The organism is Burkholderia sp. AU45251, assembly GCF_030482905.1.
GTDB lineage: Bacteria > Pseudomonadota > Gammaproteobacteria > Burkholderiales > Burkholderiaceae > Burkholderia > Burkholderia aenigmatica.
Map to the genome: position 1 here is coordinate 226,613 of NZ_JAUJQH010000005.1, position 56,275 is coordinate 282,887.

The 56,275-nt window shown below is 68.8% G+C and carries 50 protein-coding genes and 3 pseudogenes (2 of these 53 cut by a window edge); 27 read left to right on the top strand and 26 right to left on the bottom strand.

The features are described from left to right. The 4 genes from QZM67_RS14455 to QZM67_RS14470 form a co-directional block, all read left to right on the top strand. Positions 1-146 carry the 3' portion of an Rrf2 family transcriptional regulator gene (locus QZM67_RS14455; RefSeq protein WP_043178330.1) on the top strand. 295 nt of this gene lie to the left of the window's left edge, so only the last 146 of its 441 coding nucleotides appear in the window; its start codon lies beyond the left edge, outside the window; its stop codon occupies positions 144-146. Between the two features lie 250 nt (positions 147-396). Continuing rightward, on the top strand, positions 397-969 hold the full coding sequence (locus tag QZM67_RS14460) for a DUF2760 domain-containing protein (RefSeq protein WP_301804128.1): 573 nt from the start codon (positions 397-399) through the stop codon (positions 967-969). Then, positions 966-2,807, top strand: coding sequence for an Hsp70 family protein (locus QZM67_RS14465; protein ID WP_043178326.1), 1,842 nt, complete (start codon positions 966-968; stop codon positions 2,805-2,807). The genes QZM67_RS14460 and QZM67_RS14465 overlap by 4 nt, the downstream gene beginning before the upstream one ends. Before the next feature lie 5 nt (positions 2,808-2,812). Beyond that, positions 2,813-5,557: an Hsp70 family protein gene (locus QZM67_RS14470; protein ID WP_301804130.1), complete on the top strand. Its 2,745-nt coding sequence runs from the start codon at positions 2,813-2,815 to the stop codon at positions 5,555-5,557. A 33-nt stretch (positions 5,558-5,590) separates the two neighbouring features. On the opposite strand, the gene QZM67_RS14475 is transcribed toward QZM67_RS14470, so the two are convergent. Further along, a complete protein-coding gene (locus QZM67_RS14475) occupies positions 5,591-6,211 on the bottom strand; it encodes a TetR/AcrR family transcriptional regulator (protein WP_175025796.1) in 621 nt (206 codons plus the stop codon). A gap of 241 nt (positions 6,212-6,452) precedes the next feature. On the opposite strand from QZM67_RS14475, the gene QZM67_RS14480 reads away from it, so the two are divergent. From QZM67_RS14480 to QZM67_RS14500, 5 genes are all read left to right on the top strand, one after another. Then, positions 6,453-8,633 carry a beta-glucosidase gene (locus tag QZM67_RS14480; protein ID WP_301804131.1) on the top strand — a complete coding sequence of 727 codons (2,181 nt, stop codon included), beginning with the start codon at positions 6,453-6,455 and terminating at the stop codon, positions 8,631-8,633. Positions 8,634-8,681: 48 nt separating this feature from the next. Further along, a complete protein-coding gene (locus QZM67_RS14485; RefSeq protein WP_301804133.1) occupies positions 8,682-9,929 on the top strand; it encodes an MFS transporter in 1,248 nt (415 codons plus the stop codon). Between the two features lie 21 nt (positions 9,930-9,950). After that, positions 9,951-11,429 (top strand): sulfatase-like hydrolase/transferase, encoded by a 1,479-nt coding sequence (locus tag QZM67_RS14490; protein ID WP_301804136.1) that lies wholly within the window; start codon positions 9,951-9,953, stop codon positions 11,427-11,429. 182 nt (positions 11,430-11,611) lie between these two features. Further along, complete coding sequence (locus tag QZM67_RS14495; RefSeq protein ID WP_301804139.1) at positions 11,612-12,670, top strand: porin; 1,059 nt, start codon at positions 11,612-11,614, stop codon at positions 12,668-12,670. A gap of 79 nt (positions 12,671-12,749) precedes the next feature. Next, the gene (locus QZM67_RS14500) at positions 12,750-13,142 is read left to right on the top strand and encodes a BON domain-containing protein (RefSeq protein ID WP_301804141.1); all 393 of its coding nucleotides are present in this window, start codon (positions 12,750-12,752) and stop codon (positions 13,140-13,142) included. 45 nt (positions 13,143-13,187) lie between these two features. Here the strand turns inward: QZM67_RS14500 and ctlX are convergent, their stop codons facing one another. Together ctlX and QZM67_RS14510 are read right to left on the bottom strand one after the other, a co-directional pair. Beyond that, positions 13,188-14,195: a citrulline utilization hydrolase CtlX gene (gene ctlX, locus QZM67_RS14505; RefSeq protein WP_301804144.1), complete on the bottom strand. Its 1,008-nt coding sequence runs from the start codon at positions 14,193-14,195 to the stop codon at positions 13,188-13,190. A gap of 59 nt (positions 14,196-14,254) precedes the next feature. Further along, a complete protein-coding gene (locus tag QZM67_RS14510) occupies positions 14,255-15,334 on the bottom strand; it encodes an ornithine cyclodeaminase (protein ID WP_175025791.1) in 1,080 nt (359 codons plus the stop codon). A gap of 293 nt (positions 15,335-15,627) precedes the next feature. Here QZM67_RS14510 and QZM67_RS14515 point away from each other — a divergent pair, with 293 nt between their 5' ends. Then, positions 15,628-16,059, top strand: coding sequence for an Lrp/AsnC family transcriptional regulator (locus tag QZM67_RS14515; RefSeq protein WP_006479718.1), 432 nt, complete (start codon positions 15,628-15,630; stop codon positions 16,057-16,059). Positions 16,060-16,638: 579 nt separating this feature from the next. Further along, complete coding sequence (locus QZM67_RS14520) at positions 16,639-17,181, top strand: isoprenylcysteine carboxylmethyltransferase family protein (protein ID WP_301804297.1); 543 nt, start codon at positions 16,639-16,641, stop codon at positions 17,179-17,181. Between the two features lie 114 nt (positions 17,182-17,295). On the opposite strand, the gene QZM67_RS14525 is transcribed toward QZM67_RS14520, so the two are convergent. From QZM67_RS14525 to QZM67_RS14540, 4 genes are read right to left on the bottom strand one after another with little or no spacing between them, the layout of a single operon-like run. Continuing rightward, positions 17,296-17,889, bottom strand: coding sequence for a peroxidase-related enzyme (locus QZM67_RS14525; protein ID WP_175025789.1), 594 nt, complete (start codon positions 17,887-17,889; stop codon positions 17,296-17,298). Next, positions 17,886-18,416 (bottom strand): CMD domain-containing protein, encoded by a 531-nt coding sequence (locus tag QZM67_RS14530; protein WP_301804146.1) that lies wholly within the window; start codon positions 18,414-18,416, stop codon positions 17,886-17,888. The genes QZM67_RS14525 and QZM67_RS14530 overlap by 4 nt, the downstream gene beginning before the upstream one ends. 44 nt (positions 18,417-18,460) lie before the next feature. Continuing rightward, positions 18,461-19,894, bottom strand: a complete 1,434-nt coding sequence (locus tag QZM67_RS14535) for an NAD(P)-binding domain-containing protein (RefSeq protein WP_301804147.1) — start codon at positions 19,892-19,894, stop codon at positions 18,461-18,463. Continuing rightward, the gene (locus QZM67_RS14540; RefSeq protein WP_301804149.1) at positions 19,891-20,913 is read right to left on the bottom strand and encodes a LysR family transcriptional regulator; all 1,023 of its coding nucleotides are present in this window, start codon (positions 20,911-20,913) and stop codon (positions 19,891-19,893) included. Before QZM67_RS14540 ends, QZM67_RS14535 begins: the two co-directional genes overlap by 4 nt. A 355-nt stretch (positions 20,914-21,268) precedes the next feature. Between QZM67_RS14540 and QZM67_RS14545 the strand changes: the two genes are divergently transcribed. The 5 genes from QZM67_RS14545 (at position 21,269) to QZM67_RS14565 (ending at position 26,488) form a co-directional block, all read left to right on the top strand. Continuing rightward, entirely contained in the window at positions 21,269-22,462 is a 1,194-nt protein-coding gene (locus tag QZM67_RS14545; protein ID WP_301804151.1) for an ABC transporter substrate-binding protein, read from the top strand. 40 nt (positions 22,463-22,502) lie between these two features. Then, positions 22,503-24,314: an ABC transporter permease gene (locus QZM67_RS14550; RefSeq protein WP_301804299.1), complete on the top strand. Its 1,812-nt coding sequence runs from the start codon at positions 22,503-22,505 to the stop codon at positions 24,312-24,314. A gap of 11 nt (positions 24,315-24,325) precedes the next feature. Continuing rightward, positions 24,326-25,183: an ABC transporter ATP-binding protein gene (locus tag QZM67_RS14555; protein WP_301804154.1), complete on the top strand. Its 858-nt coding sequence runs from the start codon at positions 24,326-24,328 to the stop codon at positions 25,181-25,183. Further along, a complete protein-coding gene (locus QZM67_RS14560; protein WP_301804155.1) occupies positions 25,180-25,944 on the top strand; it encodes an ABC transporter ATP-binding protein in 765 nt (254 codons plus the stop codon). Before QZM67_RS14555 ends, QZM67_RS14560 begins: the two co-directional genes overlap by 4 nt. 97 nt (positions 25,945-26,041) lie before the next feature. Continuing rightward, the gene (locus QZM67_RS14565) at positions 26,042-26,488 is read left to right on the top strand and encodes a hypothetical protein (protein ID WP_301804157.1); all 447 of its coding nucleotides are present in this window, start codon (positions 26,042-26,044) and stop codon (positions 26,486-26,488) included. Positions 26,489-26,525: 37 nt separating this feature from the next. Here the strand turns inward: QZM67_RS14565 and QZM67_RS14570 are convergent, their stop codons facing one another. Then, positions 26,526-27,947 carry a sensor histidine kinase gene (locus tag QZM67_RS14570; protein WP_301804161.1) on the bottom strand — a complete coding sequence of 474 codons (1,422 nt, stop codon included), beginning with the start codon at positions 27,945-27,947 and terminating at the stop codon, positions 26,526-26,528. Continuing rightward, on the bottom strand, positions 27,934-28,599 hold the full coding sequence (locus QZM67_RS14575; RefSeq protein WP_011356119.1) for a response regulator transcription factor: 666 nt from the start codon (positions 28,597-28,599) through the stop codon (positions 27,934-27,936). The genes QZM67_RS14570 and QZM67_RS14575 overlap by 14 nt, the downstream gene beginning before the upstream one ends. Before the next feature lie 140 nt (positions 28,600-28,739). Between QZM67_RS14575 and QZM67_RS14580 the strand changes: the two genes are divergently transcribed. The 3 genes from QZM67_RS14580 (at position 28,740) to QZM67_RS14590 (ending at position 31,335) form a co-directional block, all read left to right on the top strand. Continuing rightward, positions 28,740-28,889: a hypothetical protein gene (locus tag QZM67_RS14580; protein ID WP_175024696.1), complete on the top strand. Its 150-nt coding sequence runs from the start codon at positions 28,740-28,742 to the stop codon at positions 28,887-28,889. Further along, the gene (locus tag QZM67_RS14585; protein WP_301804168.1) at positions 28,886-29,902 is read left to right on the top strand and encodes an ABC transporter substrate-binding protein; all 1,017 of its coding nucleotides are present in this window, start codon (positions 28,886-28,888) and stop codon (positions 29,900-29,902) included. Before QZM67_RS14580 ends, QZM67_RS14585 begins: the two co-directional genes overlap by 4 nt. Before the next feature lie 122 nt (positions 29,903-30,024). After that, positions 30,025-31,335, top strand: coding sequence for an MFS transporter (locus QZM67_RS14590; RefSeq protein WP_301804171.1), 1,311 nt, complete (start codon positions 30,025-30,027; stop codon positions 31,333-31,335). Positions 31,336-31,347: 12 nt separating this feature from the next. On the opposite strand, the gene QZM67_RS14595 is transcribed toward QZM67_RS14590, so the two are convergent. The 3 genes from QZM67_RS14595 to QZM67_RS14605 all read right to left on the bottom strand — a co-directional run bounded on the left by QZM67_RS14595 (position 31,348) and on the right by QZM67_RS14605 (position 34,966). Continuing rightward, positions 31,348-32,022, bottom strand: a complete 675-nt coding sequence (locus tag QZM67_RS14595) for a hypothetical protein (protein WP_301804173.1) — start codon at positions 32,020-32,022, stop codon at positions 31,348-31,350. Positions 32,023-32,540: 518 nt separating this feature from the next. Then, complete coding sequence (locus QZM67_RS14600) at positions 32,541-34,325, bottom strand: sensor histidine kinase (RefSeq protein WP_301804176.1); 1,785 nt, start codon at positions 34,323-34,325, stop codon at positions 32,541-32,543. Continuing rightward, a complete protein-coding gene (locus QZM67_RS14605) occupies positions 34,322-34,966 on the bottom strand; it encodes a response regulator transcription factor (RefSeq protein ID WP_043178295.1) in 645 nt (214 codons plus the stop codon). The genes QZM67_RS14600 and QZM67_RS14605 overlap by 4 nt, the downstream gene beginning before the upstream one ends. Positions 34,967-35,288: 322 nt before the next feature. On the opposite strand from QZM67_RS14605, the gene QZM67_RS14610 reads away from it, so the two are divergent. Together QZM67_RS14610 and QZM67_RS14615 are read left to right on the top strand one after the other, a co-directional pair. Next, positions 35,289-35,741: a hypothetical protein gene (locus QZM67_RS14610; RefSeq protein WP_089453620.1), complete on the top strand. Its 453-nt coding sequence runs from the start codon at positions 35,289-35,291 to the stop codon at positions 35,739-35,741. Between the two features lie 102 nt (positions 35,742-35,843). Beyond that, the gene (locus QZM67_RS14615; protein ID WP_301804180.1) at positions 35,844-37,862 is read left to right on the top strand and encodes an LssY C-terminal domain-containing protein; all 2,019 of its coding nucleotides are present in this window, start codon (positions 35,844-35,846) and stop codon (positions 37,860-37,862) included. A gap of 50 nt (positions 37,863-37,912) precedes the next feature. Here QZM67_RS14615 and QZM67_RS14620 read toward each other — a convergent pair. The 6 genes and pseudogenes from QZM67_RS14620 to QZM67_RS14640 all read right to left on the bottom strand — a co-directional run. Beyond that, positions 37,913-38,077 (bottom strand): annotated as a pseudogene (locus QZM67_RS14620) (transcriptional regulator); the annotation flags it as partial. Continuing rightward, positions 38,074-38,583 (bottom strand): hypothetical protein, encoded by a 510-nt coding sequence (locus tag QZM67_RS14625; protein WP_175024690.1) that lies wholly within the window; start codon positions 38,581-38,583, stop codon positions 38,074-38,076. The pseudogene QZM67_RS14620 and the gene QZM67_RS14625, both read right to left, overlap by 4 nt. 12 nt (positions 38,584-38,595) lie before the next feature. Next, positions 38,596-39,270 carry a M35 family metallo-endopeptidase gene (locus QZM67_RS14630; RefSeq protein ID WP_301804183.1) on the bottom strand — a complete coding sequence of 225 codons (675 nt, stop codon included), beginning with the start codon at positions 39,268-39,270 and terminating at the stop codon, positions 38,596-38,598. A gap of 3 nt (positions 39,271-39,273) precedes the next feature. Next, entirely contained in the window at positions 39,274-39,801 is a 528-nt protein-coding gene (locus tag QZM67_RS39940; protein WP_175024688.1) for a PAAR domain-containing protein, read from the bottom strand. A 373-nt stretch (positions 39,802-40,174) separates the two neighbouring features. Next, entirely contained in the window at positions 40,175-42,622 is a 2,448-nt protein-coding gene (locus QZM67_RS14635) for an alpha/beta hydrolase fold domain-containing protein (protein ID WP_301804187.1), read from the bottom strand. Then, entirely contained in the window at positions 42,609-44,324 is a 1,716-nt protein-coding gene (locus QZM67_RS14640) for a GMC family oxidoreductase (RefSeq protein WP_301804189.1), read from the bottom strand. Before QZM67_RS14640 ends, QZM67_RS14635 begins: the two co-directional genes overlap by 14 nt. Before the next feature lie 309 nt (positions 44,325-44,633). Here QZM67_RS14640 and QZM67_RS14645 point away from each other — a divergent pair, with 309 nt between their 5' ends. Together QZM67_RS14645 and QZM67_RS14650 are read left to right on the top strand one after the other, a co-directional pair. Further along, positions 44,634-45,665, top strand: coding sequence for an AraC family transcriptional regulator (locus QZM67_RS14645; protein ID WP_175024684.1), 1,032 nt, complete (start codon positions 44,634-44,636; stop codon positions 45,663-45,665). A 55-nt stretch (positions 45,666-45,720) separates the two neighbouring features. Further along, positions 45,721-46,230, top strand: coding sequence for a GNAT family N-acetyltransferase (locus QZM67_RS14650; protein ID WP_301804192.1), 510 nt, complete (start codon positions 45,721-45,723; stop codon positions 46,228-46,230). A 16-nt stretch (positions 46,231-46,246) separates the two neighbouring features. Here the strand turns inward: QZM67_RS14650 and QZM67_RS14655 are convergent. Together QZM67_RS14655 and QZM67_RS14660 are read right to left on the bottom strand one after the other, a co-directional pair. Continuing rightward, positions 46,247-46,423, bottom strand: a pseudogene (locus tag QZM67_RS14655) (leucyl aminopeptidase); the annotation flags it as partial. 146 nt (positions 46,424-46,569) lie between these two features. Then, positions 46,570-47,025 (bottom strand): Lrp/AsnC family transcriptional regulator, encoded by a 456-nt coding sequence (locus QZM67_RS14660; protein ID WP_011356102.1) that lies wholly within the window; start codon positions 47,023-47,025, stop codon positions 46,570-46,572. A 117-nt stretch (positions 47,026-47,142) separates the two neighbouring features. Here QZM67_RS14660 and QZM67_RS14665 point away from each other — a divergent pair, with 117 nt between their 5' ends. Continuing rightward, the gene (locus tag QZM67_RS14665) at positions 47,143-47,688 is read left to right on the top strand and encodes an alpha/beta hydrolase (protein WP_301804302.1); all 546 of its coding nucleotides are present in this window, start codon (positions 47,143-47,145) and stop codon (positions 47,686-47,688) included. A 226-nt stretch (positions 47,689-47,914) separates the two neighbouring features. Continuing rightward, positions 47,915-49,183, top strand: a complete 1,269-nt coding sequence (locus QZM67_RS14670) for a YbfB/YjiJ family MFS transporter (protein ID WP_301804196.1) — start codon at positions 47,915-47,917, stop codon at positions 49,181-49,183. Between the two features lie 20 nt (positions 49,184-49,203). Here the strand turns inward: QZM67_RS14670 and hpaC are convergent, their stop codons facing one another. Further along, entirely contained in the window at positions 49,204-49,749 is a 546-nt protein-coding gene (hpaC, locus tag QZM67_RS14675; protein WP_175024679.1) for a 4-hydroxyphenylacetate 3-monooxygenase, reductase component, read from the bottom strand. Between the two features lie 353 nt (positions 49,750-50,102). Between hpaC and QZM67_RS14680 the strand changes: the two genes are divergently transcribed. Continuing rightward, a complete protein-coding gene (locus QZM67_RS14680) occupies positions 50,103-50,735 on the top strand; it encodes a response regulator transcription factor (protein ID WP_043178278.1) in 633 nt (210 codons plus the stop codon). 46 nt (positions 50,736-50,781) lie between these two features. Here the strand turns inward: QZM67_RS14680 and QZM67_RS14685 are convergent, their stop codons facing one another. The 5 genes and pseudogenes from QZM67_RS14685 to QZM67_RS14705 all read right to left on the bottom strand — a co-directional run bounded on the left by QZM67_RS14685 (position 50,782) and on the right by QZM67_RS14705 (position 54,950). After that, positions 50,782-51,525, bottom strand: coding sequence for an SDR family NAD(P)-dependent oxidoreductase (locus QZM67_RS14685; RefSeq protein WP_301804200.1), 744 nt, complete (start codon positions 51,523-51,525; stop codon positions 50,782-50,784). A gap of 59 nt (positions 51,526-51,584) precedes the next feature. Then, positions 51,585-52,709 (bottom strand): amidase, encoded by a 1,125-nt coding sequence (locus tag QZM67_RS14690; protein WP_301804203.1) that lies wholly within the window; start codon positions 52,707-52,709, stop codon positions 51,585-51,587. A gap of 38 nt (positions 52,710-52,747) precedes the next feature. Next, positions 52,748-53,269: a nuclear transport factor 2 family protein gene (locus tag QZM67_RS14695; protein WP_301804206.1), complete on the bottom strand. Its 522-nt coding sequence runs from the start codon at positions 53,267-53,269 to the stop codon at positions 52,748-52,750. Between the two features lie 8 nt (positions 53,270-53,277). Next, positions 53,278-53,655, bottom strand: a pseudogene (locus QZM67_RS14700) (hypothetical protein). A 101-nt stretch (positions 53,656-53,756) separates the two neighbouring features. Beyond that, positions 53,757-54,950 (bottom strand): acyl-CoA dehydrogenase family protein, encoded by a 1,194-nt coding sequence (locus QZM67_RS14705; RefSeq protein WP_301766995.1) that lies wholly within the window; start codon positions 54,948-54,950, stop codon positions 53,757-53,759. 166 nt (positions 54,951-55,116) lie between these two features. Between QZM67_RS14705 and QZM67_RS14710 the strand changes: the two genes are divergently transcribed. After that, a protein-coding gene (locus QZM67_RS14710) for a sensor histidine kinase (protein WP_301804211.1) crosses the window boundary here: on the top strand, positions 55,117-56,275 show its 5' portion. 395 nt of this gene lie beyond the right edge of the window; 1,159 of the gene's 1,554 nt are visible here — the first part of the coding sequence; the start codon lies at positions 55,117-55,119; the stop codon falls past the right edge of the window.

Below are 56,275 nucleotides of genomic sequence, written 5' to 3' on the forward strand. Positions count from 1 at the left end.
TGGTCGAGCAGGCCGTCAACGCACACCTGTCGGCGACGCTGAAAGAGGCCGAGACGACGCTGCTGGCCCGCTTCGGCGAAGTCACGCTCGGCATGCTGTCGCGCGAATTCGAAGCGAAGGCGGCCCGGCGGCGCAAGCCGCGCTGACGCGCCGCAGCATCGCGGCCGAGCGTGGCCGACGTGCGATCCGGCACGGCCGAAACCGCTGCGTCGCAACGTTCTGTCCCCCAACTTCTGCCCGGTTCGCCCGCCACAGGGCAAAATACGGGTTTTCCGCACCCGCGAGGGCGCGACCGAATCACGCGCCGGGCGGCGGCAGTGCGCAATCCGCACGCCGCCGCCGGGCGCCCAGGCAAGATCGCTCGCCATGTCGCGAGCCCACAGGAGTCCAGACCTCATGCCCGAATCCAACCTGTCCTTCTTCGGCCGGCTGTCGCTTGCCGTCGGGACGTTCTTCTCCGTGCTCGGCAACCGCGAGTTTGCGGCCTGCGTGCTGCGCGTGCGCGATGGCGCGCCGGCGCCCGCTGCCGCCCCGGCCCCGGCGCCTGCCGCCGCGCCCGTGAAGGCGCCGGCACCCGAGCTGCGCGAAGCGACCCCGCAGGCCGCCCTGCAACTGCTCGGCCTGCTGCAGCGCGATGCGCGCTTCATCGACTTCGTCGAGGAAGACATCGCCGGCTACGCGGACGCCGACATCGGCGCGGCCGCGCGCCTCGTGCACGACGGCTGCCGTGCCGCGTTGCGCGAACACTTCACGATCGTGCCGGTGCGCGACGAAGCCGAAGGCAGCCGCGTGACGCTGCCGGCCGGTTTCGACGCGACGGCCGTGCGCGTGACGGGCAACGTGGTCGGCTCCGCGCCGTTCACGGGCACGGTCAGCCATCGTGGCTGGCGAGTGGCCGACGTGCGCCTGCCGAAGCTGACGGGCAGCAACGACGCATCGGTCGTCGCACCGGCGGAGGTGGAACTGTGAGCGATCCGCGCTATTCGATCGGTATCGATCTCGGTACGACCCACTGCGCGCTGTCGTATGTCGACAGCGCCGCGAGCGACGGCGAAACCATCACGCAGCAGGTGCTGCCGATCGCGCAGCTCACCGCGCCCGGCGCGCTGGAGTCGCGCGACCTGCTGCCGTCGTTCCTCTACCTGCCGCATGAAAGCGAACTGACGCAGGGCGACCTGACGCTGCCATGGACGGCCTCGCGCGCCTTCGCGGTCGGCGAGATGGCGCGCACCCGCGGCGCCGGCACGCCGATCCGCCTCGTGTCGAGCGCGAAGAGCTGGCTGTGCCACCCGGGCGTCGACCGCCGCGCGGCGATCCTGCCGAGCGATGCGCCGCCGGAAGTGTCGCGCGTGTCGCCGCTGGAAAGCTCGATCCGCTACCTGACGCACCTGCGCGAAGCGTGGGACCACACGCATCCCGACGCGCCGTTCGCCGACCAGGACGTGACGGTCACGATCCCCGCATCGTTCGACCCGGCCGCGCGCGAACTGACGGCCGAGGCCGCCCGCGCCGCCGGCTACTCGCGGATGACGCTGCTCGAAGAGCCGCAGGCCGCGCTGTACAGCTGGATCCAGAAGAGCCAGGGCGGCTGGCGCAAGCAGGTGCAGGTCGGCGACCTGATCCTGTGCGTCGACGTCGGCGGCGGCACGACCGACCTGTCGCTGATCGCGGTGGTCGAGCGCGAAGGCAATCTCGAGCTGCATCGTGTGGCGGTCGGCGAGCACATCCTGCTCGGCGGCGACAACATGGACCTCGCGCTTGCGCATATCGTTGCGCGCAAGCTCGCGCAGCAGGGCACGCAGGCCGATCCGTGGCAACTGCGCGCGCTCACGTACGCGTGCCGTTCCGCGAAGGAAACGCTGCTGTCCGACCCGACGACCGACGCGGTGCCGCTCGTCGTGCCGAGCCGCGGCTCGAAACTGATCGGCGGCTCGATCCGTACGGAGCTGACGCGCGCGGAACTCACGCAGACGATCCTCGAAGGCTTCTTCCCGCAGGTGGACGCAGCCGCGCGCCCGGTGAGCCGCGCGCGCGTCGGCCTGACGCAGCTCGGCCTGCCGTATGCACAGGACGCGGGCATCACGCGCCATCTCGCGGCGTTCCTCGGCCGCCAGGTCGCGGCGCTCGACTCGCTCGAAGGCGTGCAGCGCACGCTGCCGCCGGGCGCGACGTTCCTGCATCCGACCGCCGTGCTGTTCAACGGCGGCGTGTTCAAGTCGACGCTGCTCACGCAGCGCGTGCTCGATACGCTCAACAGCTGGCTCGCCGCTGAAGGCGCGCCGCCGGCCCGCCTGCTGGAAGGCGCGGATCTCGATCTCGCGGTCGCACGCGGCGCGGCGTACTACGGCTTCGTGAAGCGCGGCCGTGGCGTGCGCATTCGCGGCGGCACGGCGCGCGCGTACTACGTCGCGATCGAATCGGCGATGCCCGCGGTGCCGGGGCTCGAACCGCCGGTGCAGGCGCTGTGCGTCGCACCGTTCGGGATGGAGGAGGGCTCGGACGCGGCGCTGCCGCCGCAGGAGTTCGGCCTCGTCGTCGGCGAACCGGTGCAGTTCCGCTTCTTCGGTTCGTCGGTGCGCCGCCAGGATCAGGTCGGCACGCTGCTCGACTACTGGTCGCCGGAGGAGCTGCAGGAGCTGGAGGAAATCCAGGCGACGCTGCCCGCCGAAGGGCGCACGGTCGGTGAGGTCGTGCCGGTGAAGCTGCATGCGCGCGTGACCGAAGCCGGCACGCTCGAACTCGAGGCGATCCCGAGCGGCACGAACGAGCGCTGGAAGGTCGAGTTCGACGTGCGCGGCGCCGCCTGAGCGCGATGAAGCGCTATACGGTCGGGATCGACCTCGGTACCAGCAATACGGTCGTCGCGTACGTCGAGGCCGGTTCCGACGCGATCCGCGTGTTCGACGTCGAGCAGCTGGTCGGCCCCGGCGCGGTGGCCGCGCAGCCGCTGCTGCCGTCGGTGCGCTATCACCCGGCGGCGGGCGAGCTGCCGCCGGAGACGCTGCGGCTGCCGTGGGCCGCCCACGCGAAAGCGAACGCGGCCGGTGCGACGCCGGCCGTGATCGGCCGCTACGCGCGCACGCTCGGCGCGCAGGTGCCGGGCCGGCTCGTCACGAGCGCGAAGAGCTGGCTGTCGCACGCGTCGGTCGACCGGCTCGCGGCGATCCTGCCGTGGGGCGCGGCCGACGGCGTCGACAAGGTGTCGCCGGTCGATGCCAGCGCGAGCTATCTCGCACACGTGCGCGACGCGTGGGACGCACGTTTTCCCGATGCGCCGCTCGCGAAGCAGGACGTGATCCTGACGGTGCCCGCGTCGTTCGACGACGGCGCGCGCGCACTGACGGTCGAGGCCGCGCGACGCGCGAAGCTGCCCGCGCTGCGGCTGCTGGAAGAGCCGCAGGCCGCGTTCTACGACTGGCTGTACGGCCAGCGCGAGACGTTGCGCGACACGTTTGCCGCCGCGCGGCGCGTGCTGATCTGCGACGTCGGCGGCGGCACGACCGACCTCACGCTCGTCGATGTCGCGCCGGGCGACGATGGCGAGCCGACCTTCACGCGCGTCGGCGTCGGCAATCACCTGATGCTCGGCGGCGACAACATGGACCTCGCGCTCGCGCGGCTGGTCGAGTCGCGGCTGACCGAGCCCGGCACGCGGCTGTCCGCCGCGAGCCTGTCGCAGCTCGTCGAGCGTTGCCGTGCGGCGAAGGAGCGGCTGCTCGGCGACGATGCCCCCGAATCCGTCAACGTAACGCTGCTCGGCGCGGGCAGCAAGCTCGTCGGCGGCGCGCGTTCGGCCGAGCTGACACGGCAGGAAGTCGAGCAGATCGTCGTCGAAGGTTTCTTTCCGCGGGTCGAAGCCGGCGAACTGCCGCGCCGTGCGCGCGCCGCGATCGTTGAATTCGGGCTGCCGTATGCGAGCGACGCGGCCGTGACGCGCCACGTCGCCGCGTTCCTGAATCGTCATGAGGAAGGCCCGCTGCCCGACACGCTGCTGCTCAACGGCGGCGTGTTCCGCGCGGGTGCGCTCGCCGGCCGTCTCGCGCAGACGCTCGGCGCGTGGCGCGGCGCGCCGCTCGACGTGCTGCACAACGCGCATCCGGATGTGGCGGTCGCGCGCGGCGCGGTGGCCTATGGGCTCGCGCGTGCGGGGCATGCGCCGCGCATCGGCGGCGGGTCCGCGCGCAGCTATTTCCTCGTACTCGACGATGGCGCCGCAGACGCGGCCGCACGCGGCGTCTGCCTGCTGCCGCACGGCACGGAAGAGGGCCACGAGATCCGGCTCGACGATCGGACGTTCGCGCTGCAACTCGGGCAGCCGGTGCGTTTCCACCTCGTGTCGACGGTGGCCGAGACGGCGTACCGGCCCGGCGATCTCGTCGATCTCGACGGCGGCGATTTCGTGCGGCTGCCGCCGATTGCGACGGTCGTCGACGCAAAAGCGGGCGGCGATGCGCGCGAAACGCCGGTGAAGCTCACCGCGACGCTGACCGAGGTCGGCACGCTCGAAATGCACTGCATCGCGACCGACGATGCGGCGCGCCGCTGGCGGCTCGAATTCCAGTTGCGTGGCGATGCGCCCGCGCAGGGTGATGACGCTGCACTCGCGCGGCATCCGCGGCTTGACCAGGCAATCGAACTGATCGAGCGCTCGTTCGGTAGCAAGGCCGCCGGCGTCACGCCGAAAGACACGCGCCGGCTGCGCGCGCAGCTCGAACAGGTGCTCGGTGCGCGCGAAGACTGGGACGTCGCGCTCGCGCGCGAATTGTTCGACGCGTTGCTCGCGCGCGCACGGCGGCGGCGGCGCTCGGCCGATCACGAACGTGCGTGGCTGAATCTTGCCGGCTATTGCCTGCGTCCGGGCTTCGGCCATCCGCTCGATGCGTGGCGGATCGAGCAACTGTGGCCGCTGTTCGACGACGGGATTCAATACGTGACCGACGGGCAGGTGTGGTCGGAGTGGTGGACGCTGTGGCGGCGCGTGGCCGGCGGCCTCGACGACGATGCGCAGACACAGGTGCGCGACGCAATCGCGTTCCTCGAACCGACCGATGACAAGCGGCGCAAGCTGCCGTTCGATCCGGGCAAGGTCGGGCCGGCCGACATGACGCGGTTGTCCGCGTCGCTTGAGCGGCTGCCGGTCGAGCGCAAGGTCGAGCTGGCTGAGCGGCTGATCGCGCAGTTGCAGAAGCCGGGCGAGCGTGCGCTGTGTGCGTGGGCGCTCGGGCGCATCGGCGCGCGGCGGCCGTTCTACGGGAGCGCGCACAGTGTCGTGCCGGCGGAAGCTGCGAAGGGTTGGCTCGATGCGCTGTTCACGCTCGACTGGAAGCAGGTCGAACCCGCAGCGTTCGCGGCCGCACAGATTGCGCGGATGACCGGGGACCGTTCGCGCGACCTGCCGGACGACACACGCGAGGCCGTGATCAAGCGCCTGTCGGCCGCGAATGCGTCGATGGCGTGGATCGACATGGTGCGCGAAGCGATCGCGTTCGACGAAGCCGACACGGTGCGCGTGTTCGGCGAAACGCTGCCGGCGGGGTTGAAGCTGCTGGCCGGGTGAGCCTGCCAGCGGACGGCGGCGGCGCGCGCGGGCTCAGCGGAAGATGAAGGCGACGACGCTCTCGCAGTGCGCGTCGATCGCCTTTTCATCGAGTGCGTCGATGCCGTGCGCATAGCGCATTTCGGCCGTCAGCAGATAGGGCACCTGCGCGATGGCCGTGATCATGTACAGCAACTGGACCGGCTCGATCGACGCGAGCCCCCGGGTCGTTTCGCTGACGTAGCGGATCAGCGGGACCGAGCGGTCGTGGCGCGGCCGCACGAACGTTTCGGCCATCCATTTCAGCCGCTCCGAATCGCGATTCGCTTCCTGCATCATCAGCCGCGCGTGTTCGGGGTGCGCCGCGCAATAGCGCACGTAGTTGCGGATGTACTGCTTGACGGCATCCATCGAAAACGTGTCCGACGCCGGGTCCGGCAACGCGACGCCGTCCATGAACCGGTCGAACAGCTGCGTCACGCTGGCGCGCCACAGGTTCTCCTTGTTGCCGAAGTAGTAGCGGATCATCGCGTGATTCACGCCAGCCGCATCGGCGATGTCCCGCACGCTGACCGCATCGAAACCGCGCGTCGAGAACTGCTCGAGCGCGATGCCCAGAATCTCCGAGCGGGTTTGCTCGCTGCGTTCCTGTTGTGCCTGACGGGCAATCTGCATGTTTCCTTTCCTCGATCGAACCCGTCGATTGTGCCGTCCGGCCGCATCGGCCGCAACGGGCCGTGTTCCCGCACTTCATTCGGCGTCGATACGGTGTCTCCGGCGCGTACCGGGGTCCGGGAAAACCCCGCGCCGCTTTTCATGGCGATCGCTTGACAGCGCAGGTCATTCCAAAAAATAATTATCCACTCGGATAATTATTGGATGTCCGCGATTTTGCGGAGACGATCGAAGCCACGCCATGTCGATACCCACCAGCCTGTCTCACGAACGCATCGCGTCGCCCGACGCCGGTCTCACGGAGCCGCACGGCGCGCCCGACGCGTCAGCCTGCCCCGACGCGCGTGCGCGGGAGACCGAAGCCCGGATGACCGACGACGAGCGCTTTTCGCTGCTCTACAGCCTGATGATCCGGGTGTTCGGCCGCAGCGGCCGCGAGCCGCGCGTGCCGGCCGATCTGCCGGTGATCGCGGGCTACGTGCCGGGCGTGCCGCGGCTCGGCGTGCCGGCGCTGAAGCTCGCCGACGCGAGCCTCGGCCTGCGGCACACCGAAACGCCGGGCGAGCGCGCGACCGCGTTCCCGGCCGGCCTCGCGCTCGGCGCGACCTTCAACCCGGCGCTGGCGCGCCGCATGGGCGAGGCGGTCGGCCGCGAAGCGCGCGCGCGCGGCTTCAACGTCGCGCTCGGCGGCGGCATCAACCTGGTGCGCGACGTCCGCAACGGCCGCAACTTCGAGTACGTGTCGGAGGACCCGCTGCTGTCCGGCCGGATCGGCGCGAACGTCGTCGACGGCACGCAGCGCGAGGGTGTGATTGCGCTGCTCAAGCACGTGTCGCTCAATGCGACCGAGACCAACAAGTTCTTCCTGAACGCCGTCATCGATCCCGACGCGCATCGCGAGAGCGATCTGCTCGCGTTCCAGCTCGCGATCGAGGGCGGCCGGCCCGGCGCGCTGATGGCGGCCTACAACCTTGTGAACGGCGAATACGCGAGCGGCAACCGGGCGTTGCTGCAGGACGTCGTCAAGGACGCGATGGCATTCCGGGGCTGGATCATGTCCGACTGGCGCGCGGTGTACGGCTGGGAGTTCGCGCTCGCGGGCCTCGATCAGCACTCGGGCGCGCAGCTCGACGAGGCCGAATGGTTCAACGAGCCGCTGCGGCGCGCGTACGACGCCGGCAAGGTGCCGCGCGAGCGCATCGCCGAGATGGTCCGGCGCATCCTGCGTTCGTGCTACGCGATCGGGATCGATCGCGAACGGGCGCCGGAGCCGGTCGATTTCGACGCGCATGGCGCGGTTGCGCTGCAGATCGCGCGCGAAGGCATCGTGCTGCTGAAGAACGAGCGCGTACTGCCGCTCGCGCCCGAGCGCCGGCGGATCGCCGTGATCGGCGGTTTCGCGCAGGCGGGCGTGGTATCCGGGTCCGGCTCCAGCCAGGTCATGCCGGCCGGCGGCTACGCCGCGGTGGTGCCGATGCGCAGCCATCCGCTGCTCGGTCCGACCGCGCTCTGCATCGGCGGCGCCTCGCCGCTGGGCGCGCTGCGCGCCATGCTGCCGGACGCGGTCATCGAGTTCGACAGCGGCGCGCACGTCGCCGACGCCGTCGCGCTCGCGCGCCGCGCCGACGTCGTGATCGTCCACGCGATCCGTCACGAAGGCGAGCGCTTCGACTGTCCCGACATGTCGCTGCCGTTCGGGCAGGATGCGCTGATCGAAGCGCTGGCGGGCGCGAACCGGAACGTCGTCGTCGTGCTGCAGACGGGCAACCCGGTCGCGATGCCGTGGGCCGGCGACGTGGCCGCGATCGTGCAGGCGTGGTATCCGGGGCAGGCGGGCGCACAGGCGCTGGCCGAGATCCTGACCGGCCGCGTCAATCCGTCGGGGCGCCTGCCCGTCACGTTCCCGGCGGACATCGCGCATACGCCGCATCCGGCTTTGCCGGGCGCGGACGTCGAGCTCGGCACGCCGATCGACGTGCATTACCACGAGGGTGCGGAGGTCGGCTATCGCTGGTTCGCGAAGACGGGCGAGCCGCCGCGCTTCGGTTTCGGCTTCGGGCTCGGCTACACGACGTTCGCGTACGACGATCTGCGGCTGACGGGCGGCGACACCGTGCGGGCCCATTTCCGCGTGACGAACGTCGGCGCGCGCGACGGGGACGACGTGCCGCAGATCTACCTGACCCATGCCTGCGGCATGGGCCGCATGCGCCTGCTTGGTTTCGAGCGCGTGACGTTGCGCGCGGGCGAATCGGCGGAACTGGCGATGACGGTCGATCCGCGGCTGCTTGCGCGGTTCGACGGCCGCATCGGGCAGTGGCGCATCGACGACGGCACGTATCGCGTCGTGCTCGCCCGGGCGGCCACCGATCCGGTGCTGGTCGGCGACGTGCGGCTCGACGCGCGTGCGTTCGGCCGCTGAAGCGCGGCACCACGGCGGCGCGCGCACATCACAGTGAACGGAGACGAGATGGACGATTGCATGGCCGCGGCGAGCGGCAAACGGAGCAGCAGGTACCTCGGCGTGACGCTGACGATCGCGTTCGTCGGCATCTGGCTTGCGCTGCTGCCGTATCCGATGGTGATCCTGCCGATGATGGCCGAGCGCATCGCGCCGGCCGACAAGGCGAGCGTGCTGGCGCACGCGCTCGGCATCGGCGCGATCGCCGGGCTCGTCGCGCAGCCGGTGTTCGGCGTGCTGAGCGACCATACGCGCAGCCGCTGGGGGATGCGCAAGCCGTGGATCCTGGGCGGGATGGTGGCCGGCATCGCGGCGATGGCCGTGATCGTCGGTGCGCGCACGCCGTGGCAGCTCGCGCTCGGCTGGGCGCTGACGGCGCTCGCGTTCAATGCGACGCTGAGCGGCCTGAACGCGGTGATTCCCGATCAGGTGCCGCGCGAAAAGCTCGGCTTCTATTCGTCGATCGTCGGCTTCACGCCGCCCGTCGGCATCCTGGTCGGCATGTGGATCACGCGCCGCTTCGCGCCGGATCTCGTCACCGTCGCGTGGGTGCAGGGCGCGCTCGTCGCGGCGACCGTGCTCGGCTTCGTCGTGTTCGCGGACGACCGGCGGCTCGCGGCGGGGCGCGTGACCCGGCCCGACTGGCGGATGCTGGTGTCGAGTTTCTGGACCAACCCGGTGCGCCATCCGGATTTCGGGTTCGCGTGGCTGTCGCGCGCGCTGGTGCTGTTCGGCGTGACGAGCCTGCAGACCTATCTGCTGTTCTTCCTGCGGGACCGGCTCGGACTCTCGCAGCAGGATGCGCCGCACGCGATGTTCGTCAGCCTGCTCGTCGCGACCGCGACGATGACGCTCAGCGCGCTTGCGTTCGGCCGGTTGTCCGACCGGTTGCGGCGCCGCAAGCCGTTCGTGATCGGCGCGGGCGTGGGGCTCGCGCTCGGCCTGCCGACGTTGCTGGCCTGCGATTCGTTTGCGCAGTTCATCGCGGTGGTGGCCTGGATCGGCATTGCGCAGGGCGCGTATCTGTCGGTCGACCTCGCCCTCGTGACCGAAGTCCTGCCGGATCGCGATGCCGCCGCAAAGGACATGGGCGTCTTCCACCTGGCCAACGTCGTGCCGCAGATCATCCTGCCGCTGTGCACGCCGTGGCTGACCGCGAGCGGCGGCGCGATCCGCTACGACGCGCTGTTCGTGGCGGCCGGCGTCGTGACCGCACTCGGTGCGCTCGCGATCGCGTTCGTGAAATCCGTTCGATAACTTCCTGACGATCCTCTCATCATGCAACCCCGTCCGAATTTCATCATCTTCGTCGCCGATCAATTGCGGGCCGACTGCGTACACGCGATCGAGCCGGACACGATCGTGCAGACGCCGAACCTCGACCGGCTCGCGGCCGACGGCGTCGCCTTCGTCAACGCGTTCGGGCAGCACAGCGTGTGCTCGCCGTCGCGCGTGTCGTTTCTGTCCGGCTGGTATCCGCACGTCGCCGGGCACCGCACGCTCGAATATCTGCTCGGCCCCGACGAACCGAGCTTTCTGCGCGTGTTCAAGGACAACGGCTATCACGTCGCGATGGCGGGCGGCCGCGGCGATTCGTTCGCGGCGGGCGCGACCGAGCTGTCGATGCACGAGCACGGTTTCCTGCCCGAGGAAACGCGCAGCAGCGCGGCCGAATTCCTGCGCAGCAAGGCGGCGGGCGACCCGTCGGACCCGATGACGCGCGCGTTCTATCGCGGCGAGCGGACGGCCGACGCGGCCGCGGTCGAGTACGACGAAGTCGTCGTGCGCACGGCCGAACGCTGGCTTGAGAATCCGCCGCAGGGGCCGTGGGTGCTCTATGTGCCGCTGTTCGCGCCGCATCCGCCGTTCGAGGTCGAGGCGCCGTGGTTCTCGATGGTCGATCGCGATGCGGTGCCGCCGCCGCTCGCCGCGCACGGCGCGCAGCCGGCGTTCGTCGACGCGCTCGCGCGCGCGCACGGCTGGGACCGGCTGACCGGGCGCCAGTGGCGGGAGCTGCGCGCCGTGTACTACGGGATGGTGTCCCGTCTCGATCATCACGTCGGCCGCGTGATGGACGCCGCGCAGCGGGTGGCCGAGCCGGGCAGCCTGGTGACGACGTTCTTCTCGGATCACGGCGAATATCTCGGCGATTTCGGGCTCGCGGAGAAGTGGCCGTCGGGCGTCAATGAATGCCTGCTGCGCATTCCGCTGATCGTGTCGGGTGCGGGCGGCGCGGGCGGTGTACGAGGCGAGCGCTCGGATGCGATGGTCGAGATGATCGACGTGTTCCCGACGCTGCTCCAGCTGGCCGGGCTGCAGGCGCCGCATGCGCACTTCGGCAAAAGCTTTGCGCGGTGCCTGACGGAATCCGGCGCGGCGCATCGCGAGTACGCGTTCAGCGAAGGCGGTTTTCGGGTCGATGAGGCCGAGTATTTCGAGCGGGCGGCGTTTCCGTACGACGTCAAGGCGGCCCTTCAGAAAGCGCAGCCGGAATCGGTGGGCAAGGCGGCGGTCGTGCGCACGCACGACTGGACTTACGTGTGGCGTTTGTATGAAAGCCCCGAACTCTATCGTCGCGGCGACGATCCGCACGAAATGAACAATCTCGCCGGCGCGCCCGAGCACGCGGCGATCGAGGCGGCGCTCGCCGCTCGCCTGCTGCGCTGGATGGTGGAGACGGCCGACGTGCTGCCGTCGGCCAAGGGCGTGCGGTTTCCGGTCGTGAATCTGCCGCGTCCCGGCGACGTGCGCGAATAGTCGCCTGCCTCCGGTTCGCTCGCGAGGCGAACCGGATCGGCGAATCCGGCAAGCCGGGCATCGCGACGCGGCGATGCATGCCGGGCGATACGTCGCGGAGTGCTCGACGACGTGTCGCGATCCGGTTCGATACGGCTCGAACCGGATCAATCAATCAGTAGTGCAAATATAACGGAGGAGACGTGAAGAAAGCTGCAATGATCGGTGTCGCGATGACGATCGCCGGCGGGGCACACGCGCAGTCCAGCGTGATGTTGTTCGGCACCATCGGCGCCGGGGTACGGTGGGTCGACGGCGTGAAGGGCGGGCATCAGATCGGTTTCGACAACAACACGGTGTCCGGAAACTACTTCGGCATACGCGGCACCGAGGATCTCGGCGGCGGGCTGAAGGCCGTATTCGTGTTGCAGAGTGCGTTTTCTTCGGGCAATGGCGCGCTGGTGTCGAGCAGCACCTTCTTTACCAAGAACGCATACGTCGGGCTGTCGGGCGGCTTCGGGCGCCTGACGCTCGGGCGCCAGTTGAACGCGGCCGAGGACGTCGGCGTCACGCTCGACCCGAATTCCGCGCAGGGCCCGTCGCTGGCGGCCGTGCCGGGCATCGTCTGGGGCGGCAACTTCTTCACGCTCGATGCGCGTTTCAACAATACGATTAAGTATGTCGGCCGGTTCGGCGGCTTCACGCTGCGCGGCAGCTATTCGCCGGGCGGCGTCGCGGGCAGTTCGCGCGCGAACATGAACTACGCGCTCGCCGCGAGCTATCAGTATCAGACGCTCGTGTTCGCGACCGCGTTTCAGCGGACCTACAACGCATCGGCGTCGCAGTGGGCGCAATCGACGATCAACGGCGCGACCTGGCAGATCGGGCCGGCGCGTGCCTACCTCAGCTACAGCACGCTCGCGGTGAGTGCAGCCTCCGCCGGCGGCCCCGAGCGGCGCGACCGGATTCCGTCGCTGGGGCTCGTCTATCAGATCACGCCGTTCCTCCAGTTCACCGGCGCCGGCTACTACGACTTCGCCAGCAACCTGAAGAACGTGTCCGGCGCCGACGGCCGCAAGCTGACCACCTACGCGATGCTCGAATATTTCCTGTCGAAGCGCACGGAGCTCTATCTGGAGTTCGACCGCAACGGCTTTTCGGGCGCGTACAAGCGCGACCCGACCAACGTGTCCGGGCTGAGCCTGACGCCCGACGGGCGAACGGTGACCGGCGTGTCGATCGGCATGATCACGCAGTTCTGACGGGGCGCTCGACGCGGGGCGGCCGTCGCGTCGCCCGCGCCGAAGCGTCCATTGATTCACTTCCATTCAGGAGCGCGCAATGAGCGTTCGTCGTATTCCCGTTCGCCGCACGATTGCGGCACTGGCCGGTATGTTCGTGATGGCCGCCGCGGCGGCGCAGACGCCTGCCGATGACGCAGGCGCGTCGATCGCGGCGCCGGTGTCGCCGCCGGATGCCGCGACGGCCGGAAAGGCAACGAAGGCGGCCAAGGCCGCCGACCGCCAGTTGATGAAGCGCGTCGCACGCGTGCTGAGCCGGGTGGCCGGGCTCGATTCGAGCCGGATGCTCGTGCGCGCGCGCGACGGCGCCGTGACGTTGTCCGGGACCGTGCGGGACAACGTCCAGGTGTCGCTCGCGGTGGCGGCCGCGCAGGCGGTGCCGGGCGTGCGCGTGGTGTACAACCGGTTGCGGCTCAGCACCCAGCGCGGCTGACGCACGCGGACCGGCGCTGCCGGGCATGGCGGCCGTGCGGGTCGTTCAGCCCGGCAGCGCCGGTTCGTATCGCGGTTCGCCCGGCGTGATGTCGTGTGCGTCGCGCGCGCCCGCGCCCGCGCGCCGCGCGAGATGAATCCCCGCCAGCATGCAGCGCACCGATCCACCGGCCAGTTCGATCGTCGGCACGTCGAGCGGCAGCAGGCGTGCGGAACGCTCGATCGTCGCGCGCTGCACCGGCGTGAGGCAGTCGTACGCGCGCCGCGACAGCGCGAGTACACGCCCCTCCTTGCCGGACAATTCCAGCGTATTACCTGCGAAATTCGCGATCTGCGACGCATCGAGCGCGATCACCGTGCGCCCCGTTTCGGCCAGCCGTTGTGCGATCTCGTCGCGACGGCGGCTGTCGGCGATGAGGTCGAGGCCGACCATCGCGAACTCGGTCGCGACGCTCATCATCACGTTCGTGTGATAGATCGGCCGCCCGTCGGCGTCGGCCGTATCGAAGCAGATCGGTTCGAAATTGAAGTTCGTGCAGAAGCGTTCGAGCGCGACCGGATCGGCGCGGCGCGAACGCGCGGTGTACGCGATCCGCGCGACGTGGTCGAGCACCATCGCACCCGTGCCTTCGAGGAACACGTCGTCGTATTCGAGCCCGGAATAATCGATCACGTCCTGCACGCGATACTCGGTCTTCAGCATCTCGACGATATCGGCGCGCCGTTCACGACGCCGGTTCGCGCTGAACATCGGATACAGCGCAACGTGGCCGCCCGGATGCGTCGAGAACCAGTTGTTCGGGAACACGGAATCGGGCGTGTCGCGTTCGCCGTGATCGTCGAACACGTGCACGCGCACGCCGGCGTCGGCGAGCGTCTGCGCGGCGGCCGTGACTTCGTCGCGCGCGGCGGCGGACACGGATGCCGCGCCGTGCGTGCCGTCGGCGGCCGTGCGCTGGAACGCGTTGTCGGCCGCGGTCTGCGGGTTCGGCAGGAAGCGGTGCGGCCGGATCATCACGACGGCGGCCGGCGCCTGGATCGATACGAGATTCATGGAAGGCAAGGACGAAAGGCTGGAAACCGGGCGGCGTGCGTGCCGCCCGGGCATCGCGGTCAGCGCGCGAACGCGGCGACGGCTTCGGTGACGTACGCCGCGTGACCCTGCGCGATCGCGGCCGGGTCGTCGATCAGTGCGAACAGGTTCTTCGGGTCGACGGCCGGCGGAATCAGCGCGATCTCGACGCCCGCGTTGTGCTGCTGCGCGAGCGCATACAGGTAGCGCAGCGCCGAGTAGTCTTCGAGCGCGAAGCCGACCGAGTCGAACACCGTGACTTCGTCCGCGCGTTCGCGGCCGGTCGTCTCGCCCTGCAGCACGCGCCACAGCTCGGTGACGGGGAAGTCGGCCGGCATCTGCTGGATCTCGCCCTCGATGCGCGATTGCGGCTCGAATTCGACGAACACGCGGCCCGCATGCAGCACGCCCGCTTCGAGTTCGGTCTTGCCCGGGCAATCGCCGCCCACGGCGTTCAGGTGCATGCCGGGCTCTATCATGTCGGCCGTGACGATCGTCGCGTACGCCTTGTCGGCGGTGACGGTCGTCACGATGTCGGCGCCGCGCACGGCGTCGGCGGTCGACGCGGCGCGCACGACGCGCAGCGCCGGGTACGCGGCGAGGTTCTGCACGAGCTTGTCGGTCGCGCGCGGATCGACGTCGAACACGCGGATTTCGTCGATGCCGAGCAGCGTGTGGAACGCGATCGCCTGGAATTCGCTCTGCGCGCCGTTGCCGATCAGCGCCATCGTGCGCGAGTCGGGACGTGCGAGCGCCTGCGCGGCGAGCACCGACGTGGCGGCCGTGCGCAGCGCGGTGGTCAGCGTGAGTTCGGCAAGCAGCAGCGGGTAGCCGGTATCGACTTCGGCGAGCGCGCCGAATGCCATCACCGTGTGCATGCCGCGCGCGGCGTTGACGGGGTGGCCGTTCACGTACTTGAACGCGAACAGCGATGCGTTCGCGACAGGCATCAGCTCGATCACGCCGTCGCGCGAGTGGCACGCGACGCGCGGCGATTTGTCGAAGTCGGCCCAGTGCAGGTAATCGGCGCGCAGCGTGTCGACGAGCTCGCGGAGGAACGTCGTGACGCCGGTCCTAGCGATCAGTCGGGCGGTGGCGGGAACGTCGAGGAAGCGGGTCATGCGTTTGTCTCCAGTATTCTCAGTGCCGGTACGGGTGTCCCTGGCGTTCTGGTCGACCGGGCGGTGCTTCGGCTCGGGCCGCCTGGAAAGCGGCGGCACGGCCGGTTTGGCCGGTCGATAACGTCATTATTTCCGTGAGTCGAGCCAACAAAAAGACGGCAAAAGTGGCAGATTTATCGATAGACTTGCCAAAATGCTGGCCCGATCCGGCAATTTGACTAAGTCACGGTGGCCAGAATGCACAGCCTCCGGCACGCTGGCGGCCGGTTCACGCTCAACAGGAAAGCCCGCTCATGATCACGCTCGACGACGTCGACCGGCAGCTCATCGCACTGCTGCGCGACAACGCGCGACTGCCCGTCGTCGCGCTGGCGAAGGAATTGCGCGTCGCGCGCGCGACCGTGCAGAACCGGCTGACGCGGCTGGAGAAAAACGGCGTGATCGTCGGCTATACGGTGCGGCTCAAGCCGGCGGCGGAACGGCACCGGATCCGCGCGCTGATGTCGATCGCCGTGCAGGGCAATCGCGGCGCGGAAGTGGTGAAGGTGCTGCGCGGGCATCCGAACGTCGCGTCGATCCACAGCACGAACGGGCGCTGGGATCTCGTCGCCGAGCTGCATGCCGATTCGCTCGAGCACTTCGATCGCGTGCTCGGCGCGATCCGGCTGATCGACGGGATCGCCAATACCGAGACGAGCATTCTGCTGTCGACGCACAAGGCGTGACGAGGGGCGGGGCCGCGTGGGTCCGGTTGCTGCCGGGAGGCTCGATCGTGGATGGATCGGCCGCGTCGCAGCGGCGAAGCAAAGGAACCCGCGCGAAATGTGCTGCGTCGCACCCTTGTCCGGTTGCCACGTCGACTACGCAACGGATGGCCTGCATCCGGACCCATTTCCCCGGGGGGACAAGCCAATCGTTGGCCGGGCGGTGGAGCGGATTTCGTCCGCGTGCAGACCGATACGCACCACGAACGGGTGGGCGGACGGGCGCACCTCCTCGCTTCTGCATCGCCATTCGACCGATGCACTCGGGAATTACACCAATCAACGTCGGAAAGTCAAAACTTTGGCACTCGCCAATGGGGCGGGCATGCTAGCCTGAAGCGGCAATATAAAAAAGCCCTCAATAAATGACAAATCAATAACATGAAACAGGCGATAGAAGATGCAGGGGGGCGGGGAGCGTGCTCGCAAAGTACGCCAACAGTGCACGCCGCAGCTGCGGGAAGGGAATCGGAGCCGATCAGTCTGATCGAGCTTGGCGCTCGCGTGTCGTCGGTGACGGTGCTGGGCGTGTTTGCTTATATGCTCTTTCTGCAGTGGCGACTGGATACGAGCCGGATCACGCTGATCCTGCTGTTGGTCTCCTCCGTTCTGACCGTTGGCTTGTCGGCGTTTGCGAACTTGCCGAGGCGGCGCGACTGGCATCCCGTCGCGGTGTTTTTTTCGCTTGGCGGTTCGTTCTATTGCCTCGCCTATCAGCTGACCGCCAGTACGCAACTGATTCCGGAGTGGGCCGGGGGCACCTGGCAAATTGCCGGGATCGCATTGCAATTGTTCGCCAAGCTGTCGTTGGGGCGCTCGTTCGGTCTGCTGCCGGCGAATCGGGGCGTCGTCTCGACCGGTGCGTACCGCTTCGTGCGTCACCCGATCTACGCCGGTTATCTGCTGTCTGAAATCGGTTTCCTGCTCGCCAACTTCAGTACCCGAAACCTGGTCACGATCAGTGTCTGGATGGTGTTGCAGATCGGGAGAATCATGCTGGAGGAGCGCCTGTTGTCGGACGACGCGGATTATCGTGCGTACCGGGCCCGGGTTCGGTACCGGCTGATTCCGGGCGTGTTCTGACGGACATGCCGAACGCCCGCCATGCCTGATCGTGGATGAGCGCCATGAGCGTGGGGCCGGCGCAGCGTCGTGCGCCGGTTTCCGTCGAATCGGGTGGCGAATCGCGCGGCAGGGTCAGGCGTGGGCCGCCGGCTCCGGAAATACCGGCTCGCCCAGCGTCAGCATCAACCGGTTTGCCCACGCGAAGATCGCGACCGCGTGCGACAGGTCGAGAATCTCCTCATGTGTCAGCCCTTCGGCTTCCAGCGCGGCGATATCGCGCGCGTCGACCGTATCGGGCCGCTCCGTCAGCGCGATCGCGTAACGGATGATCGCGCGCTCGCGCGCCGTCGTGCCGGCCGTCGCCGGATCGTCGAACACCTGCTCGATCGCGTCGGTGCGTTTCGCGAGTTGTGCGAAGCGCTGCGCATGCACGGAAGCGCAATACACGCAGCCGTTCACGCGCGACACGGCCGTGCTGGCCAGTTCGCGCTCCGCGCGCGACAACCCGCCGGGGCCGTACATGATCGCGTTGAACACGCCCGAGCGTTGCCGCAGGATCTCGGGAAGATGGACGAGCAGCAGGTAATAGTCGGACGTCTTCGCGTGCGGGTGGCTCGCTTCGAGCACGGCAAGCTGGTCGGGCGTCGCGGCATCGAGCGAAACGGTGTCGAGCCAGGCACGCCAGCCGAGCGTGTCGGACGTGAAGCCGTGGGTGGTCGTCGTCATGCGGCCTCCGTGGCGGCACGTGCCTGAAGCGCTTGCGCGGCAACGGCGACACGCAACTGATACGCGACGAATGCCACGAGCTGCGACAGCGCGACGATCGCGGGCGTCGTGAGTCCGGCCGACGTCAGCGCGTCGAGATCGGACGGGCGCGCATCGACAGGGGCGAGCGTCAGCAGTCGTGCATGCGCAAGGATCGCGCCGATGCGTCGAGGCAGCAGGTCAAACGCATCGGCGTCCGCGCGTGCGATATCGTCGAGCGTGCTGCCTGCGTCGACCAGTCGTGCGCGATAGGCGTCTGCCAGCACGCGTGCGTTCGATTTTTCCGCGACATAGCGTGCGGCATGCAATCGTTCGATTAACGAAAGATCCGGCAGCGCGGGATCGAACAGCGCAGCTTCGCTCAGCCGCGTATGCAGCAGCACCTTGTCGCGCGCGCGGCGTAGCGCAGCGACCGCGTCGCCGTCGCGCAGGCCGGCGATCGCGTCGATCGTGTCCGGCGCATCGGCCGGCGTGATGGATTCAGTCATCGTTTCGGGTCCCTTCGTCGTCAATGTGATCGATGGATGCGCGCTTACGCATCGGCGTCGCGCCATTCGTCGCCTTGCAGTTCCGCATTGGCATACGCGACGAGCGCGTCGTAGTGGCGGTCGCGGTCGGCGTCGAACAGCCGGCTCGCGATGCCGCGCGCAAGCCGCTGCGCGCCCGCACTGATGGCCGGGATATCGCCGGACAGCTTGCCGTGGCTCAGGCTCGCCGCATGGTTGAAGCAGTGGATCCGCGTGATGGCCGCGCACGTGCCGGGCTCGCGCTCCTGGAACGCGAACGCGGGGCCGAGATCGGGCGACTCGGCGAGCTCGTCGAGCCACGTGCCCGGTTCCGCTCGATAGCGATCCTTCCAGCGCCGCACCTGCGCGCCGAACGACGCGAATTCCGCGCGGGTCGTCCAGTCCGAATGAAAGCCGGTCGCGAAGATCAGGAAGTCGACGGTGTAACGCCCGCGCGGTGTCGTCACATCGAGGCCGTCCGCGTGTTCGGCGAGCGTCTCGATCGGGCTGCCCGCATGAAAATGCGCGTGTGCGTGGCGCGACACGCGCAGCACGCTGTCGCGCGGCGGCGGCGTCTGCGATGTCAGCGCGTAGTGCATGAAGCGCCACTTCGTCGCGTCGTCGAGATCTGCGTAGCCGTGCACGAGGCCCGGGCTGCCGATGCCCGTCAGCTTGTTGATGCGCGGAATGTCCGCGCGGCGGAAGAACAGGTCGACGCGCGCGGCACCGGCTTCGAGCGCGGTGCCCGCATTGTCGAACGCGGATGCGCCCGCGCCGACCACGCCGATGCGCTTGCCCGCGAGCGCCGCGAAGTCGATCGGCTCGGACGAATGGGCCCAGCGCGTGCGCGGCGCACGTTGCGCGACGGGCGGGACATACGGGCCGCCGAGCCCGTCGCGGCCGGTCGCGAGTACCACGTGCCGCGCGAGCAGCGTCTGCGCTTCGCCGTTGCCGCGCACATCGAGCGCGAGCAGGCCGTCGTCGCGCGGACGTAGCGCGACGAGCGTGGTGTCGTTGCGCACCTGCAGGTCGAGCACGCGCCGGTACCAGCGCAGGTAGTCCATCCATTGCGTGCGCGGAATCTTGTAGAGCGCGTCCCATGCGTCGCGGCCGTATTGCGCTTCGAACCAGGCGCGGAACGTCAGCGCGGGCAGGCCGAGCGCGGGGCCCGCGAGTTGCTTCGGCGAGCGCAGCGTGTCCATCCGCGCGAACGTGACCCACGGGCCTTCGTAGCCGGCCGGCGCGCGGTCGATCACGCATTGGTTGTCGATGCCGAGCAGGCGCAGTTCGGCGGAAGCGGCGAGCCCGGCCATGCCGCCGCCGACGATCGCGACGTCGAGCACGCGTGTGCCGTCCACTTCGCGCGGCGGCACCCACGACGGCGCAGGCAGGTCGAGCCAGCGCAGGTCTTGCGCGAGACGGGCTTCGAGTGCGTGGAGGGCGTCGAGTGGCGTCGTCATGCGGCCTCCGGGCGTGTGCGGCGCGACCGTGTCGTGCGTGTCGTGCGTGTCGTACGTGGCGGGCGCTCGGTGCGCAGCCGGTCGCCGCGCAGCAGCGCGTCGTGCGCGGCGGCTTCGTGAAAGGTCACGTCTTCGAGCAGTGCGCGCGTCGTGCGGTGCAGCGTGTCGAGCAGCGCATCGATGGCCGCCGTACGCGCCTTGCCGGCCGGCGTCGCGACGCCGAACGCGAACGGGATGTCGACGTCGAGCGGGCGTGCGACGACACCGTCCACCGGCAGCGCGACGCCCGTCGCCGGATCGACGATGCCGATCCCGATGCCTGCGCGTGCGGCCATGACCGCGTTCAACGACGCATTGGTTTCGATGAACACGCGTGCGTCGACTCGTGCGGCCGCGAATGCCGCGTCGATCCGCTGACGCAGCCGGTGCCGGTTCGCGACCGTCACGATGCGGCGGCGCGCGAGATCGCGCAGCGCGATGCGAGGCTGCGCCGCGAGCGGGTCGCCGGCGGGCAGCACGGCGACGCACGGCGTCTGCGCGATCCAGTGCACGTCGAGCCCCGCATGCGCCATCGGCAGCGTGACGACGCCGACATCGGCCGTGCCGGCCAGCACCTCGTGCACGACATGCTCGGCCGATTCGCTGCGCAACTGATAGTGCGGCGCCTGCGCGCCGTCGGGCAATGCGGCGAGCGCGGCCGGCACGAGCGTGGCCGCAAGCGAAGGCGTCGCCGCGATGCGGACGGGTTCGGCGGTTGCATCGCCGAGCGCCCGTGCGCGCGCCTCGATCGCACGCAGGCCGACCAGCGAGCGTTCGACTTCCTCATAGAGCAGGAACGCGCGCCGTGTCGGCGTGACGCGCGGGCCGTGCCGGTCGAACAGCGCGTAGCCGAGATCGGCTTCGAGCTCCTGGATCTGCCGCGTGACGGCCGGCTGCGAGCGGCCGAGCAGCTCGCCCGCGCCGGTCACGCTGCCGGCCGACATGACCGCGGAAAAGGCTTCGAGTTGATGCAGCTCCATGACGCGTTCCGATGATGCGATTTGCGCATTGTAGGAGGGCGAGCATGCGCGATTCATATAATGATTTTTGCTATCGACAGCGTGAAAACTTCGAAGCGCCCGATCGTCGCGATGGCCGGTTGTGCGTGCGTCCGCGTGGGTGGCGGCAGGTGACGCGAACGAAACGCCAATCGAATCAAAGCGATGCGTTGTGTGCGGATACATCGCGCGGTGCAGCACGTGCGGGTGGCCGTTCGCGACTCTCACCCGCTTCGCGCCGCGCACGATATCGATATGCGCAAAACTTCGTTGGATCGTCCTGAACCGGATGGTTACATGCCCTCACTCTTTTCGACTGACTGAAGCTGGGGGACGCATGAACGTTTCGAGGAACGACGCACGCGGCGCATGGCGGCGCGTGTTGGGCACGGTGGCGGCGCTCGCTGCCGCATGGGGCTTGTCGACGGGCGGCGCGCTCGCGGCGGGCGTGTCGGGCGAGCCGGTGGTGATCGGCGTGAGCGGGCCGTTCACGGGCCAGGATGCGCAGTACGGCGAACAATGGAAGCGCGGCTTCGATCTCGCACTCGACGAGATCAACGGCAGCGGCGGCATTCACGGCCGGCCGCTCGCGGTCGACTTCCAGGACAGCCGCAGCGACCCGCGCCAGGCGGTGGCGATCGCACAGAAGTTCGTCGCCGATCCGCGCATCGCGATCGAACTCGGCGACTTCTCCAGCGCGACGTCGATGGCCGCGTCGCCGATCTACCAGCGCGGGCAACTGATCCAGTTCGGCTTCACGAACTCGCATCCGGACTTCACGAAGGGCGGCGACTATCTGTGGAGCACCGCGCTGAGCCAGGCCGAGGAGCAGCCGCTGCTCGCACGCTACGCGGTGAAGGAACTCGGCTTCAAGCGGATCGCGGTGCTGTACCTGAACACGGACTGGGGCCGCACCAGCAAGGACATCTTCGCGAAGGCGGTGGCCGGGCTCGGCGCGCAGGTCGTCGCGGCCGAAGGTTATCAGCCGACGGAGAAGGATTTCCGTTCGACGCTCGTGCGGATCGGCGCATCGAAGCCCGATTCGATCGTGCTGATCTCGTACTACGCGGACGGCGCGCAGATCGTGCGGCAGGCGCGCACGTCGGGCGTCACGCTGCCGATCGCGGCGGTCGGCTCGGTGTACTCGCCGAAATTCCTCGAGCTGGGCGGCGCGGCCGTCGATGGCGTCTATACCGAATCGAATTTCTTCCCGGCCGAGCCGCGCCCCGAGGTGCAGGCGTTCGTGCAGCGCTATCGCGCGAAATTCCATGCCGATCCCGATTCGTTCGTCGCGCGGGCGTACGACGCGCTGATCCTGTCGGCCGAGGTGCTGCGCCGCTACGGCACGACGCGCCAGGCCGCGCACGACGGTTTCGCGAAAATCAGCGACGTGCCGAGCGTGATCTTCGGCAGGGTGCGCTTCGATCCGCAGACGCGTCGCGTCGCGGGCGCGCGCACCGTGTATCTGGTCGTGAAGCAGGGGCAGTGGGCGCTGTGGGATGGCGCGAAACCGCAGCTCGCCGCGCGTTGAACCCGGCCCTGAACAGCATGCACGTAACGGACGCATCGTGATGGTTTCCTGGCTCGACTACACGCTCAACGGCCTCATCGTCGGCAACATCTACGCGCTGCTCGCGGTCGGGCTCGCGCTGATTTTCGGCGTGTCGCACCTGATCAACTTCGCGCACGGCTCGGTCTACATGGTCGGCGCATTCATCGGCTGGCTGTGCCTGACGCGCTTCGGGCTGCCGCTGCCGGTCGCGCTCGCGGCGGTCGTGGTCGGCTGCGGCGCGCTCGGCGTCGCAATCGAACGGATCGGGTTGCGGCCGCTGCGCCACGCGGCACGCATCGCGCCGCTGCTCGCGACGATCGGCATCAGCTTCATCCTCGACCAGCTCGCGCAGCTCGCATTCGGCGCGGACCCGCGCGCGGTGCCGACGCCGCTGCCCGATTGGCATCTGCGGATCGCCGGCGCGACGCTCGGCTCGCTGGACCTGCTGATCGCGGGCATCGGCATCGCGGCGGCCGCGCTGCTGTACGGCTTCCTGCGTTTCACGCGGCTCGGCTGGGCCGTGCGCGCGACCGCGCAGGATCGCGACGCGGCGCTGCAGATGGGGGTCGACGTCGACCGCGTGAACCAGACCGTGTTCGCGATCGCGTGCGCGCTCGGCGGTGTGAGCGGGCTGCTGGTCGGCATGTACTACAACAGCATCGACCCGGCGATGGGTTTCCAGGCCACGCTGAAGGGCGTGGTCGCGCTGCTGATCGGCGGGCTCGGCAATGTGCCGGGCGCGATCGCCGGCAGCCTGCTTCTCGGTCTCGTCGAAAGCTACGGCGTCGCGCTGTTCGGCACGAGCTACCGCGACCTGTTCGCATTCGGACTGCTGATCGTGTTCCTCGTGTGGCGGCCGAACGGGCTGTTCAGCGCGAACCGCGCGCTGCCGCCCGAGCCGATGACGGGCACCTTCCTCGCGGCCGCGAAGGCCGTGCGCGTGCCGCGCCCGGTACTTGTCGCGCTGACCGTGCTGGCGGCCGTGCTGCCATGGCTCGGTGCGTCGCCGTACGTGTTGCAGACGCTGACCAATGCGTGGCTGTACGGGCTGCTCGCGCTGAGCCTCACGCTGGTGGCGGGCACGGTCGGGCAGATCTCGCTCGGCCACGCGGCGCTGCTCGTGATCGGCGCGTATGCGTCGGCGCTGCTGTCGTCGGATCTCGGCTGGTCGCCGGCCGTGACGATTCCGTGCGCGGGCGCGATCACTGCCGTGCTCGGCACGCTGCTCGTCTATCCGGCGTTTCGGTTGCGCGGTCACTACGTGTCGATCGCGACGCTCGGCATCGGTGAAGTGGTGAGCCTCGTGATCCTGAACTGGGACGGCCTCACGCGCGGCCCGCTCGGCATCACCGGTATCGCGCCGCTGCCATGGGCGACGACCGCGCGTGCCGCGTACTGGTTCACGTTCGCGGTGCTCGTCATGTTCGCGCTCGTGCAGGTGCGGCTGCTGCGCTCGCATCTCGGCCGCACGCTGCGCGCGGTGCGCGAGGATGACGTTGCCGCGCGCGCACACGGCATCGCGCCGAATCGCTACAAGGCGATCGCGTTCGCGGTCGGCGGCGTCGCGGCCGGTGTGAGCGGCGGGATCGCCGCGCACCTGTACAGCTACATCAATCACCAGACCTTCGATTCGCAGGTGTCGATCCTCGCGTTGACGATGGTGATTCTCGGTGGGCTCGGCAACGTGCTCGGCGGCATCGCCGGCGCGATCGCGCTGATCGGGCTGCCGGAACTGTTCCGCTGGGCGGCCGACTACCGGATGCTGATCTATGGCCTCGTGCTGCTGCTGCTCGTCCGGTTCCGGCCGCAGGGCCTGCTCGGCACGGTGTGAGGAGACCTGCGATGACCACCCATCGACCCTTGCTCGACGTGCAGGGCCTGACGCGCCGCTTCGACGGCGTGACCGCCCTCGACGGTGCGAGCCTGGCGCTCGCCGACGGCGAGCTGCTGAGCGTGATCGGGCCGAACGGCGCAGGCAAGTCGACGCTGTTCAACCTGATCGCGGGCGCCGACCGGCCCGATGCCGGCCGTGTGACGTTCGACGGCGGCGACATCACGGGCACGGCGCCCGAACGCCTCGCGGCGCTCGGCATCGCGCGCACGTTCCAGCACGGCCGCGTGTTCGGCAACCTGAGCGTGCTCGACAACGTGCTGATCGGCGCGCATGCGCGGCTGCGCGCGGCGCGGCCGGGCTGGCCCGCGCTCGGCGCGGCGGCCGAGGTGCTGCGCGCGCTCGTGCGGCCCGCGGCGGTGCGGCGCGAGGAGGCCGCGCTGCGCGACGAGGCGCGCGCGATCGTCGCCGGGTTCGGCGAACGGCTCACACCACGCATCGATCATCCGGCGCACAGCCTGTCGTATGCGAACCGGCGGCGCGTGGAGATCGGCCGAGTGCTCGCGCTGCATCCGCGGCTGCTGCTGCTCGACGAACCGACGGCGGGGATGAACGAGACGGAAACGGCCGAGATGCTGCAACTGATCCAGTCGCTGAAGGCGCGCGGTCTGACGATCCTGCTGATCGAGCACAAGCTCGAACTCGTGATGCGCGTGTCCGACCGCGTGATGGTGCTCGACAACGGCGTGAAGATCGCCGAAGGTGCGCCGCGCGACGTGCGGCACGATCCGCGCGTGATCGAGGCGTACCTCGGCCGCCGCCATGCAGGTGGCGCGCCGGCCGAACGCGCGGCACAGGCGGCCGCATGACCGCACTTTCTTCCGGACCCGATACGACCATGACCGACGCGCTGCTGAAACTCGAACACCTCGATACGTTCTATGGGCCGGTGCAGGTGCATTTCGACGTGAACTTCGAAGTCGGCCGCGGGCAGATCGTCAGCCTGCTCGGCGGCAACGCGAGCGGCAAGTCGACGACGATGAAGCTGATTCTCGGGCTGATGCGGCCGCGTCGCGGCGTCGTGCGCTTCGACGGCGACGACGTGACGGCGCTCGCGACGCCGCAGCGCGTGCGGCGCGGGATCGCGGCCGTGCCCGAGGCGCGGCGGCTGTTCGGCGACATGAGCGTGCGCGAGAACCTGCTGATGGGCGCGTACACGCGTGGCGACCGCACGGCGGTGACGGAAGACTACGAACGCGTGCTCGACCTGTTTCCGCGTGTGCGCGAGCGGTTGACGCAGCGCGCGGGCACGCTGTCGGGCGGCGAGCAGCAGATGCTCGCGATGGCGCGCGCGCTGATGGCGCGGCCGAAGCTGATCTGCATGGACGAGCCGACGATGGGGCTGTCGCCGCTCTACGTCGACAAGGTGCTGGAGCTGATCGACGCGATCAACCGGCAGGGCGTGACCGTGTTCATGGTCGAGCAGAACGCGAGCCTCGCGCTGGAGATCGCGCATTACGGGTACGTGCTGCAGACGGGGCGCGTCGTGCTCGAAGGGCCCGCGAAGGCGCTGCTCGACGACGAGCGTGTGCGCGATGCGTATCTCGGCGGGGAGGTGGTGGCAGCGTGAGCGGGCGTGGCGGGCGTAGCGAAAAACCACGATGCACGCCGGATTGTCAGGTAGATTGACGCTCAGTCGCCATTACCGCCACCGGGAGCGCCGCGCCATGTTGACCTATTCCGTTCAGAAAGTCGGCTACGCATTCGATCAGCTGGATCCGCAGGGTGCGACGGACTGCGCGTCGTTCACGCAAGCGTTCGACGCGTTCCCGTGGGCGGCGCAGCATGCCGAATGGGACGACACGCAGGAAGGCCCGTTGCCGGCTCTCGTACTGCAGCATGCCGACGATCAGCGGGAATTGTGGGTGACTGCGCTGAGCAACGCGCAGTCGGACGGTTTCCAGCTGAATGCCGTCTCCATGCGCATGAAGAAGGGGCTTTTCGGGATCGGCAAGGGAAAGCTGGAGCAGCATGTCGACACGATCGACGTCGATACGCGCGCGGACGTCGACACGTTGTGCCGGCTGTTCTGCGATCGTCAGTACGACGAGCTGGACGGGCTGGTCGCGCGGCATGCGGAGCGCAACCGCGTCGACGACGACAGCGGCGATTGAGCGCCTGCCGTACATGAGCCGGTGCGGAATCGTCGGCTCATGGTTGCGCCGCGCCGCCGCCCGCCGCGCGCGGAAACGTCAGCACCACCGCGAACCCGCCCGCATCGGGAAGCGCAAACCCGATGCGCCCGCCATGCGCCTTCATCACTTCCTGCACGATCGCGAGCCCGAGGCCCGACCCCGTGCGCCGCTCGCTGCCGTCCGGCGCGATCCGCACGAACGGCTGTAGCGCCGCGTCCCAATGTTCGCGCGGAATCCCGCGACCGTTGTCGGTGACGGTCAGCGTCACCGCATCGCCGGTGTCGTCCTGCGTCGCGACCGAGACGACGATGTCGTCCGCATGCCCATGCAGCAGCGCGTTGTGCAGCACGTTCGACAGCGCTTCCTGCAGGCTGATCGCATCGCCGTCGATCCAGGCGAGCGGCGCGTCGCTTGCGAACGCGACGGCCACATCGCGCTCGCCCGCGAGCGGAATCGTGCGGCCGAGCACGTCCTTCGCGAGCGCGACGAGTTCGACGGGTTGCAACGGCACGGCTTCGGTGCGATGAATCACCATCGCGTGATTGAGCAACTGGCCTGTGAGCCGCCCGACATCCGAGCAGGTCGCGCGCAGCGCGTCGAGCCGCGCCGCGTGTCGCGCGGGATCGGCTTCGCCGTCGAGCAGCTCGATCTGCGCGTCGAGTCGCGCGAGTGGCGTGCGCATCTGGTGTGCGGCATCGGCGATGAAGCGTTGCATCGCGTTGATCCGCTCCGCGAGGCGGCGCATCAGCCCGTTGATCGACCCGATGATCGCGTCGATCTCGCTCGGCGTGTCGACGGCCACCGGCCGCAGGTCGGCCGGGTCGCGCGCGGCGATGATCGTGCCGATTTGCGCGAGCGGGCGCAGGCCGCGCCGGATCGCGAGGCCGCTCGCGCCGATCGCGAGCACGCTCATCAGCAGGATCAGCGTCCACACCTTGAAACTCATGTCGTTCGTGAGTTGCTGGCGCGCGTTGGTGGTTTGCGCCACTGTCACGAGCGCCCAGCCCGGCGTGCTTTCCTCGGGCATGTAGCGCGCGATGGTCGCGGTGCGGATCCGGTGTCCCTGGTACATGCCGTTCGCGAACGCGGGGCCCTGTTTCGCGGCGGCGAGCGTTGCGGGGCTCGCGAGATCGTTGTAGCCGGCCACGACGATGCCGCGCGAATCGACCACCTTGTAGTAGACGAGGTCGTAGCGCGACAGCGTCGACAGCGCGGCCACCGGCGGATTCAGCGCGAGCACGCCGCCCTGCACGTAGAGGTTTTCCGCGACCTGGATCGATGCGCCCGCAAGCAACTGGTCGTACGCGCGGTCGGCCGCGACGCCCGCGTAGTAGCGCGCGATTGCCGCGAGCGCGAGCGCGCCGGTCGCGACGACGAGCGCGATGAAGAGCAGCGTGCGCCCGAACAGCGTCTTCGGGAACCAGTCAGTGCGCCGCAATCTGATACCCCATCCCGCGCGCGGTGCGAATCTCGACCGAGCTGCCCTGCAGCTTCTTGCGCACGCGTGTCACGTACTGCTCGACCGCGTTCGCGGTCGGCTCGTTGCCGAAGCTGAACAGCTGGTTCAGCAGTTCGTCCTTCGAGAAGATCCGCTGCGGCCGGCTCGCGAGGATTTCGAGCAGTGCGAACTCCTGGCGCGACAGCGACAGCGGCTGGCCGTCGAGTTCCGCGAGGCGGCTGCTGCGATCGATCACGAGGCCGCCGAGCGTCAGCACGTCGTTCGCATGGCCGCTGTTGCGGCGCAGGAGCGCCTGCACGCGCGCATCGAGCTCGCGGTAGTCGAACGGTTTCACCAGATAGTCGTCGGCGCCGAGGCCGAGGCCGCTCACGCGGTCGTCGATCGCCGAGCGCGCGGTGACGAGCAGCACGGGCGTCGTGCTGCCTGACGCGCGCAGGTGGCGCAGCACCGTGAAGCCGTCCATGCCCGGCAGGTTCGCGTCGAGCACGACGAGGTCGAAACGCTCGACGCGCAGCAGCCCGTTCGCGGTCGCGCCGTCGGTTTCGAGATCGACGGCATGGCCGAGCCGCGCGAGGCGGTTGCGGATCGCCGCGCCGATTTCGGCATCGTCCTCCACGACGAGAATGCGCATGGTGCCGTTTCGCAGGTGGGTGGGTTAGGGGTTTTCCCGGGGCCGGGATGTCAGCATTTTCTCAGACTCGGTCGATAACCTGTGTCGAGCCGGACGTTGCAAGGACGGTCATTAATACCAGAACCACAGGAGACGGCAACATGCAGCAGCAAACGGGCGCGACGAGCGCGCGGCGCAGCGCGCCGCCGGCCCGCGCTCGCCGGTGCGGCGAAGCGGGCCGCAGCCGCATGGCGGTCGATACGATGGCGTTCGCGGCTCATGCCGCGCGTGCCGGGAAGGCCGGCGCATGACGACGTCGCCCCGCCGTCGCGCATTGATTGCCGCCGGGCTCGGCGCGCTGGCCGCGCCGTCGCTCGTGCGCGCGAAGCCGCGCACGGTACGGATTTCCAAAGGCTATGGCGTGCTGTACCTGCCGCTGCTCGTGATGGAGAAGCAGCGGCTGTTCGAGCGGCATGCGGCGCGCCACGGCGTGCGTGATGTCGCGGTCGACTGGGTGCTGCTCGATGGCGGCAATTCCGTCAACGACGCGATGATGGCCGGCACACTCGATTTCGCGGGCGCCGGCGCACCGGGTTTCATCGAGCTGTGGGCACGGGCACGCGGCATTCCGAATGTCGAGGTGATCGGCATCAGCGGGCTGTCGACCACGTCGCTGTCGCTGAACACGAACCGGCCGGGCCTCGTGTCGCTGCGCGACTTCACGCCGTCCGACCGGATCGCGGTGCCCGGCATCCGCACGTCGCTGTCGGCGGTGGTGCTGCAGATGGTCGCGAGCAAGCAGCTCGGCCCCGCGCATTTCGCGCAGCTCGATTCGATCACCGTGAGCCTGCCGCATCCGCAGGCGATGCAGGCGCTGATTCGCCACGAGAACGGCGTCACCGCGCATTTCACGTCGCCGCCGTTCTCGACGCTCGAGCTGCGGCAGCCGGGCATCCACCGCGTCGTGAATTCGGTCGATGTGCTGGGCCCGCTGACGCACGACGTCGTATTCGCGCCGAAGCGGCTCGTCGATACGGAGCCCGCGCTCGCCGTCGCGTTTCTCGGCGCGCTCGACGAAGCGAACCACCTGATCGCGCGGGATCCGCGCGCGGCAGCCACGCTGTATGCGGCATCGTCGGGCATCGGCGTGTCGCACGACGACGTGATGCAAATGCTCGCCGCGCCCGACACGCGCTTCTCGGTGCTGCCGAACCAGCTGATGGACTACGTCGAATTCCTGTACCTGGCCGGCACGATCAAGGCGAAGCCGCGTGCGTGGCACGAGATGTTCGCACCGATGCTCGACGTCTACCGGTCGGGCTGATATCGCCGCGCCCTTTCATCGAAACACCCCGCGCCCGCGCGATCGTCGCGCGCGGTGCCGACTCAACCCCGATCCAACCGGTACGTAACCGCTATGCAACCGATTCTCGCAAGGAGCCCGAAGTGAATGCCACCGACACCCTGGACCCCGCGTCCGCCGAAGAACAGCGCATCATGTCGAAGATGGCGCGGCGCCTGCTGCCCATCCTCGTCGTGATGTTCCTGATCGCGTTCATCGACCGGCAGAACGTCGGCTTCGCGAAGCTGCAGATGGTGCACAGCCTTGGCATGACGGAAGCCGCGTTCGGGCTCGCATCGTCGCTGTTCTTCATCGGCTACCTGCTCTTCGAGGTGCCGAGCACGCTCGCGCTGCATCGCTACGGCGCGCGCGTGTGGCTCGCGCGGATCATGCTGACGTGGGGGCTCATCACGGTGCTGATGGGCTTCACGACGTCGATGCCCGCGTTCTGCACGTTGCGCTTCGTTCTCGGCATCGCCGAGGCCGGTTTCTATCCGGGCGTGATCTACTACCTGACGCTGTGGTTTCCGCAAAGCTATCGCGCGAAGGTGCTCGGCATCTTCACGCTCGGCAGCGCGCTCGCGAACATGCTCGGCTCGCTGGTCGGCGGCGTGTTGTTGAGCCTGAACGGCGTGTGGGGGCTCGCGGGCTGGCAGTGGGTGTTCGTGGCGACGGGTATCCCGGCGGTGATCGTCGCGGTCGTCGTGTTCCGCGTGCTGCCCGCCTCGGTGCGCGATGCACGTTTCCTCGACGACCGCGAGAAGCAGATCGTCGAGGCCGCGCTCGAACGCGAGAAGCCCGCTCAGGCCGAGCATGGGCAGCCGTGGAAGGCGCTGCTCGATCCGCGCGTGATGCTGTTCGCGGCGACCTACATGCTGATGTCGACGTCGCTGTACGGTGTGACGTACTGGCTGCCGACGCTCGTGAAGTCGTTCGGCGTGTCGAGCGCCACGAACGGTTTCCTGAGCATGCTGCCGTGGGCACTCGCGGTGCTGCTGCTGCTGTGGCTGCCGGCGAAACTGCGTCGCGCGAAGAGCATCCTGCGCACGATTGCGATCGTCGCGGCGCTGGGCGCGCTCGGCTTCCTGCTGAGCCTCGTGCTGCCGTCGACGCCGCTGCGCTTCATCGCCCTGGTGCTCGGCGGCGCATGCATCCCGCTGCTGTATCCGTGCTTCTGGTCGATGCCGCCGCGCTACTTCACCGGCGCGCGGGCGGCGGCGAGCGTCGCGGCGATCAACTCGATCGGCAACCTCGGCGGCTTCTTCAGCCAGAACCTGATGCCGTTTGCCGGCAAGGTGACGGGCACCGCGTTCGGGCCGATGATCGTGCCGATCGTGTGTCTCGCGCTGCTCGGGATCGGCGCGCTGGTCGCGTGGACGCGGTCGGAGCGGGGGATGGTGGCGGCGCGGGCGTGACGGCGCGCGGCCTCATCGTATCGTCAACTGGTCCCCGACGAACGAGAAGTTGGCCGAGGCGTGCGTGTTCGACAGCAGGTACTTGAGCGCGTCGATGTCCGGCGCGGTCGTCGTGAAGTGCCTGTCGCCGTCGAAGATGAAGTCCCACGTGACGATGTGGTTGGTGTCGGGATCGGCCACGTGGATCTCCTTCAGCGACGCGAGCGGATACGCGCGCTCGTGCCAGTCGAACAGGTGCCGGACGTAGAGGTGATCCGGCGTGACGATCTCGTAGCGCCGCAGGAACGGTATCGCGATGAGGAGCAGCACGGCGGTCGTGACCAGCCCCTGGCGGGCTGCACGCCACACGACGGCCCGCGATGCGCGACCGCGCGGCTTGGTGCGGTAGTGCCGGTAGGCGGACGGTACGATCAGCCACGCGGCGAACCACCACGCGATCGCGATGAACCCGAGCGGCATGTTCATGAACGGCACCGAACAGGCGGCGATGAGGGTCGTCGGAAAGTCGAGGAACCGTGCGGTCGACACGAACCCGAGCGCGATGTAGCTGCCGGCCGGATGCGGGATGAACACGGCCGTCGTCAGGGCCTGCAGCGCGAGCAGGATGGGCCAGCACAGTAGCGATACGGCCAGCCAGCCAACCAGGGCGGCGAGAAAGCAGAGTGGATAGCTCAGGATGGATTTCATCGTGGTGGAGGCGCGAGGTCCGGACGGCCGACGCATCGGCGCGAGAGCGAGACGGGACGGGACGGGACGGTGACAAATTGTAGCGTTGTGCCGAAGCGGATCATGCGGGCAATGTTGCCTTGGGCCGGCCGGCGGCCGGGCACGACCATGCGGCGCATGCGTCACGGTCGGCAGGCTGGCATTTTGCGCATCCTGCCGATGCGTTACGAGGCGTCGCAGGTGTGGCGCATGGAGCGGGCAATGAAAACGACGACGATGAATATGTTGGGCGATGGCATTTCGCGCCGACGCATGCAGCGCGAGTTTGTCGCGCGAGGCCTGGTATCGCGCAACGAGGCGTGGCGGACCGGTGAATACATCGATGCCGCACACGTCCTTGCGGAACTCGAGCGCAGGCTGGAAGCGGCACGCGCGACGAAGGCCGTCGATCAAGTCGGCGGATCAGGCTCGTACTTTACCGCGCAGGCAGCGATCGTCGCTATTCGGCACCCGCCCGCACCACCGCCTTCTCCGGGTATCTACCCGCGCGCGCCCCCATCCCCGCCATGCGCAACCGTCACCTGCGCATGCGACAGCGGAATCTCCACCTCGACCGTCGTCCCTTCGCCGAGCGTCGTTGCGATCCGCAGCGTGCCGCCGACGAGATACGCGCGCTCGCGCAGCCCGACCAGCCCGAACGATCCCGACTTGCGCGGCACGCCGGGATCGAACCCCGCGCCGTCGTCGCGAATCGTCAGCGCGATCGCATCGTTCGCATGTACGAGTTCGACGTTCGCATGCGATGCGGCCGCGTGTCGCGCGACGTTCGCGAGCGCTTCCTGCGCGATGCGGAACACCGTGGTCGCGTAAGGCTCGTCGAGCTGCAGTTCGGGCGGGTCGACATGCAGCGCGCATTCGATGCCGTGACGGTGCCGGAAATCTTCCACGAGCCATTGCATGGCCGCGGCGAAGCCGAGATCGTCGAGCATCAGCGGGCGCAGGTCCGACGCGATGCGGCGCGTCGCGGCCACCGCGCCGCGCGCCAGCGCGTGCATCGCGGCGATCTTGCGCGCCAGCAGCGCGTCGTCCTGCGGCACGCGGTCGATCAGCCATTCGAGGTCGTTCTTCAGCGTCGCGAGCGTCTGCGCGAGTTCGTCGTGCAGCTCGCGTGCGATGCGGCGCTGCTCGGCTTCGCGTGCGCTCGCGCTGATCGCGGCGATCTCGCGCAGCTCCTCGCGCGACGCCTGCAGCGCGCGCTCCGCACGCACGCGATCCTCGACTTCGCGCCGCAGGTCGCGGTTCGACGCACTCAGTTGCGCGGTGCGCGCGGCGACGCGCTGTTCGAGCCGTTCGTTCGCGTCGTTCAGCTGCGCGCTCTTCTGCACGACGAGCAGGTGCTGGTAGCGCGCGCCGGCCAGCGCGCGCACCGTCTGCGCATGCAGCCGACCGTTCTCGAACAGCATCGCGAACAGCACGACGCCGGACGCGACGAGGCCGTACGCGCGCCCCGCGTAGAAGCCGAGGTCGTAGCGCCCGTGATTCAGCATCGACGACAGCGCGATGTCGAACAGCCATGCGACCAGCACCGTCATCACCCACAAGTCGAGCACGGAATGGCGTCGCCGGCGCTGCCACATCAGCATCAGCGCCACCAGGTTCAGCCCCCAGACGATCGTGATCGCGTTCGTCATCGTCGCGGCCATCCGGTTGCCGTTCATGATGCGCGGCAGCAGGTCGTGGCCGGCCGTCGCGAGCAGCGCGAGCACGGCCGTCGCGCCGATCGCGGCCGCGATGCACAGCACCACGGGAATCGCCGCGCGGCGCTGCGGGGCCGGGATCGGGCCGGCCGCACGCGATGTCGCGCGCAGCAGCGCATACGCGGCGACCGCCAGCGGAAAGCCGCCGTGCCAGAACAGGTACAGCCACGCGGTGGTCTGGTCGCCGGCGCCGAGCAGGCCGGTCGGCGCGAACAGCCCGGGAAAGGTCAGCATGTGGGTGCCGGCCATGAAGCCCGTGAACAGGTAGCCGCCCGCGAGCACGAGCAGCGGTTTCTCGCGCAGGATCGCGTACTGGCCGAGCAGCAGGCCGGCCGTCACCATGTCGTTGACGACGATCGCCGACTGGTACACCGGGATGAACGCCCAGCCCGGTGCAAGCGGTCTGCTCGCGAACGGCGCAAGCGCGGCGAAGATCACGGCGGACACGAGCACGGTAGCAAGCGCGAGCCGCCGTTCGCGCCGGCCCGGCGGCAGCGACGACATGAACAGGCGCGACGCGTCCGGGGTGTCGTCGTCCGGGGGCGGGACGCGGAGGGCGGCGGTCATGCGTCGCCGCCGGGGTCGAGGTCGTGGCGCACCGCGTAGCGGATCAGCGCGGCTTCGTGCGGCAGCTCCATCTTCTCGAGGATCCGTGTCTTGTACGTGCTGACCGTCTTCGCGCTCAGCGCGAGTTCGGTCGCGATCTGCGTGACGGTCTGGCCCGCGACGATGCGGCGCATCACGTCGAGCTCGCGCGCGGACAGCCGTTCGTGCGGCAGCGCCGCGGCCGGCGCGCGCAGCGTCAGCGCGAGGCTTTCGGCCGCCGACGGGCTCACGTAGACGCCCCCCGCCGCGACCTTGCCGACCGCCTCGACAAGCTCGGCGGTCGCGCTGTCCTTCGTCAGGTAGCCGGTGGCGCCGGCCTTGAACGCGCGCGCCGCGTACTGCGCTTCCGCGTGCATCGTCAGCACGAGCGTGCGCAGCGACGGCGCGTGGCGCTTCACCAGCTGGATCAGCTCGATGCCGGTCGGCGCGGGCATCGACAGGTCGAGCAGCAGCACGTCGGCGGCGCCGCGCTCGACCAGCGCGAGCGTGGCCGAGCCGTCGCTCGCCTCGCCGACGATTTCGAAACCGCCGGCCGTTTCCAGGATGTGACGCAGTCCGTCCCGCATGACTGCGTGATCGTCAGCCAGAATTACCCTGATCATCTAGCGATCCTCTTCGGGATGACGCCGCGCACCGTTGTCCGGTGGTCGCCGCGGCTGTTCTTCCGACCAATATATTCCGCCGAATCCGAAAACGGTACACATCCGGGAAATTTTCGAGATAGTCGACCGCGGAATGTGTACTGAAACGAAATAATCCCAGGGAAAAGGTACGCGGCGAAGCGGGTGCGAATCCGGGTATTCCCTGATCGGTGCGGCAACCGGGACAGAACGGCGCGACGTGTCGCGAGCCGCCCCGCGAGTCGCCCCGATTCGGGACTAAACTGGTGCCCGATGCCACGACAACCGCCCGAGGAGCCCCCCGATGATCGATCTTGCCGATATCCTGCCGTCCGCACTGCCCGCCGCCGTTGCATGGGCCGAAGCGGAGGCGGCGCGCGGGATCGCGCAGGGCGCAGCGCTGACGCCCGCGCAGGCCGACGACGCGCGCACGGTCGGCGTCGCGCAGCCCGAGCAGATCCGCGTGGTGATCGTGGACCGCATGCCGTTTCCCGAGATGCCTTCTCTGGCCGCGATCGCCCGCGACACGGGGCTGCTGTCGCCGGGCACGATCGGGCTCACGCTCGGTCATGCGGTGTACGTGCTGCGCGGCCAGGACACGCGCCGCCTGCTGACCCACGAATTCCGCCATGTGCATCAGTACGAGGCCGCCGGATCGATCGGCGCGTTTCTCGCGCGCTATCTGCAGGAGATCGCGACGGTCGGCTATCACGACGCGCCGCTCGAGGCGGACGCGCGGCAGCACGAGTTCGACTGACCCGTCACGCCGGCGCGATCGCGCGCAACGCCCGATGAACGTTCCCCATGCCATCGCCGGCCCGGTGTTCGCACACCGGGCTACCCCGCCGTGGAGCGTGCGATGAGCGACACGATCCACGCGTGGATCGGCGCGATCGGCGCGCATCCGCTGCTCGTGCTCGCGATCGTGTTCGTGACGGCCTGCGCCGAGGCGATCGCGCTGATCGGCACGGTCGTGCCGGCCGGCGCCGTGATGTTCGCGGCCGGTGCGCTGATCGGCGCGGGCGCGCTCGACGGCTGGACGACCATCGGTGTCGCGGCGGTCGGCGCCGTGGTCGGTGACGGGATCAGCTACGAACTCGGGCGGCACTATCGCGGGGTGATTCGCAATGCGTGGGCACGCTTCGGCTATGCGGCCGCCTATTCGCGCGGCGAGGAGTTCGTGCTGCGTCATGGCATGAAGAGCATCGTGCTCGCGCGCTTTCTTGCGCCGGTGCGCGCGGTCGTGCCGGTCGTCGTCGGCTGCGCGACGCTGCCGCGCCGGTCGTTCTATCCGGTCAATGTCGTCTCGGCGCTCATCTGGGCGCCCGTGCATGTCGCGCCGGGCATCCTGTTCGGGGCGTCGGCCGCGCTGGCCGCGGCGATCAGCGTGCGGGTCGCCGTGATCCTGCTGGTCGTCGCGGCGCTGGTCGCGCTCGTGTGGATCGGCGTGCGCGTGGCGCTGCGGCGCGGCTGGCCGCTGCTGCGCCGCGCGCTCGTCGAAGGTGTGCACGCATGCGCGCGCCGCTGGCCGCGGTTCGGCGCGCGGCTGCACGACGCGATCGCCTACGTGCGCGGGCTGCCGGGCGCGGTGCCCGCGCTCGCGCTGCTGTTCATCGGCTGCGTGTGGCTGTTCGCGGGCCTCGTGCAGGATGTCGTCGCGAACGATCCGCTGATGCACGCGGACATCGCGCTGTATGCGTTCCTGCAGAACCTGCGCACGCCGCCGGTGGACGCGACGATGCGCGCGCTGGCCGTGCTGCACGGGCACGATACGGGGCTGATCGTCGCGGCCGCGTTTCTCGTCTGGCTGATGATCCATCGCTGCTGGCTGACGGCCGCGTGGTGGCTCGTGACGGTCGGCGTTGCCGTCGTGCTCGTGCCGGTATTCGGCGCGGGCGTGCCCGGCGCGACGCCCGCGAGCCTGCCTCCCGGCGCGCTGCACGTGCCGCTGCCCGATGCGGAAGCCGCGTTCGCGATTCTCGCGAGCAGCGGCCTCGGCTGGGTGCTGACGCGCGACCGGCCCGCGCTGTGGCGGATCCCGGTCGTGACGGCGGTGGTGCTGTGGATCGTGCTCGGCGGCTTCGCGCGGCTGTATGTCGGTGACACGTGGCTGTCAGGCCTGCTGGGCGGCTGGAGCCTCGGTCTGGCGTGGTTCGCGCTGCTCGCCGGCGCGTATGCGTACTGGCGCGTGCGCGAGCATGTGCAGCCGAGGGGCGCGCTCATCGCGGTGACCGTGGTGCTCGCGACGGCTGGCGTATGGACGGTTCCCGCGCAATGGCAGCTCGACCGCGCGGCGCGCCCGCATGTCGGCGACGTGGTCGCGATGACGGTCGACCAGTGGCTGCGCGGCGGGTGGCAGCGCGTGCCGGTGCGGCGTACCGAGATCGGCGGCGACCGCGAGGAATATCTGCCGCTGCAATGGAGCGCGACGTCGGACACGCTCGACCGGCATCTCGCGCAGGCCGGCTGGCAGCGCGCGACGCCGTGGTCGCCGGCCACCGCGCTGCGCTGGTTGTTGCCGCAGGCGCCGGCCGACACGCTGCCCGTGCTGCCGCGCTACACGCACGGCGAAAGCACGCGCCGCGTGTTCGTGCGCATCGATCCGGGCCAGCCGGAAAGCCGCCTCGTGCTGCGGTTGTGGCGTTATCCGTACGTGTTGCAGGACGCGCTCGGCATGCGGCCGCTGTGGTACGGCGCGCTGTATCGCGAGACGCTGCACCGGCCAGCGCGGCTGATGACGATCGTGCGCACGACGACGATCGACGATGCGGCGACGATTGCGAAAGCGCTGGCGGTCGAGCCGACGATCGAGCATCCGCCGGCGGGGATGACGGCCGCGCCGGCGGAGATGCTGCTGGTGTGGATGGTTCGGCCGTGAGGGGGCGTTCAGGTTCGCGCAGGAGCCGAGAGGGTAAGGGTACGGTTGCCTGCCTCGGCGATCGCTTGCAGAGCGTGGAGGGCGGCCGCGTGACTGTCGGGATCGTCAAGCGATTCTGTCGCAATTTTCCAATACGAAGCTAAAAGTTCGGGGTCGGCGCGTAGTTCGGCGACTTCCGCGTCGTGATGCGATACAGCGTCTTTGGACGGGCTCATGGTTGCTCCGTTGAGGGGTTGGGTCGGACGTCACCTTGACGTAGGGCTCTGGATGTCGGCGTCACGCGCGGATCGCTACACAGGCGCTCGCATCCCCCATCGCATATCGGGACCAGCGTCACGGCAATCTGATTGAGAGAAGGCCGGCCGTCGTTGTCGATGTCGGGATACTTGATGGTCCTGGTATCTACCCAGATGTTCTGTTCGCTGATGCCCAACTGGATCAGGTAGGCTTTCAGCGCAACAGCGCGTCGGTAGGCGAGGTCTGACGGATTTCGTTCCCGCACGTAACCACCCGCATAGACGATTCCGCGGATGTCGACGTTCGGCCAGTTACGGGCCTCCAGAACCATCTCGGCGATTCTCACCCGAGCTTTGTTGGGGATGTCGGTAGCGTTCAGCGGCAACGTATCTGCCATGTCCGTCGAAATCGTGCAGGCGTATGCGAGCGGTGTTGAGGCGAATATTGAAAGCGCGAGCAGGTTTGCAAGGAGAAAGTGTCGCATCACGCGCGTTCCTTATTCGTCGAAGCCGACGTAGCAAGCCAGGCTGTCCGCGTTGCGAATTGCTTTATCGGGATTGGATTGCGCCCAGAAGGTCAAACCGATCGACACGCCATACATCTCGTCGTTGGAGTCGAACACGTCGGTAAAATGGGTGCATTCGTGGATCAGCGTCAACAGCTGGCATCCGCGCCAGCGCTGCGCTGGAGGCGACGTGCAGAAGTGCGAATAGATCGCGATGATACGCCTTTCAGAATCAGGTTTGCATACCGCGGCATCGGTGTGCCCGTTGTCCGGGAAAACCGTGCACGTGATGTTTCGTTGCTTCTGCTGATCCCACCGGATGACGTTTTCAGGCTTGAGCGATTGCATGACGTCCAGCAGCCTTGGCATTCCGAGTCGAAGTGTAGTGCGTGTCGTGTCGTCACCGCGGCCGAACCACTTCCGCACGCGCATCTGTTCGGCTTCGTCCCATCTTGTCAGGCCTACAATGCGATCCTGAATCAATGGAACAGCCATGTTGCGAAGTCTGACGATCGATGCCCGAAATGCCTTGTTCGTCATGTCCTGGCATATTGGAGTCAGGTCCAGCTCGATATCCCTGACTGAGCCCGCTGTCGTGTTTGTGAAAACCGTGCCGACCGATTCCCATCCGTCGTCGTCAGGCGAATCCGTGTGGTTCTTGCACATTCGTTATTTCCCCCGATATATTTGGATATCGATTGCATCGCGACAGGATGTCTCGAATCGACGTGTCCGCCCGTTTCCGTCGGTTCGTCCTTCGACAAGCCGACCTGATGAATCCGTGATTCGGTATCGGAGATCTGTGAGAGGCCATCCTGAAGATCGATCGATCAACCGGATCTGCTCGTCGTGAATCGCCGGTGTCGGCGTTGTGGAGCGTAGGTGCTGGGCACTCGATTCAGCCGGGTGTGTGCTTCCCGACGACTCCAGAAATATCCCGGGGTTATTGCCCACGATGACGCGATTTTCCCTGCATGGGCAACCTACCCAGTCACCATCAACGACCACGTTTCGACCGTTTTCGGACAGCCCCTCTCCGGATCCGATAATGTCGAAGGTACCGTCGCAATTCCCGCATGTCGCTTTGTCCCCACTCAATGCGACTCGCCTTTCGTCGTCGTAGATCGTCGAAGAGATCGCGATGACGAAGCCTCGTGTCGTCGTCGGATCGCTATCGCGGATAGCTGCTTTAGTCATTGACGTTCCCCTGCTTCTCGGTGCCTTTTTCCATGACGCTGACGCGGGGCAGGGTTGTCGGGGATCGATGGCAGCGAGCGTCAACTTGCCCTGAGTCAAACAGCAGCGAAGAATAGCTTTTCCTGGACATTCCGTAGTCGACCTAATCCATTTGGGATGCTGATGATAAGTCGGATGGATCGTGGAATGTCGTGTTATCGAGATGAGGGAAGGGTGGATCGTTGCAGAGTGTCAAAGTGGTAAAAGAGACATGGGTGACATGCAGTCGGCTCCGCTTCGGTGCGATTCTGATCGAGATGAAACAGGGTTCGCGAATCGACCAAGGCAGATGTATCTGTCTGGACCCCGGTCGTTCGTCATGCTTGATTCTTGTTTATCTCACCGCCACCCGCTCCGCCGCAAACCCCGCCAGCGTCCGCAACGCATCCCGCGCCGACCGCAGGTAAAACGCCTGCAGATGAAACACATGCCAGCGCGCCGCATGAATCTCCAGCTTGCACGGCACGCCACAGGCCTGCGCATGACGGGCCAGCCGCTGCGCATCCGACAGCAGCACCTCCTGATCGCCGGCCTGGACGAGCATCGGCGGCAAACCGCGCAGGTCGGTGTCGAGCGGGCCGCGGGCGGCCACCGAACCGGCGCCGTGATACCAGCGCAGCCCCTGCTCGAGCCAGCCGCGACGGATCATCGGATCGTCGCCGCGGCGCGAAGCCAGCGTCGCGCCCCCGAGCGCGGGATCGGTCACGGGCGAGATCAGCAGCAGCGCGGCGGCGGCCGGCTCGCCGCGCTCGCGCAGCGCGATGGCCAGTGCCAGCGTCAGCGCGCCGCCGGCCGAATCGCCCGCGATCACGATCCGGTGCGGCGCATGGCCTTGCGCGCGCATCGCGTCATAGACGGCCAGCGCATCGTCGAGCGCGGCCGGGCTCGGATGCTCGGGGGCCAGCCGGTAGTCGGGCACCCACACCGGCAGGCCGGCATCGTTCGCGAGCCGCGTCGTCACGCCGCGATGCGTATGCGGCCCGCCGAGACAGAAGGCGCCGCCGTGAAGATAGAGGATCGCGCCGCCCGTGTCGCCGCGCTTCGGCGCAACGACTTCGACCGGCACGTGATGCGCAGACGTACGGTAGCGCAGCGTGCCGCCCGTGCCCGGCATCAGCGGCGACAGCAGCGCGACGACGCGGCGCTGCATGCGCGCGCCGAACGGCGGCCCGATCAGCGGCCGGAACGCGACGCGCAGGAAGCTGCGCAACGACGCGGCGGCGAGTGCCTCCAGCCGGCCGGCGGGCGGCGCGACCATGACGGCGCGCGTCGGTGCGACCGATTCGGGCAACGGATGCGTGAAGCGGTAGGCTGACATCCCGGTGAAGCGGGTGATCCACCGGTAGGTCAGCGTGAAGCCCGGCCAGTTCGTGCTGTTGTGTCCCGACGCATCGACGTACCAGCTCTTGCAGCTGTTCCACACCGATCCTTCGAGCCGCTGCTGCACATGCACGTTGAAGCGCCGGTAGCGGCGCGCGTCGACGTCGATTTCGCATGCGCCGTCGCGCTGCATCGTGCGCAGGCAGCGCATCACGTGCGCGATCTGGCTTTCGAGCATGTAGACGATCGAGTTGTGGCCGAGGTTGGTGTTCGGGCCGTACAGCATGAAGAAGTTCGGAAAACCGGGCACGGTGAGCCCGAGATACGCCTGCGCGCCGCGCCGCCATGCGTCGTTCAGGTCGAGCCCGTCGCGGCCCGTGATGCGCATCGGCGACAGGAACTCGGTCGCCGCGAACCCCGTGCCGTAGACGATCGCATCGACCGGATGATGCACGCCGTCGGCGGTCTCGATGCCGTCCGCCGTGACGCGCCGGATCCGCTGCGTGACGAGCTCGACGTTGTCGCGGCTCATCGCGGCCAGGTAGTCGCTCGACAGCAGGATGCGCTTGCAGCCGATCGGGTAGTCGGGCGTGAGCCGCGCACGCAGCGCCGGGTCCGGCACGTCGCGCGCGAGCAGCTTGTGGAACGGCCGGCCGACCGCGACCTTCATGATCTTGTGCAGGCGCGTGAACGCGATCGCACGCGATTCGTAGCGCAGGTAGATCGACGCGCGATGCAGCTTCATCGCCCACGGCAGCCGGCGAAACAGCGCCTTTTCCCACGGGCGGTACGCGCGGTCGGGGCGCGGCATCACGTAGGCCGGCGAACGCTGGAACACGACCAGGCGCTGCACGTCGCCGGCGATCGCGGGGACGAACTGGATCGCCGACGCGCCGGTGCCGACCACCGCGACGCGCTTGCCGGCGAGCGAATAGTCGTGATCCCAGTGCGCAGAGTGGAAGGCGCGGCCGCGGAATGTGTCGATGCCGGGCAGGTCGGGCATGGCGGGGCGGCTCAATTGGCCGGTGCCGCTGACCAGCACGGTGGCGCTCAGCGTCGTGCCGTCGGCGAGTGTGACGCGCCACAGCGCGGCGGCTTCGTCGTAGCGTGCTTGCTGGACTTCGGCGCCGCAGCGCAGGTAGCGCGCGAGGCCGTACTTGCGCGCGCAATGCTGCAGGTATGCATGGATTTCGGGCTGCGGCGCGAACACGCGCGACCACGCCGGATTGGGTTCGAACGAGAACGAGTACAGGTGCGAAGGCACGTCGCAGGCGGCGCCCGGGTAGCTGTTGTCGCGCCACACGCCGCCGACGTCGTGCGAGCGTTCGACAATCACGAAATCGTGGATGCCGGCGCGTTGTAGCGCGACTGCCATGCCGATGCCGGCGAAGCCGGCGCCGATGATGATCGCCGCGAGCGGTGCGGCGGGTTCGGTCAGACGGGTTGCGTCACGCGACGACATGGTGGGTTTCCTCAGGCTGGACGGCATCGTGCGCGCCGCGCGATGCTGGAACGGGGTCAGGATTCGTCGTTGTGCTGACGGTTTCGCCCTGCGGCCGCGCGGGCGTGCGGCACGTGCCGCGAATCAGGTCGACGGCCTTCTCGGCGATCATGATCGTCGGTGCGTTGGTGTTGCCGCCGATGAGCGTCGGCATGATCGATGCATCGACGATCCGCAGCCCCTGCAGGCCACGCACGCGCAGTTGCGGATCGACGACGGCGAGCGCGTCGCGCCCCATCCGGCACGTGCCGACCGGGTGATACACGGTGTCGGTGCGCCGCCGCAGCACGTCGCGGATTTCATCGTCGGTGTGGACGTTCGCGGTGAACAGGTCCTGCGTGGTCCAGCCGGCAAGCGCCGGCGCTTCCATCAGCCGGCGCGTGAGGCGGAAGCCCGCGACCATGTCGTCGAGGTCGCGCGGATCGTCGAAGAACGCGGGGTCGATGCGCGGCGCCGCGAGCGGATCGGTGCCGTTGAGCGTGACCGAGCCGCGGCTGCGCGGCCGCAGCAGGCACACGTGGCATGACAGCCCGTGGCCGGCGTGCAGCTTGCGCGCGTGATCGTCGACGAGCGCGACGACGAAGTGCAGCTGGATGTCCGGTGCATCGAGCTCGGCGCGGGTCTTCAGGAAGCCGCCGCCTTCCGCGAAATTCGACGTCAGCATCCCGCGCCGTTCGCGGCGAAAACGCGCAAGCTCGCGCAGCATGCGCAGGCCGCCGCGCGCGGACACGCCCATCGTGTCGACGCTGCGGGTGCGATAGCCGAAGATGAAATCCGGATGATCCTGCAGGTTGCGGCCGACGCCGGGCAGGTCGGCGTGCACGGCGATGCCGTGCTGCTGGAGTTCGCGGCCCGGGCCGACGCCCGACAGCATCAGCAACTGCGGCGTCTGCAGCGCGCCGGCCGCGAGCACGACTTCCCGCCGTGCGCGCAGCGTGCGGACCTCGCCATGCTGCCGCACTTCGACGCCGATCGCGCGCGTGCCGTCGAACAGGATGCGCAGGACCTGCGCGTGCGTCTCGACCGTCAGGTTGTCGCGGCGGCCGACGTGCGGCAGCAGGTACGCGCGCGCCGCGCTCCACCGTTCGCCGTGCTTCTGCGTGACCTGGTAGATACCGATGCCTTCCTGCTGCGCGCCGTTGAAATCGTCGGTGAGCGGCAGGCCGGCCTGCTGCGCGGCTTCCAGGTAGCGCGCATGGAACGGGTTGCCGGTGCGCAGGTCGCTCACCCACAGCGGGCCGTCGCGGCCGTGCCACGCATCGTCGAAGCGCTCGTTGTGCTCGCTCAGGCGGAAGTACGGCAGCACGTCGTCGTAGCCCCAGCCTTCGTTGCCGAGCGCGGCCCAGCCGTCGTAGTCGACGCGATGGCCGCGGACATAGACCATCGCGTTGATGCCTGACGAACCGCCGAGCATCTTGCCGCGCGGCTGATAGCCGATGCGCCCGCCGAGGCCCGGCTGCGGCACCGTGTCGAAGGCCCAGTTGTTGATGCGGGTCGGCATCATCGCGACCGCGCCGGTCGGCACGTTGACGAGCGTGCCGTCGCCGCGGCCGCCGGCCTCGAGCACGCAGACGGTCACGGCCGGGTCTTCGGTCAGCCGCCCGGCGACGACGCAGCCGCCCGAACCGCCGCCGACGACGATGTAGTCGAAAGTCTTGCTCATGGATTCGTTCTCCGAGGGTCGATGGATCAGGCGGGGCTCGGCGGCGCGCACCGGCGGGCGGGGTGCGGCGGGCGAATCGCGAGCGGCGGGGCGGGATCGCGGGCGAACGCGGCGCGCCGGCGTGCGAAGCGGGCTGCGGGATCGGTCGGGCGACGTTGTCGCATGGTGTCTCCTCCGGAGGGCGATGGGGTCGTTCGGATGACGACTGGATGACGCCGATGGTGCTGGCCGCATGGGAAAACACCAATGCTGCTTCGGGACAATTGTTTTAGTATTTGGGCCAAATTGGCGCTTCGAGGGTTTCTCCGCATGAGCTTCTGGGATTTCACCCGGAGTCCGGCCAGCGCCCGGCTGCTGGTCGATTTCGGCGACGAACGCGGTGTGCCGCACACGACGCTGCTGGCCGGCACCGGGCTCGCGGACGCGCAGCTCGACGATCCGAAGGTCGAGGTGACGGCCGCGCAGGAGCTGCGGCTGACCGGCAACCTGCTGCGCGCGCTCGGGCGCGCGCAGGGCCTCGGCTTCGAGGTGGGCCAGCGCTACCATTTCTCCGCCTACGGCGTGTGGGGCTACGGGCTGATCGCCAGCGCGAGCGCGCGCGACGCGCTCGCGCTGGCGATGCGCTTCCTGCCGCTCACCTATGCGTTCACCGTCATCACGTACCGTGAGGAAGACGGGACGTGCGTGCTCAGTTTCGGCGCGCCGGAACTCGATGGCGCACTGAGCCGGTTCCTCGTCGAGCGCGACATGGCGGCCGCGGCCGTGCTGCTGCAGGAAATCGGCGGCGACGCTTTCGCGTTGTCGCGCTTCACGGTGCAGGCGACGCGTGTACCGTCCGCGCCGGTGCCGCGCATCGCTGGCGTCGAACCCGCTTTCTCGGCGCGCGCGAACAGTCTCGCCTTCGACCGCGTGTTTCTCGACCGGTTGCTGCCGCATGCGAATCCGCTGACGGTGTCGATGTGCGAGCAGATGTGCGGCCAGCTGCTCGACGCGCGACGCGCGCGGGTGGGCACGGCGGAGATGGTGCGCCAGTACCTGACCGCGACACCCGGCTCCGCGCCGTTCTCGCTCGAGGACATGGCACGGCTGATGAACACGAGCCCGCGCACGCTCAAGCGCCGGCTGCAGGAGGAGGGCACGACGTTCCGGGCGCTGCTCGCGCAGGCGCGCGGCGCGATGGCCGAGACGCTGCTCGGCGACGCGCGCCTGTCGCTCGCGGAGGTGGCCGAGCGGCTCGGCTTCAGCGACCTGTCGAGTTTCTCGCAGGCATTCAAGCGCTGGTACGGCGTGCCGCCGGGCGCGTATCGCAGCGCGGCGCAACGGGACAGCGGCCGTCCGTGAATCACGGTACGATCGCTGGCGTTCCTGCCGACATTCCAATCACGAGAGACACCGCATGATCACGATTCGCCCGATGACCGACGACGATTTCCCGCGCTTCTGGCCGACCTACCGTGCCATCGTCGCTGCTCAGGAAACCTATGCATTCGATCCGGCGTCGACACCCGAGGCGGCGCGCGCGCTGTGGCTCGACGCGCCGCTCTGCACGTGGATCGCCGAAGAGGACGGCGTGGTTCTTGGCTCGTACTACCTGAAGGCGAATGCGGCCGGCCCCGGCAACCACGTGTGCAATTGCGGCTACATGGTGAGCGAGGCCGCGCGGGGCCGTGGCGTGGCGCGCCTGATGTGCGAGCACTCGCAGCAGGTCGCGCGCGAGCGCGGCTTCCTCGCGATGCAGTTCAATTCGGTGGTGTCGACGAACGAGGTGGCGGTCGCGTTGTGGCGGAAGCTGGGATTCGACATTGTCGGCCGTCTGCCGCGTGCGTATCGTCACGCGCGGCTCGGCTTCGTCGACTGCCTCGTGATGTACAAGTGGCTCGGCGACACGGCGGCCGCCGACGCCTGAGCACGCCGCGGCTTCGTCAGACGGTGAACCCGCCGTCGAACACGATCCGCTCGTCGAGCGCGAGCGTGCCGCGCGCGAAGATCAGGTCGAGGTGGTGGCTACCGTTTTCGCCGCCGCCCAGCCCGAGGTGCAGGCCCGGATGACGTTCCTCGAACCCCGCGTTGCGGCCGTACAGCCCGCGAATCGGAATCGACGCATTGCATGCGGCGATTTTTCATTGGGAATTCAATCGCCGAGATCGTCGCGAGCGGTGTCGTTCGCGGCGAGCAAGCGTGCCTGCGCGCGAACGCGTCGCCGGTCATCGGCGGCGCGTTAGCGGCCCGAGGCCCGCTGCCCGCGTCAACCGAGCAGCGCCTTGCCGAGTGGCTTGGCCGGCTCGGACCGCAGCACCAGCGACGTCGTGACCGCGCCGAAGCGGGCAATCGCATCGATGATGGTTTCCAGTTGTCCCGGTGTCGGCACCAGGACCTTCAGCAGGAAGCAATCCTCACCGGTCATCCGGTGGACCTCGATCACGTGCGGCATCTCGGCGAATGCGCGTAGCGCAGGCTTGATGTGTTCGTGCGTCGTCTTCAACCGGATGATGGCCATCATCCCCAACCCCAGCGCGGCCGGATCGATTCGTGCGCCGTAGCCCGCGATGATGCCGCGCTCTTCCAGGCGCTTGACGCGCTCCGACGTGGCCGGCTGCGACAGCCCGATGCGCCGGCCCACTTCGGACAGCGGCATCCGCGCATTTTCCTGTAGCGCCTCGAGGATCGAAAGATCCAGGCGATCGAGCTCTCCGTTCGACATGTCCGCGTTCCCGCTCCGTTGATTCATCGGCATATTGTCTCAATATCCGATGATTTGCCATTCCCGGCCGGTATCCGGCAGGCCAGACTGCGAGCTCGCTTATTCATGGAGACGGAGATGGACCAGACGATCGTGATCGTGCCGGGGATCGGCAACTCGGGACCGGATCATTGGCAGAGCCACTGGGAGGCTGCACTTCCGGGCGCCATCCGCATGGCGCCTGCGTCATGGGATGCGCCCGACCTGCGTGACTGGATGGCGGCGCTCGATGAAGCCGTTGCGCAAGCCGCGACGCCGCCGGTGTTGATCTGTCATTCGCTGGGTTGCCTGCTGTTCGCGCACTGGCGTGCGGCGTCGGCGCGCGTCGCGCGCGGCGCATGGCTCGTTGCGGTGCCCGATCCGGGCGGCCCGCGTTTTCCGGCCGCGGCCAACGCATTTGCGAATGTGCCGGATGGCGATTTCGGTGACGTGCCGGTGCTGGCGATCGCCAGTTCGGATGATGGGTACGACCCGTCCGGGCGCGGCATTGCGTGGGCAAGCGAGCGTGGTGCGACGCCGTTGCAGCTCGGCCCGCGTGGCCATCTGAATACGGAGGCGGGATTGGCGGAATGGCCCGAGGGACGTGCGTTGTTCACCGCCTTCATGACGGGATTGCGGGGGTAGCGCGGGCAGGTGGCCGACGTGCTCCCGCGATGGTTGGCAGCGGGCGAGGCATGGACGATCCGGCTGCTGCGGCCGGGTTCCGGTTGCCAGCGCATGCTCGCCTGCGACGGCTCAAGTATGATCGTTCGACAGAATCGGAAGCCTCGACAGTCGGGATTGCCGCGTACGGAACACAGGTTCCGCCGTCACGACTTGCCGCGGCTTCGAACGACCAAGGAGACACGCGATGCGCGCAGCGCCGCAACCGGAGCATGCCGGCCCGTCGCGGCCGGACCCCGGCGCGACCAGCACCTATCCCGACCGTGACCCCGATCGCATGGCCGCGTGGCGGCTCGCGATCGGCCTGTCGCTCGGTAGCGCGATCGCGCTCGGCCTCGCGCGCTTTTCGTACGCGCTGCTGCTGCCGCCGATGAAGGCCGATCTCGGCTGGACATTCGCGCAGGCCGGCGCGCTGAACACCGCGAACGCGGCCGGCTACCTGGTCGGTGCACTCGCGTTTCCGTTGCTGTCGCGGCGCTGGCGAGCACGCTCGCTGCTGGCGGCCGGATGCGTGCTGACCGCGTTGCTGATGGCCGCGTGCGGAGTCACCTCCGGCATGCACGCGCTGCTCGTGCAGCGGCTCGCGACCGGCGTCGGCAGCGCACTGATCTTCATCAGCGGCGGCGTGCTGGCCGCGCGGCTCGCGTCGGCGTCGCCGCGCGATGCGGGGCTGCTGCTCGGGCTCTACTACGGCGGCACGGGATGGGGCATCGTCGCATCGTCACTGCTCGTGCCGGCCACGCTGACGCAGGGTGTCCATGGCTGGCAGCCCGCGTGGTTCGCGCTCGCGTGCGCGTGCGTGCTGTTCTCGGCAGTGGCCGTGTCGGCCGCGCGCTGCATCGAGCGCGTGCATGCGGCACCGACCGCACCGCGCGACGGCGCGGTGCCGGCCGCGACCGCGAGCCCCGTGCGCTTCGCACTCGCGCTGGCCGGCTACGGCCTGTTCGGCGTGGGCTACATCGGCTACATGACGTTCATCGTCGCGCTGCTGCGCGGCGCGGGGATGAGCGGCACGGTGGTCGCCGCGTTCTACGTGATGCTCGGCGTCGCGACCGTCGTGTCGGCGCGGCTGTGGTCGGGGCTGCTCGACCGGATGCGCGGCGGCCAGGCGCTCGCGGTGCTCAACGCGCTGCTCGGCATCGCGACGCTGATGCCGGCGGTATTCGTGCATCCGGTGGCCGCATTTGCGTCGGGCGTGCTGTTCGGCGCGACGTTCCTGTCGGCCGTCGCGTCGACGACGGCCTTCGTGCGCCACAACCTGCCGCCCGACGGCTGGGCGAAAGGGATCAGCGCGTTCACGACGGTCTTTGCGTTCGGGCAGATCGCCGGGCCGGTCGCGATCGGCTGGGTGTCGGACAGCGCGGGGCTCGCGCGCGGGCTCGTGTATTCGGCGCTGACGCTGTTCGCGGGCGCCGCGCTTGCGGCCGGGCAGCGCGCGTTGCGGGCCGCCGCGTAGTCACGCGCGGCACGCGCCATTCACCGCACGCAGGCCGTGCGCGACACGCGATGAAACGCACGGCTGAAGTAGATCAGGCTGTCGCCGTCGTCGCGTACGCGGATCGACGTCGCCTCGATGAACATCACCGAATGCGAGCCGACTTCCTTCATGTCGGCGATCGTGCCCTGCAGGCTCGCGAGCGCGTCGCGCAGCACGGGCACGTCCTGCTCGCCGCGATCCCACACCGGCAGATCGAAGCGCCGTTCCATCGACAGGTCGGTGAGCCCCGCGAAATGCCGCGCAAGTTGCTCGTGTTCGGCTGGCAGCACGTTGATGCAGACATGGCGGTTGCGTTCGAACGTTGCACGCATCGCGCTCGACCGGTTGAGGCACACGAGCAGTGTCGGCGGCGTGTCGGTGACGGAGCACACGGCGCTCGCGGTGATCCCGCAGCGGCCGTGCGGCCCGGCGGTGGTGATCACGTTGACGGCCGCGCCGAGGTGGGCCATTGCCTGGCGGAAGGCCTTCTGCGCGTCGGTCGGTTCGACGCGGGCCGGTCGCTGGATATCGGTCGTGGAAGGCATGGGCGCTCCTGAGTGGACGAAAGCGGCGGTCGTGCGGCGCTGCCGGTGCAGCGCCGGATCGCCGACGATGATCCAAGCGTACGTCGCGAAAATGCCGGCGACCATTCGCACGATTGACGATGGAGATGGCGTTCTCGCCAACGCGTCTAAAGGTTCTACCTAGATGCGCGGCGCGGCGTGCGAAAAAAATCGAGATTGCACGTCCGTGCGGCCCGTGAAGGGGTTTTCAGCGGGTTTTCGGCTCGTTATGATGTGCCGCACACCCCCAGCGAACGACGCGCGCGACGAGCCGGCAACCGGCCCCGTATGCGGCGCGTGCGATACCCATACCGATATTCAGTGAGACACCCGCGATGACGTCACCCGCACCGATCGTATACATCGTCGACGACGACAACGGCATGCGGACGTCGCTCGCGTGGCTGCTCGAATCGGTCGGCATCGCGTCCGAAGGGTTCGCGAACGCCACCGATTTTCTCGCGCGCTTCGACGTGAACCTGCCGGCGTGCCTGGTGCTCGACGTCCGGATGCCGGAGAAGAGCGGCTTCGACGTGCAGGCGGAACTGAACGCGCGCGGCGCGACACTGCCGGTGATCTTCGTCAGCGGACACGGCGATATTCCGATGTCCGTGCGTGCGCTCCAGAACGGCGCGATCGATTTCGTCGAGAAGCCGTACAACTCGCAGCAGATGCTCGAGCGCGTGCAACGCGCGCTGCGGCTCGCGCAGCAGCGGCATGCGGTCAGCCAGCGTCACCGCGAGCTGCGCCAGCGGCTCGATGCGCTGACCGCGCGCGAGAAGGAAGTGCTGCGCGGCGTGGTGGACGGCAAGGGCAGCAAGCAGATCGCGTCGGATCTGTCGATCAGCGTGAAGACCGTCGACGTGCATCGCGCGAGCATCAAGGAGAAGCTCGGCGCGACGTCGATCGCCGCGCTCGTGCGCGACGTGATGGTCGTGTGGGGCGACGACGGCGAGTCGTCGCGATAGGGCCTCGCCGGCGCTTCGGCGAAGCGCTGCACGCAGCGCTCGACGCTCAGCGCATGTACAACCCGCCGTTGATGTCCCAGCACGCGCCGTTCGCGAAATGCGCGTCGCCCGACGCGAGCAGCACGGCGGCATCCGCAACGAAACCGGCCGAGCCGAGCTTGCCGCCCGGCAGGCTCGCGAGCACCTGGCGCAGCTTCTCCGGCGCGACGCTTTCATAGACGATCGGCAGATCGAGCGGGCCCGGCGAGATCGCGTTGACGGTCACGCCTTGCGCGGCGAGGTCGCGCGCGAACACCTTGGTCAGCGTCAGCGTGCCGCCTTTCGCGGCCGCGTAGTGCGCGCCCGTTGCAGAGCCGCCGTTCTGCCCGGCGAGCGACGCGATGTTGACGATACGGCCCGCGCCGCGTGTCGCGAAGAACTGGCCGAACACCTGACAGCCGAACAGCACGCTGCGCAGGTTCACGTCGATCACCTGGTCGAACTGCTCGGCCGTGATCTCCATCGCGGGCACGACCTTCGATGCGCCCGCGTTGTTCACGAGCACGTCGACCGTGCCCCAGCGCGCGACGAGCGCATCGCGCGCGGCTTCGAAATCGCGTTTCGACGTGACGTCGAGCGGTAGCGCGATCGTACGTTCGCCGCTCGGGTCGAGTTCGCGCGCATGCGCCTGAATGGCGTCGGCGGCGATATCGGCCAGCGCGACGCGGTAGCCGGCCGCATGAAAGCGTTCGGCGATGACGGCGCCGAGCCCGCGCGCGGCGCCGGTGACGAGGACGACTCGGTCTGACATGGTGCGTATTTTCCTGGTTCGCGGGCGCATGCAGCGTGCCGCCGCGCCCGCATCGTGATTCATGCGGCGAGTGCCGCTTCGAAGTGTGCCGCGATTGCGCAGACCTGCTCGTCCGCGCCCTTGCGTCCGACGATCTGCAGGCCGGCCTTCAGCGGCGAACCGGCCAGCGGCAGCGGCAGGCTGAGCGCCGGATGGCCGCTCAGGTTGAACGGCCGGATCAGCGACGACATCGCGATCACCGATACGCCGTCGCGCGCCTGCTGCAGCGTGATCGGCAGCGCGGGCAGCGTCGGCAGCACGAGCACGTCCGCGTGTTCGAGCGCGGCGTCGACCTGCGCGGTGAAGCGCGCGCGGACGGCTTCGGCTTCCGCGAGGGCGGCAGGTGTCGTCGTGGCGGCCGTGCGCAAGCGCGCATCGAGATCGGCGCCGAGCTGGCCGGTCGCGACCAGATGGCCGAACGCGCGCGACGTTTCCGCGTTGATCACGGTGAGCCCCGCCGCGAATGACGCGGGCATTTCGTCGAGCACGACCGCGTGCGAACGCAGGCCCGACGTGCGCACCGCCGCGTCGAGCGCGGCGGCGATCGCCGGATCGGCGTCGACCGTGATGTGCGCGACCGTGCAACCCGCGGCAGAGGCCGCCGCTTGCGCGCGATCGAAGCCCGGCGCGATCGCGGCCATCACCGCGACCAGCGTGCGGATCTCGCGGGCGAACGGCCCGACGCAATCGAGCGTGGTGACGGCCGGGGCGACGCCGCGCCGCGACACGCGGCCGAACGTCGGCTTCAGCCCGGCCACGCCGCAGCAGGCGGCCGGCCCGCGGATCGAGCCGCCCGTATCGGTGCCGAGCGCCGCATCGACCGTGCCGAGCCCGACGAGCGATGCGGAACCGCTCGACGAGCCGCCCGGAATGCGCGTCGCGTCCTGCGGATTGACGGGCGTGCCCGTGTAGTCGTTGATGCCGGTCATGCCGAACGCGAGCTCATGCATGTTCGCCTTGCCGGCGATCTGCCAGCCTGCGTCGAGCAGCAGGCGGACGACGTCCGCGTGTTGCTCCGCCGGCGGTGCATCGGCGAGCGCGCGGCTCGCCGCGCGGGTCGGATGGCCTGCGATGTCGATCGTGTCCTTGATCGCGATCGTGGGGCCGGGGCCGCCGAGCGTAAAGGTGTCGATGAAGCCTGTCATGGTCGGTATCGTGAGCAAGCGTTGGAAAGCATCGGGAATCAGGACCGCGGCGCGGCAGCGAGCGGCCACGGGCCGTCGAGCACGCGTTCGGTGCGGAAGCGGTGGATCAGCCAGGTCGAACCGTCGCCAGCTGGCGCGAAATCGACGGTCAGCCGCGCGGCGATCAGCTCCGCCGTGCCGTCGGCATAGCGCGACGCCTGCAGCATGATCCAGCGGCCGCGCGCGCTCGCGTTGCCGGCGCCGATCTCGATCGACTCCGAGGTCAGGAAATGCAGGTTGGCCGAGAAATGCGGATCGGGCGGCAGGTAGCGGCCCAGCATCGCGATGATCGCGGCCGTGCCTTCGAGGCGGCCGAACTTGTGCGCGTACTGCGGGCCGATGCCTTCCCACACGGCATCGGCGGTGAACAGCTCGGCGAGCGACGGGCCGTCGCCGGCATCCTCGGGCACGTCGCACAGCGCCATGTAGCGCGTGATCGTTGCACGCACCGCGCGCTCGGCGTCGAGCGCTGCCAGGCGCTGTGCGAGCGCATCGATCAGGCCGGGAGACAGGTCGGTCATCGCGCGCCTCATGCGGCGGGCTTCGCGGCCGGCGGCACCGTCAGCGCGCGGCCGACGCGCGCTTCGATCTTGCCGTAGCGCCACAAGTTGTATTCGCCGACCGGCGTCGTGCGGTACAGGTTGCACACGGCGACCGTCGTGTCGAAGTCGGCGACGTCGGCCATGATGTAGAAGGTCTACGGCGCGCCGTCGGCCTGGCCGACCACGAGGCGGTCGTCGTCCATCACGCCGAGCACGCGCACGCCGGGCATCGCTTCGACGGCCGCGAGCATCGCGCCGTATGCCTGCCACACTTCACCGATCTTCTCGCGCGGCAGGTCGAAGAAGTTTTGCGACACGCCGCAGCAGAACAGGACGCGCAGCGGCAGCGGATTCGAATCGGACATGTGAGGTTCTCCAGAGGAATCGATCGGTCGCATGAGCCGGCCGGCGAGGGCGCTTCGGCATCGGCTCCATGCGTGTTCAAAAAAGCGTCGGTTGACGCAGGTTACAGATAGCCGGGAAACGGCGTGACGCCGGTAAACACCGCGCCCGCGCCGTCGAAGTTGCCTTCGCCGAGAAACGCGTGCTGCGTGACGACCATGGCATCGCGCAGCAGCCGCTGCAGCGGGTGCGTGCGGTAGATCGCCGCCGTGCCGCCGAGGCGGTACGCGCGTTCGACGACGCTCGCGCCTTCGCGTGCGATCTGCGTGGCCGCGAGCCGCAGCAGGCTGACCTGGTCGGGCGTCACCGGGTTGCCAGCGAGGATCGATTGCCACACGCCGTCGGTCGCGTCGTAGAAGAACGCGCGCGCCGAGCGCAGTTGCGCCTCGGCTTTCGCGAGTTCGATGCGGTAGTACGCGCGATCGGCGAGACGCGGTGCGCCGGTCGTCGTCTGCCGGCCGCCCGACATCCGGTTCACGACGTCGAGCGCCGCGCGCGCGAGGCCGAGGTTTACGACGGCGAGCACCTGCGCCGCGTACGCGACGGTCGGGTAGCGGTACAGCGGCTCGTCGACGGTCGGCTCGCCGCCGCGCACGAAGGTCCATGCTTCAGGCACGAAGCGGTCGTCGACGCGCAGGTCGTGGCTGCCGGTGCCCTGCATGCCGACCACGCTCCAGTTCTCGACGATCTCGACCTGGTCGGCGCGAAACACGGCCGTGCGCGGCTTGTTCGGCGCGGCGTCCTGTGCGCCCGGCACGGCGATGCCGACGCCGAGCCAGTCGGCGCCCTTGCAGCCGCTCGCGAATTTCCACGTGCCGTTCACGCGCCAGCCGCCCGGCGCAGGCTGGGCCGGCTGCACCGGAAACAGGCCGCCCGCGAACACCTGGTCGGGGCCGCTCGCATACAGCTCGGCCTGGGTCTCGAGCGGCAGCGCGGCCAGATAGACGTTCGCGGAGCCGAAGCTCGCGACCCACGCGGCCGAACCGTCGGCGGTCGCGATCCGTTCGATCATGTCGAGGAACGCGGTCGGCGCGAGCGCATCGCCGCCGAAGCGGCGCGGCGTGCCCGCGCGATAGATGCCGGCCTGCTTGAACAGCGCGATCACGTCGCGCGGCACGTGCGACAGGCGGTCGAATTCTTCGCGGCGCGCGGCGACGGTCTCGATCACGGCGTCGAGCGGCGACAGCCGGGTGGCCGGTTCGCTGGCCGCGTGGGGGGCGCTCGGTGCGGAGTCGAGGGCGAGGGCGGCGTGGGGCATGGCTGTCTCCTGGGGCGGATTGGGGTTCGAATTCGGGGTGGCATGCATGCCGCGCGGAATGCGACACGACGATGCAACCAGTCTAGAAACGCCGAAAACGCGCAGCAATTGGTGCGTTGGGCCGTGCGACTGGTGACGTTCCGTGCCGCACTAAAGAAATCTTCAGATGCGGGCGGCGCGCGCCGGTGCTATGTTGGGTTTCCGGTCGCGCGATGCCGCGCGGCCTCATCCGAAGCCGATCATGAGTTTCCCCGACGAAGACGATTTCCACCGGCTGCTCGACGCGCTGACGACCTGCGTGCTGCTGCACGACGCGCATACCAAGGCGATCGTGTGGGCGAACCGCGCCGCGTGCATCGCGCTCGGTTTTTCCGTCGAGGAACTGTTGCCGCTGAAGGCGCCGGACATGACGCGCCCCGAACCGAAATACCAGCGCGAGATCGCGGTGAGTGCGTGGGATCGCGCGCTCGTCGACGGGCCGCAGGTGTACGAGTGGTGCTACCGGTCGCGCACGGGTGTCGACATGCTGTCCGAGGCGACCGCCACCTACGTGCCGCTGCGCGGGCGCGACGTCGTGATGGTGCAGTTCCGCGATATCAGCGCGGAAGAGGCGGTGCGCCAGCAACTGCGCCGCTACGAGGCGCGGCTGCGCGAGTTCATGCAGGATCTCGACGAAGGCATCGCGGTCGTCACGCCGCACGGCGGCGTGCAGTTCATCAGCGAGTCGGGCCGCCGCGTGCTCGGGCTCGCGCCCGACGAAGCGCTCGGCGAGGTGCTCGACTATTGCTCCGAGGCCGATCGCGACCGGCTCGTCGCGCAACTGCGCGATGCGCCGTCCGCGTATCCATCCGCGCCGCAGCGCTACCGGATCGTGCGGCGCGATGGCTCGACGTGCTGGCTGCGCATCCTGTGCCGGCAGGTCGAGATCGAGGACGATCTCGACGGGCTGCTCGTGCAGTTCCGCGACGTGAGCGACGAAGTCGCGATCGAGGACGCCCGCCGCGCCGAAGCACGCATGCTCGAACACGCGGGCCGTTACAACGCGATGGGCGAGATGGCGAGCGTGATCGCGCACGAGCTGAGCCAGCCGCTCGCGGCCGTGCGCAATTTCATCGAGGGCGCGGTGCAGCGGTTGAACGGGCGCGGCGCGATCGACGACGCGATCTGGGGGCTGCGCAGCGCGGACCGTCAGGCCGAGCATGCGGCGCTGATCATCAAGAGCGTGCGTGAGTTCATCGTGAAGCGCGAGCCGGTCGTCGCGCTCGCCGACCTGCGCGACATCCTTGCGGACGTCGCGTATTTCATCGAGCTGCGCGCGAAGGAGG

Bases quoted from the DNA above. Each gene is read 5' to 3' on its own strand.
- QZM67_RS14630 (WP_301804183.1), bottom strand. From the start codon at position 39,270: ATGTGCAAGAACCACACGGATTCGCCTGACGACGACGGATGGGAATCG.
- QZM67_RS14460 (WP_301804128.1), top strand. From the start codon at position 397: ATGCCCGAATCCAACCTGTCCTTCTTCGGCCGGCTGTCGCTTGCCGTC.
- QZM67_RS14575 (WP_011356119.1), bottom strand. From the start codon at position 28,599: ATGCGCATTCTCGTCGTGGAGGACGATGCCGAAATCGGCGCGGCGATC.
- QZM67_RS14550 (WP_301804299.1), top strand. From the start codon at position 22,503: ATGGTTTCCTGGCTCGACTACACGCTCAACGGCCTCATCGTCGGCAAC.
- QZM67_RS39940 (WP_175024688.1), bottom strand. From the start codon at position 39,801: ATGACTAAAGCAGCTATCCGCGATAGCGATCCGACGACGACACGAGGC.
- QZM67_RS14645 (WP_175024684.1), top strand. From the start codon at position 44,634: ATGAGCTTCTGGGATTTCACCCGGAGTCCGGCCAGCGCCCGGCTGCTG.
- QZM67_RS14485 (WP_301804133.1), top strand. From the start codon at position 8,682: ATGGACGATTGCATGGCCGCGGCGAGCGGCAAACGGAGCAGCAGGTAC.
- QZM67_RS14605 (WP_043178295.1), bottom strand. From the start codon at position 34,966: ATGATCAGGGTAATTCTGGCTGACGATCACGCAGTCATGCGGGACGGA.
- QZM67_RS14705 (WP_301766995.1), bottom strand. From the start codon at position 54,950: ATGCCCCACGCCGCCCTCGCCCTCGACTCCGCACCGAGCGCCCCCCAC.
- QZM67_RS14640 (WP_301804189.1), bottom strand. From the start codon at position 44,324: ATGAGCAAGACTTTCGACTACATCGTCGTCGGCGGCGGTTCGGGCGGC.
- QZM67_RS14515 (WP_006479718.1), top strand. From the start codon at position 15,628: ATGATCACGCTCGACGACGTCGACCGGCAGCTCATCGCACTGCTGCGC.
- QZM67_RS14470 (WP_301804130.1), top strand. From the start codon at position 2,813: ATGAAGCGCTATACGGTCGGGATCGACCTCGGTACCAGCAATACGGTC.
- QZM67_RS14685 (WP_301804200.1), bottom strand. From the start codon at position 51,525: ATGTCAGACCGAGTCGTCCTCGTCACCGGCGCCGCGCGCGGGCTCGGC.
- QZM67_RS14585 (WP_301804168.1), top strand. From the start codon at position 28,886: ATGACGACGTCGCCCCGCCGTCGCGCATTGATTGCCGCCGGGCTCGGC.
- QZM67_RS14525 (WP_175025789.1), bottom strand. From the start codon at position 17,889: ATGACGACGACCACCCACGGCTTCACGTCCGACACGCTCGGCTGGCGT.
- QZM67_RS14660 (WP_011356102.1), bottom strand. From the start codon at position 47,025: ATGTCGAACGGAGAGCTCGATCGCCTGGATCTTTCGATCCTCGAGGCG.
- QZM67_RS14530 (WP_301804146.1), bottom strand. From the start codon at position 18,416: ATGACTGAATCCATCACGCCGGCCGATGCGCCGGACACGATCGACGCG.
- QZM67_RS14665 (WP_301804302.1), top strand. From the start codon at position 47,143: ATGGACCAGACGATCGTGATCGTGCCGGGGATCGGCAACTCGGGACCG.
- QZM67_RS14555 (WP_301804154.1), top strand. From the start codon at position 24,326: ATGACCACCCATCGACCCTTGCTCGACGTGCAGGGCCTGACGCGCCGC.
- QZM67_RS14520 (WP_301804297.1), top strand. From the start codon at position 16,639: ATGCTCTTTCTGCAGTGGCGACTGGATACGAGCCGGATCACGCTGATC.
- QZM67_RS14695 (WP_301804206.1), bottom strand. From the start codon at position 53,269: ATGACCGACCTGTCTCCCGGCCTGATCGATGCGCTCGCACAGCGCCTG.
- QZM67_RS14480 (WP_301804131.1), top strand. From the start codon at position 6,453: ATGTCGATACCCACCAGCCTGTCTCACGAACGCATCGCGTCGCCCGAC.
- QZM67_RS14545 (WP_301804151.1), top strand. From the start codon at position 21,269: ATGAACGTTTCGAGGAACGACGCACGCGGCGCATGGCGGCGCGTGTTG.
- QZM67_RS14500 (WP_301804141.1), top strand. From the start codon at position 12,750: ATGAGCGTTCGTCGTATTCCCGTTCGCCGCACGATTGCGGCACTGGCC.
- QZM67_RS14650 (WP_301804192.1), top strand. From the start codon at position 45,721: ATGATCACGATTCGCCCGATGACCGACGACGATTTCCCGCGCTTCTGG.
- QZM67_RS14565 (WP_301804157.1), top strand. From the start codon at position 26,042: ATGTTGACCTATTCCGTTCAGAAAGTCGGCTACGCATTCGATCAGCTG.
- QZM67_RS14610 (WP_089453620.1), top strand. From the start codon at position 35,289: ATGATCGATCTTGCCGATATCCTGCCGTCCGCACTGCCCGCCGCCGTT.
- QZM67_RS14490 (WP_301804136.1), top strand. From the start codon at position 9,951: ATGCAACCCCGTCCGAATTTCATCATCTTCGTCGCCGATCAATTGCGG.
- QZM67_RS14600 (WP_301804176.1), bottom strand. From the start codon at position 34,325: ATGACCGCCGCCCTCCGCGTCCCGCCCCCGGACGACGACACCCCGGAC.
- QZM67_RS14580 (WP_175024696.1), top strand. From the start codon at position 28,740: ATGCAGCAGCAAACGGGCGCGACGAGCGCGCGGCGCAGCGCGCCGCCG.
- QZM67_RS14635 (WP_301804187.1), bottom strand. From the start codon at position 42,622: ATGTCGTCGCGTGACGCAACCCGTCTGACCGAACCCGCCGCACCGCTC.
- QZM67_RS14690 (WP_301804203.1), bottom strand. From the start codon at position 52,709: ATGACAGGCTTCATCGACACCTTTACGCTCGGCGGCCCCGGCCCCACG.
- QZM67_RS14560 (WP_301804155.1), top strand. From the start codon at position 25,180: ATGACCGCACTTTCTTCCGGACCCGATACGACCATGACCGACGCGCTG.
- QZM67_RS14595 (WP_301804173.1), bottom strand. From the start codon at position 32,022: ATGAAATCCATCCTGAGCTATCCACTCTGCTTTCTCGCCGCCCTGGTT.
- hpaC (WP_175024679.1), bottom strand. From the start codon at position 49,749: ATGCCTTCCACGACCGATATCCAGCGACCGGCCCGCGTCGAACCGACC.
- QZM67_RS14510 (WP_175025791.1), bottom strand. From the start codon at position 15,334: ATGACCCGCTTCCTCGACGTTCCCGCCACCGCCCGACTGATCGCTAGG.
- QZM67_RS14615 (WP_301804180.1), top strand. From the start codon at position 35,844: ATGAGCGACACGATCCACGCGTGGATCGGCGCGATCGGCGCGCATCCG.
- ctlX (WP_301804144.1), bottom strand. From the start codon at position 14,195: ATGAATCTCGTATCGATCCAGGCGCCGGCCGCCGTCGTGATGATCCGG.
- QZM67_RS14670 (WP_301804196.1), top strand. From the start codon at position 47,915: ATGCGCGCAGCGCCGCAACCGGAGCATGCCGGCCCGTCGCGGCCGGAC.
- QZM67_RS14535 (WP_301804147.1), bottom strand. From the start codon at position 19,894: ATGACGACGCCACTCGACGCCCTCCACGCACTCGAAGCCCGTCTCGCG.
- QZM67_RS14475 (WP_175025796.1), bottom strand. From the start codon at position 6,211: ATGCAGATTGCCCGTCAGGCACAACAGGAACGCAGCGAGCAAACCCGC.
- QZM67_RS14625 (WP_175024690.1), bottom strand. From the start codon at position 38,583: ATGCGACACTTTCTCCTTGCAAACCTGCTCGCGCTTTCAATATTCGCC.
- QZM67_RS14540 (WP_301804149.1), bottom strand. From the start codon at position 20,913: ATGGAGCTGCATCAACTCGAAGCCTTTTCCGCGGTCATGTCGGCCGGC.
- QZM67_RS14680 (WP_043178278.1), top strand. From the start codon at position 50,103: ATGACGTCACCCGCACCGATCGTATACATCGTCGACGACGACAACGGC.